This is a genomic window from Streptomyces sp. NPDC001920, assembly GCF_053594495.1.
Genome location: NZ_JBSFEP010000015.1, coordinates 54,864 through 110,589 on the forward strand (window position 1 = coordinate 54,864; position 55,726 = coordinate 110,589).

The 55,726-nt window shown below is 69.4% G+C and carries 52 protein-coding genes, 1 tRNA gene and 2 pseudogenes (1 of these 55 running past the window's edge); 34 read left to right on the top strand and 21 right to left on the bottom strand.

Annotation, left to right across the window (positions count from 1 at the left end; all coding sequences use genetic code 11):
- Positions 1–80: 80 nt before the first annotated feature.
- The 3 genes from secD to ACWCPI_RS25630 all read right to left on the bottom strand — a co-directional run bounded on the left by secD (position 81) and on the right by ACWCPI_RS25630 (position 4,081).
- On the bottom strand, positions 81–2,432 hold the full coding sequence (gene secD / locus ACWCPI_RS25620; protein WP_451040327.1) for a protein translocase subunit SecD: 2,352 nt from the start codon (positions 2,430–2,432) through the stop codon (positions 81–83).
- A 62-nt stretch (positions 2,433–2,494) separates the two neighbouring features.
- On the bottom strand, positions 2,495–2,899 hold the full coding sequence (locus ACWCPI_RS25625; protein WP_451040328.1) for a hypothetical protein: 405 nt from the start codon (positions 2,897–2,899) through the stop codon (positions 2,495–2,497).
- 336 nt (positions 2,900–3,235) lie between these two features.
- On the bottom strand, positions 3,236–4,081 hold the full coding sequence (locus ACWCPI_RS25630; protein ID WP_451040329.1) for a DUF4394 domain-containing protein: 846 nt from the start codon (positions 4,079–4,081) through the stop codon (positions 3,236–3,238).
- A 364-nt stretch (positions 4,082–4,445) separates the two neighbouring features.
- Between ACWCPI_RS25630 and ACWCPI_RS25635 the strand changes: the two genes are divergently transcribed.
- Complete coding sequence (locus ACWCPI_RS25635; RefSeq protein ID WP_451040330.1) at positions 4,446–5,687, top strand: PucR family transcriptional regulator; 1,242 nt, start codon at positions 4,446–4,448, stop codon at positions 5,685–5,687.
- 9 nt (positions 5,688–5,696) lie between these two features.
- Here ACWCPI_RS25635 and ACWCPI_RS25640 read toward each other — a convergent pair whose 3' ends face one another.
- Positions 5,697–6,287: a hypothetical protein gene (locus ACWCPI_RS25640; protein WP_451040331.1), complete on the bottom strand. Its 591-nt coding sequence runs from the start codon at positions 6,285–6,287 to the stop codon at positions 5,697–5,699.
- 236 nt (positions 6,288–6,523) lie between these two features.
- On the opposite strand from ACWCPI_RS25640, the gene ACWCPI_RS25645 reads away from it, so the two are divergent.
- Entirely contained in the window at positions 6,524–8,875 is a 2,352-nt protein-coding gene (locus ACWCPI_RS25645; protein WP_451040332.1) for a hypothetical protein, read from the top strand.
- Positions 8,876–9,023: 148 nt separating this feature from the next.
- On the opposite strand, the gene ACWCPI_RS25650 is transcribed toward ACWCPI_RS25645, so the two are convergent.
- On the bottom strand, positions 9,024–9,932 hold the full coding sequence (locus ACWCPI_RS25650) for a LysR family transcriptional regulator (RefSeq protein WP_451040333.1): 909 nt from the start codon (positions 9,930–9,932) through the stop codon (positions 9,024–9,026).
- Positions 9,933–10,115: 183 nt separating this feature from the next.
- Here ACWCPI_RS25650 and ACWCPI_RS25655 point away from each other — a divergent pair, with 183 nt between their 5' ends.
- Both ACWCPI_RS25655 and ACWCPI_RS25660 read left to right on the top strand, forming a co-directional pair.
- Positions 10,116–10,799, top strand: a complete 684-nt coding sequence (locus ACWCPI_RS25655) for a type 1 glutamine amidotransferase domain-containing protein (protein WP_451040334.1) — start codon at positions 10,116–10,118, stop codon at positions 10,797–10,799.
- Positions 10,800–10,823: 24 nt separating this feature from the next.
- A complete protein-coding gene (locus ACWCPI_RS25660; protein ID WP_451040335.1) occupies positions 10,824–11,519 on the top strand; it encodes a type 1 glutamine amidotransferase domain-containing protein in 696 nt (231 codons plus the stop codon).
- On the opposite strand, the pseudogene ACWCPI_RS25665 reads toward ACWCPI_RS25660, so the two are convergent.
- The 4 genes and pseudogenes from ACWCPI_RS25665 to ACWCPI_RS25680 form a co-directional block, all read right to left on the bottom strand.
- Positions 11,503–11,784: pseudogene (locus tag ACWCPI_RS25665) on the bottom strand (hypothetical protein); the annotation flags it as partial. The gene ACWCPI_RS25660 and the pseudogene ACWCPI_RS25665 sit on opposite strands and share 17 nt — an antisense overlap.
- Positions 11,785–11,791: 7 nt before the next feature.
- On the bottom strand, positions 11,792–12,202 hold the full coding sequence (locus ACWCPI_RS25670; RefSeq protein ID WP_451040336.1) for a DUF6069 family protein: 411 nt from the start codon (positions 12,200–12,202) through the stop codon (positions 11,792–11,794).
- Positions 12,199–12,810 carry a TetR/AcrR family transcriptional regulator gene (locus ACWCPI_RS25675; protein ID WP_451040337.1) on the bottom strand — a complete coding sequence of 204 codons (612 nt, stop codon included), beginning with the start codon at positions 12,808–12,810 and terminating at the stop codon, positions 12,199–12,201. Before ACWCPI_RS25675 ends, ACWCPI_RS25670 begins: the two co-directional genes overlap by 4 nt.
- Positions 12,811–12,891: 81 nt before the next feature.
- A complete protein-coding gene (locus tag ACWCPI_RS25680) occupies positions 12,892–13,374 on the bottom strand; it encodes a hypothetical protein (protein WP_451040338.1) in 483 nt (160 codons plus the stop codon).
- Positions 13,375–13,805: 431 nt separating this feature from the next.
- Between ACWCPI_RS25680 and ACWCPI_RS25685 the strand changes: the two genes are divergently transcribed.
- Positions 13,806–15,965 (top strand): SpoIIE family protein phosphatase, encoded by a 2,160-nt coding sequence (locus ACWCPI_RS25685; RefSeq protein WP_451040339.1) that lies wholly within the window; start codon positions 13,806–13,808, stop codon positions 15,963–15,965.
- 75 nt (positions 15,966–16,040) lie between these two features.
- On the opposite strand, the gene ACWCPI_RS25690 is transcribed toward ACWCPI_RS25685, so the two are convergent.
- On the bottom strand, positions 16,041–17,225 hold the full coding sequence (locus ACWCPI_RS25690) for a type III polyketide synthase (protein ID WP_451040340.1): 1,185 nt from the start codon (positions 17,223–17,225) through the stop codon (positions 16,041–16,043).
- Positions 17,226–17,523: 298 nt separating this feature from the next.
- Between ACWCPI_RS25690 and ACWCPI_RS25695 the strand changes: the two are divergent.
- Both ACWCPI_RS25695 and ACWCPI_RS25700 read left to right on the top strand, forming a co-directional pair.
- Positions 17,524–17,791: pseudogene (locus ACWCPI_RS25695) on the top strand (TetR family transcriptional regulator); the annotation flags it as partial.
- A 404-nt stretch (positions 17,792–18,195) separates the two neighbouring features.
- Complete coding sequence (locus tag ACWCPI_RS25700) at positions 18,196–18,426, top strand: hypothetical protein (protein ID WP_451040341.1); 231 nt, start codon at positions 18,196–18,198, stop codon at positions 18,424–18,426.
- Between the two features lie 139 nt (positions 18,427–18,565).
- Here the strand turns inward: ACWCPI_RS25700 and ACWCPI_RS25705 are convergent, their stop codons facing one another.
- On the bottom strand, positions 18,566–20,878 hold the full coding sequence (locus ACWCPI_RS25705) for a SpoIIE family protein phosphatase (protein WP_451040342.1): 2,313 nt from the start codon (positions 20,876–20,878) through the stop codon (positions 18,566–18,568).
- 369 nt (positions 20,879–21,247) lie between these two features.
- Here ACWCPI_RS25705 and ACWCPI_RS25710 point away from each other — a divergent pair, with 369 nt between their 5' ends.
- From ACWCPI_RS25710 to ACWCPI_RS25750, 9 genes are all read left to right on the top strand, one after another.
- Complete coding sequence (locus tag ACWCPI_RS25710; RefSeq protein ID WP_451040343.1) at positions 21,248–21,589, top strand: ArsR/SmtB family transcription factor; 342 nt, start codon at positions 21,248–21,250, stop codon at positions 21,587–21,589.
- A complete protein-coding gene (locus tag ACWCPI_RS25715) occupies positions 21,586–23,310 on the top strand; it encodes a SulP family inorganic anion transporter (RefSeq protein WP_451040344.1) in 1,725 nt (574 codons plus the stop codon). Before ACWCPI_RS25710 ends, ACWCPI_RS25715 begins: the two co-directional genes overlap by 4 nt.
- A complete protein-coding gene (locus tag ACWCPI_RS25720) occupies positions 23,307–23,714 on the top strand; it encodes a pyridoxamine 5'-phosphate oxidase family protein (protein WP_451040345.1) in 408 nt (135 codons plus the stop codon). The genes ACWCPI_RS25715 and ACWCPI_RS25720 overlap by 4 nt, the downstream gene beginning before the upstream one ends.
- The gene (locus tag ACWCPI_RS25725; protein ID WP_451040346.1) at positions 23,714–24,130 is read left to right on the top strand and encodes an ATP-binding protein; all 417 of its coding nucleotides are present in this window, start codon (positions 23,714–23,716) and stop codon (positions 24,128–24,130) included. The genes ACWCPI_RS25720 and ACWCPI_RS25725 overlap by 1 nt, the downstream gene beginning before the upstream one ends.
- Positions 24,131–24,166: 36 nt before the next feature.
- A complete protein-coding gene (locus ACWCPI_RS25730) occupies positions 24,167–24,562 on the top strand; it encodes an anti-sigma factor antagonist (protein WP_451040347.1) in 396 nt (131 codons plus the stop codon).
- A gap of 39 nt (positions 24,563–24,601) precedes the next feature.
- Positions 24,602–24,955, top strand: a complete 354-nt coding sequence (locus ACWCPI_RS25735; protein ID WP_272114613.1) for a zinc ribbon domain-containing protein YjdM — start codon at positions 24,602–24,604, stop codon at positions 24,953–24,955.
- A gap of 249 nt (positions 24,956–25,204) precedes the next feature.
- On the top strand, positions 25,205–25,591 hold the full coding sequence (locus tag ACWCPI_RS25740) for an ArsR/SmtB family transcription factor (protein WP_451040348.1): 387 nt from the start codon (positions 25,205–25,207) through the stop codon (positions 25,589–25,591).
- 643 nt (positions 25,592–26,234) lie between these two features.
- Positions 26,235–28,262, top strand: coding sequence for an N-6 DNA methylase (locus ACWCPI_RS25745; RefSeq protein ID WP_451040349.1), 2,028 nt, complete (start codon positions 26,235–26,237; stop codon positions 28,260–28,262).
- Entirely contained in the window at positions 28,259–28,555 is a 297-nt protein-coding gene (locus ACWCPI_RS25750) for a hypothetical protein (RefSeq protein ID WP_451040350.1), read from the top strand. The genes ACWCPI_RS25745 and ACWCPI_RS25750 overlap by 4 nt, the downstream gene beginning before the upstream one ends.
- Positions 28,556–28,979: 424 nt before the next feature.
- Here ACWCPI_RS25750 and ACWCPI_RS25755 read toward each other — a convergent pair whose 3' ends face one another.
- Positions 28,980–30,752 (bottom strand): hydroxysqualene dehydroxylase, encoded by a 1,773-nt coding sequence (locus ACWCPI_RS25755; protein WP_451040351.1) that lies wholly within the window; start codon positions 30,750–30,752, stop codon positions 28,980–28,982.
- Between the two features lie 913 nt (positions 30,753–31,665).
- Positions 31,666–32,577: a hypothetical protein gene (locus ACWCPI_RS25760; protein WP_451040352.1), complete on the bottom strand. Its 912-nt coding sequence runs from the start codon at positions 32,575–32,577 to the stop codon at positions 31,666–31,668.
- Between the two features lie 1,272 nt (positions 32,578–33,849).
- Here ACWCPI_RS25760 and ACWCPI_RS25765 point away from each other — a divergent pair.
- From ACWCPI_RS25765 to ACWCPI_RS25775, 3 genes are read left to right on the top strand one after another with little or no spacing between them, the layout of a single operon-like run.
- Positions 33,850–34,818, top strand: coding sequence for a hypothetical protein (locus tag ACWCPI_RS25765; protein ID WP_451040353.1), 969 nt, complete (start codon positions 33,850–33,852; stop codon positions 34,816–34,818).
- A gap of 14 nt (positions 34,819–34,832) precedes the next feature.
- Positions 34,833–35,054: a hypothetical protein gene (locus tag ACWCPI_RS25770; protein ID WP_451040354.1), complete on the top strand. Its 222-nt coding sequence runs from the start codon at positions 34,833–34,835 to the stop codon at positions 35,052–35,054.
- A gap of 59 nt (positions 35,055–35,113) precedes the next feature.
- Positions 35,114–35,551: a hypothetical protein gene (locus tag ACWCPI_RS25775; RefSeq protein ID WP_451040355.1), complete on the top strand. Its 438-nt coding sequence runs from the start codon at positions 35,114–35,116 to the stop codon at positions 35,549–35,551.
- 372 nt (positions 35,552–35,923) lie between these two features.
- Here ACWCPI_RS25775 and ACWCPI_RS25780 read toward each other — a convergent pair whose 3' ends face one another.
- A complete protein-coding gene (locus tag ACWCPI_RS25780) occupies positions 35,924–37,021 on the bottom strand; it encodes a DUF1152 domain-containing protein (protein WP_451040356.1) in 1,098 nt (365 codons plus the stop codon).
- Positions 37,022–37,112: 91 nt separating this feature from the next.
- On the opposite strand from ACWCPI_RS25780, the gene ACWCPI_RS25785 reads away from it, so the two are divergent.
- From ACWCPI_RS25785 to ACWCPI_RS25845, 13 genes are all read left to right on the top strand, one after another.
- Entirely contained in the window at positions 37,113–37,853 is a 741-nt protein-coding gene (locus tag ACWCPI_RS25785; protein ID WP_451040357.1) for a GntR family transcriptional regulator, read from the top strand.
- Between the two features lie 286 nt (positions 37,854–38,139).
- Positions 38,140–38,604, top strand: coding sequence for an ATP-binding protein (locus ACWCPI_RS25790; RefSeq protein ID WP_451040358.1), 465 nt, complete (start codon positions 38,140–38,142; stop codon positions 38,602–38,604).
- 62 nt (positions 38,605–38,666) lie between these two features.
- Entirely contained in the window at positions 38,667–39,395 is a 729-nt protein-coding gene (locus ACWCPI_RS25795) for a GntR family transcriptional regulator (protein ID WP_451040359.1), read from the top strand.
- Between the two features lie 123 nt (positions 39,396–39,518).
- Entirely contained in the window at positions 39,519–39,869 is a 351-nt protein-coding gene (locus ACWCPI_RS25800) for an SCO3933 family regulatory protein (protein ID WP_451040360.1), read from the top strand.
- A 5-nt stretch (positions 39,870–39,874) separates the two neighbouring features.
- Positions 39,875–41,248, top strand: a complete 1,374-nt coding sequence (locus ACWCPI_RS25805) for an FtsK/SpoIIIE domain-containing protein (protein WP_451040361.1) — start codon at positions 39,875–39,877, stop codon at positions 41,246–41,248.
- Positions 41,249–41,328: 80 nt separating this feature from the next.
- Positions 41,329–41,988 carry a DUF2637 domain-containing protein gene (locus ACWCPI_RS25810; RefSeq protein ID WP_451040362.1) on the top strand — a complete coding sequence of 220 codons (660 nt, stop codon included), beginning with the start codon at positions 41,329–41,331 and terminating at the stop codon, positions 41,986–41,988.
- 18 nt (positions 41,989–42,006) lie between these two features.
- The gene (locus tag ACWCPI_RS25815) at positions 42,007–42,198 is read left to right on the top strand and encodes an RING finger protein (RefSeq protein WP_350965246.1); all 192 of its coding nucleotides are present in this window, start codon (positions 42,007–42,009) and stop codon (positions 42,196–42,198) included.
- Entirely contained in the window at positions 42,198–42,374 is a 177-nt protein-coding gene (locus ACWCPI_RS25820; RefSeq protein ID WP_451040363.1) for a mobile element transfer protein, read from the top strand. Before ACWCPI_RS25815 ends, ACWCPI_RS25820 begins: the two co-directional genes overlap by 1 nt.
- Complete coding sequence (locus tag ACWCPI_RS25825) at positions 42,371–42,565, top strand: hypothetical protein (RefSeq protein ID WP_451040364.1); 195 nt, start codon at positions 42,371–42,373, stop codon at positions 42,563–42,565. The genes ACWCPI_RS25820 and ACWCPI_RS25825 overlap by 4 nt, the downstream gene beginning before the upstream one ends.
- Before the next feature lie 26 nt (positions 42,566–42,591).
- A complete protein-coding gene (locus ACWCPI_RS25830; protein WP_451040365.1) occupies positions 42,592–42,849 on the top strand; it encodes a SpdD protein in 258 nt (85 codons plus the stop codon).
- Positions 42,850–42,979: 130 nt separating this feature from the next.
- The gene (locus tag ACWCPI_RS25835) at positions 42,980–44,281 is read left to right on the top strand and encodes a replication initiator (protein ID WP_451040460.1); all 1,302 of its coding nucleotides are present in this window, start codon (positions 42,980–42,982) and stop codon (positions 44,279–44,281) included.
- Entirely contained in the window at positions 44,278–44,493 is a 216-nt protein-coding gene (locus ACWCPI_RS25840; RefSeq protein ID WP_451040366.1) for an excisionase family DNA-binding protein, read from the top strand. Before ACWCPI_RS25835 ends, ACWCPI_RS25840 begins: the two co-directional genes overlap by 4 nt.
- A complete protein-coding gene (locus ACWCPI_RS25845; RefSeq protein ID WP_451040367.1) occupies positions 44,493–45,674 on the top strand; it encodes a tyrosine-type recombinase/integrase in 1,182 nt (393 codons plus the stop codon). The genes ACWCPI_RS25840 and ACWCPI_RS25845 overlap by 1 nt, the downstream gene beginning before the upstream one ends.
- A gap of 49 nt (positions 45,675–45,723) precedes the next feature.
- Here the strand turns inward: ACWCPI_RS25845 and ACWCPI_RS25850 are convergent.
- A tRNA-Gly gene (locus tag ACWCPI_RS25850) sits at positions 45,724–45,797 on the bottom strand.
- 611 nt (positions 45,798–46,408) lie between these two features.
- On the opposite strand from ACWCPI_RS25850, the gene dcd reads away from it, so the two are divergent.
- Both dcd and ACWCPI_RS25860 read left to right on the top strand, forming a co-directional pair.
- Complete coding sequence (gene dcd / locus ACWCPI_RS25855; RefSeq protein ID WP_019754014.1) at positions 46,409–46,984, top strand: dCTP deaminase; 576 nt, start codon at positions 46,409–46,411, stop codon at positions 46,982–46,984.
- A 20-nt stretch (positions 46,985–47,004) separates the two neighbouring features.
- Positions 47,005–47,508, top strand: a complete 504-nt coding sequence (locus ACWCPI_RS25860; RefSeq protein ID WP_451040368.1) for a phosphoribosyltransferase — start codon at positions 47,005–47,007, stop codon at positions 47,506–47,508.
- Positions 47,509–47,603: 95 nt separating this feature from the next.
- On the opposite strand, the gene ACWCPI_RS25865 is transcribed toward ACWCPI_RS25860, so the two are convergent.
- The 6 genes from ACWCPI_RS25865 to ACWCPI_RS25890 form a co-directional block, all read right to left on the bottom strand.
- Entirely contained in the window at positions 47,604–48,548 is a 945-nt protein-coding gene (locus ACWCPI_RS25865; protein ID WP_451040369.1) for a Yip1 family protein, read from the bottom strand.
- A gap of 167 nt (positions 48,549–48,715) precedes the next feature.
- Complete coding sequence (locus ACWCPI_RS25870) at positions 48,716–50,149, bottom strand: FG-GAP and VCBS repeat-containing protein (protein ID WP_451040370.1); 1,434 nt, start codon at positions 50,147–50,149, stop codon at positions 48,716–48,718.
- 78 nt (positions 50,150–50,227) lie between these two features.
- Positions 50,228–51,640: an FG-GAP-like repeat-containing protein gene (locus ACWCPI_RS25875; protein WP_451040371.1), complete on the bottom strand. Its 1,413-nt coding sequence runs from the start codon at positions 51,638–51,640 to the stop codon at positions 50,228–50,230.
- Between the two features lie 267 nt (positions 51,641–51,907).
- Positions 51,908–53,416 (bottom strand): FG-GAP and VCBS repeat-containing protein, encoded by a 1,509-nt coding sequence (locus ACWCPI_RS25880; protein WP_451040372.1) that lies wholly within the window; start codon positions 53,414–53,416, stop codon positions 51,908–51,910.
- A 287-nt stretch (positions 53,417–53,703) separates the two neighbouring features.
- Positions 53,704–55,134 carry a rifampin monooxygenase gene (gene rox, locus ACWCPI_RS25885; RefSeq protein ID WP_451040373.1) on the bottom strand — a complete coding sequence of 477 codons (1,431 nt, stop codon included), beginning with the start codon at positions 55,132–55,134 and terminating at the stop codon, positions 53,704–53,706.
- Positions 55,135–55,424: 290 nt separating this feature from the next.
- Positions 55,425–55,726, bottom strand: the final stretch of a protein-coding gene (locus tag ACWCPI_RS25890) for an NAD(P)H-binding protein (protein WP_451040374.1). 631 nt of this gene lie beyond the right edge of the window; the window shows 302 of its 933 coding nt (coding positions 632–933); the start codon falls outside the window, past its right edge; its stop codon occupies positions 55,425–55,427.

The following is a 55,726-nucleotide window of genomic DNA, read 5'->3' on the forward strand; positions in this document are numbered from 1 at the left end:
GTCGCTGCGGGGACGACCGGGCGGCCGGGCGGCAAGGCGCCCAGGCCCCCCGCGTCACCCCCGCGAGCCTGCGCGCGTCCTCACACCACGGCGCCTGAATCCCGCGCCCGCCCGCCTCGCTCCAGCGGACCGCGCGCCCCGCTGTCCTGGCTGCGCCCGGGGCGCACCGGCGGCGCGGGGTGGCTGCCCTCCAGCTGCACGGCGATCGGCACGGCGGTGAACACCGTCGACGCCATGCCGATCACCACGCCGGCGATCAGCGCCACCGAGAAGTCGGCGAGCGAGTCACCGCCGAGTACGGCCAGGGCCGCCAGGATGAACAGCGCGCCCATACCGGTGTTCACCGTGCGCGGCAGCGTCTGGACGACGGCCTTGTTCGCGGTGGTCTCCAGGTCCGCCGCCGGTTCGCGGCGGCGCGCCTCGCGCACCCGGTCGAAGACCACGACGGTGTCGTTGACGGAGTACCCGATGACCGTGAGGAGGGCCGCCAGGAAGACGCTGTCGACGGGCTTGCCGAGCCAGGCGAACAGGCCCACCACCAGCAGCACGTCATGCACCATGGCCGAGACCGCCGCGGCGGCGAACGTCCACCGGAACCGCACGCTGAGGTAGATCAACTGGGCCGCGACGGCGATGCCGAGCGCGATGAGCGCGTGCCGGCGCAGTTCGTCGCCGAGACTCGGGCCGATCAACTCGTCCCGCTCGACGGTGACCTCGCCGCCCTCCTTCGCCAGCGCCGTTCTGATCGTGTGCTGCTCGTCGTTGCTCAGCTCACCGGTGCGTACCGAGATGTCCCCGTTCCCCGACTCCTGCACCACCGCGCGCGGGAACCCGGCGTCGGTGACGGCCGCCCGCGCCGCGTCCACGTCCACGGGCCTGCTGGTGCTGTACTCCACCAGGCGCCCGCCGGTGAACTCCACCCCGAAGTCCAGTCCGCGCAGGCCGATCCCGGCGACGGCGACCACGATCAGCAGCGCACTGAGGCCGAGCCAGCGGCGCCGGTGGTGCACCAGGCGGGGCCTGCGCTGCGCGAGCCAGGCACGCACGCGGCCGGTGGAGGTGATCCCGGTCAGGCCGGGCCGGTCCCGCACGAAGCGGCGCCGGATCGCGAAGTCGGCGAGGACCCGGGTGATCACCAGGGCCGAGATCATCGAGACGAGGACACCGATGGAGAGCGTGACGCCGAAGCCCTTGACGGGTCCGGTGGCGAAGAAGAAGAGCAGCCCGGCCGCGAGCAGCGTGGTCACATTCGAGTCGACCACCGCGCTCCAGGTCTTGGCGAAGCCGGTGCGCAGCGGCTTGTCCAGGTGCGCCGAGGCGGCCGGTGCCGACTTCAGGGCGCGGACTCCCGGATATTCCTCGCGGGCACGTTCGAAGACCAGCACGTTCGCGTCCACCGCCATGCCGATCGCCAGGACGAAACCGGCGAGTCCGGGCAGTGTCAGGGTCGCGCCCAGGGCGACCAGCGCGGCGTAGGAGATCAGCGCGTACAGCACGAGCGCGAGGGTGGCCAGGGCGCCCAGCAGCCGGTAGACGACGAGGATGAACAGCCCCGTCAGGGCGAGCCCGATGATCGCGGCCTGGGCGCTGGCGGCGATGGCGTCGGCACCGAGCGTGGGGCCGACGGTGCGCTGCTCCACGATCTCCACGGGCACCGGCAGCGCACCGCCCTTGACGAGCGCGGCCAGCTCGCGAGCCTCTTCCCGGTCGAAGTCGCCGGTGATCTGCGTGGAGCCGCCGGAGATGCCGACCTTGCACGCCACGTCCGCGTTGACGCCGGGTGCCGAGAGGACCTTGCCGTCCAGGACGATGGCGACACGCCGCTCCGGGGCGCCCTGCGGGGCACAGGCCGCCGCCCCGGTGATCCGTGCCCAGTCCTTGCCTGCTTGCCCGCGGAAGGTGAGGTTGACCGTCCAGCCCGACATCGTCTGCTGGTCGAGCACCGCCTCGGCGTCCTTGACGCCTTCGCCGGTGAGCGCGGTGGGCCCGAGTTCGAGATACGCCCCCTTCTGGTCGGGGTCGGCCAGGGTGCGCGAGCCGTCCTCGGCCGGCTCGCCCTTCTTCTCCTCCCGCTCGTCCGTCACGCCCCGCACCGGGTGGACGGTCAACTGCGCGGTGCGGCCGATGACGTCGGCGGCCTCGCGCGGATCCTGCAGGCCGGGCAGCTCGACGAAGATCCGCTGCTGCCCGGACCGGTACAGGGTCGGCTCGGACACGCCGAGCGCGTCGACCCGCTGGCGGAGCACCTCCAGGGCCCGCTGGGTCGATTCGGGATCGGCCTCGACGTCGGGTGAGTCCTTGGTCTCCAGGACGATCTGGGTGCCGCCGCGCAGGTCGAGGCCGAGGCGGGCGGACTGGGTGAGAGCGAAGAAGAGCGAGGCGGCGATCACACCTAGGGCGACGATCGCCCGCCACATGGGCGCGCGGGACATGAGTTCTCCACGATGGGCAGGCAGACGGAACCGACGTCTGCGCCGGGCGCGGAGGCGAACGGTCAGGCGTCGGTACGGACTTCGGTGCTCCATCGGGACGGCGGTCCGCGCGGCCGGCACACGTGCCCGCCCCGGCTCGCTCCCGCGGCCGCGACCACCACGGCGACGGCGGGCCCGCCGACAGCGCGGTGCGGGGCTGCGTCCCCGGTGCCGGGGCCCAGGAAGCCGTGGACCGGGTACGGCACGGCGGGGGTGTGGGCGTGGGGGAGCGCGAGGTGCGCCACGGTGACGGGCCGCTGCGCGTCGGCGGTCGCGGACGCCTGCGCGGTCGCCGTCGCGGCCGTGCCCGTCGAGGACAGGCGGGACGCCGACTTGGCCGACACCGGCAGCAGGAAGGTCAGGACCGCGAGCAGCGCGGAGAGCACGACGGCGGCCGGACGCGTGCGGTGTGCGCGGTGCTGCTGCACGCCCCTCGCCCCCCGGTCAAGTCGCCGTACGGAATCAGCAGTCGGGTGCTGCGAGCCGACGCTCGGCTCTTTGGCCGTCAATGACACGAACGCCGTCGGGCGCCGGGGGGTTCCCGACTCACCGCCGGATGCTGCTGTCGGCGGTGCTCGCCGGTGCGGTGGCACCAAAGTCGCGGGGCGGGGGAGGACGCGGCGGGGGTTCGCCCCTTTGTGTGCCGGCCAGGGCAGCCCGAGCTGGAACGGCCGCGACGGGGTGTGCCCGAAGGGGCCGCGCTTCGGGCTCGCCGCGGCCCGGGAGCAGCCGGGCCGCGGCGAGTGAGTGACCCGCGGGAGGGCTCAGCCGCCGGTGAGGGAGATGGCCAGGTCCGTGATGTTCAGGGGGAACTTGGACGTGACGGCGTCGGACACGAGCGTGGCCTCGCCGGTGAAGAGGTTGACGCTGTAGAGGGAGGGCCTGTTGGCGCCGGAGGCGGTGAGAGTGGCGAAGGCGGCGTTGCTGACCGTCTTGCCGCCCGACAGGGTGCTGAAGACGTCCATGCCCGCGTTGATCTGCGCGTCGATGCCGAGGCTGCCGGTCGGCGCCAGCGTGCCGTTGTTGGCCGGGGACTGGATGACGACCTGGTCGCTGGTCGTGTTGATGTCGAACAGCGTGGTCGCGGTGGTCCCGTTGAGGTCGTTGTTCGTGTAGGCGGCGGCGGAGACGCCCTTGGTCGTGCCCTCGGTCGGCGGGGTGGTGAGGTTCAGGTCCTGGATGGTCGTGTGGTCGTTGAGGTTGTGCCGCAGGTTCTGGCCATTGTCGCTGATCACACGCAGCCGGTCGGCGGCCGGGTTGAAGTCGACGCCGAAGTTCGTGCCGTTCAGCGAGTACTGGAGCTGGGACACCTTGGTGATCACGACGTCCGTGGTGGCCGGCGGGGTCTTGATCGTGTAGATGCCGCCCTTGTCGCCGACGCCGTACATCAGGCCGTTCTGCACCCGGAAGTCGATGCCGATCAGAGCCGTGTCGCCACTGAGCCCGATGACGTCCCTGACCCAGTCGAGCACGTTCGGCCGGTCGGTGGTGAACGTGGCCATCTGGGTGCCGTCACCGGTGATCCCGAACGCGCGCAGGCCGGGAGTGGCGGCGGGAGCGGCCGAGCCGCTGCCCGGCGCGCTCAGGATGAGGGCTGTCGACGTGGCCATGACCGCCACCGCTGCCGCGATTCTCTTTCCCGTCCGTACTTTCATCGGTGTTTCCCTCCCGTTTGACAAGCACCATTGAGTGGCGCTCGGATGAGAGATTCCCGTACCGATTCCCGCGCTGATCCGGAGTGGTGGCCGGAATGAATGCTGACGCGTTCCCCCACGGGCCGGTACGCGGTTCCCATTAAGGCCAGTTCACAGTGCCTCCACAAGTGGAACGGGCGACAGGAATGCCCTGATCCAGGGATTTTGCGCACTGTGACAAAGTGCCCCAGACACGGTCGTCTCCGATGTGCGCAGAGTGATAAATACCGTCCGGATTTCCCCTGCCGGATTCTTCGGCCGAAATGGGATGCTCGCGCCCATGGGGAGCTTCTTCGCCGAGTTGGCCCGGCAGGCGTCGGCCAACGCGCGCCGGGAGGTCGAGGCGTACGCGCGCGAGATCCCGGAGTTCGGTTTCCTGGACACGGACTCCCGGGCACGGGCCGAGACGCTGGAGTACGCGCTGTGGCTGCGCCGCCGTACAGTGGAACTGTCGCCGGACAGCAGCGAATTGAGCGACGACGACCTCGGCTGCATCACGGCGATGGGCGAGTCGCGGGCCACAGCGGGGATGTCGCTGGATGCGCGGCAGCGGGTCCTGCGACTGCACACGTCACTCATGCTGCGCGAGATCAACGAAGCGACCGAAGCTCAGCGCGGTGCCGGCGTCGATGAACTCATGCGGATGATGAGCTGGTTCGCCCCGCAGGGAGAACGCGGTATCCGTGCCTACAGTCAGGGATTCGTGACGGCGCTGCGACACCGTCTGCCGTACGTCGAGCAGGCCGCCCTGCTGACCCGGTCGTTGCTGAACGACGACCCGATATCGGCGGAACTCGCTTCGGCCCTGGGCATGGAACTGCCCGAGCACTGCGCGGTGACGGTGATCCGGGTGCCGGACCGTACACCCGGCGATCGAGGCCTGGAAAGCGAGATCGAGGCGCTGGTGCACACCCATCACGCGCCGATCATGTGGTGCCCGGGCAGGGGCAGCAGGAGCGGTGAGCTGATTGCCCTGATTCCCTTGCATCCCGCCGTACCCCCGAAGTCTTCGGGACCCGGTGCCGCCGAGACCGTGCAGCCGCACTCCGTACCCGACGTCGTGTCCGAGCTCGTACAGGACTTCGCCCAGGCTCTCGGTCGCCCCTGCGCCGCCGGCACGGCCACCTCACCGCTGTCCGAGGTTGCCGACGCCCTCGACCTGGCCCGGCGGATCAGCAGGGCGGCGCCGCTGCGACGGGCGTCCGCTCGGCTGCGGGCGCACACCCTGTCGGACGTGTTCGTCGAACTCGCCGTCGCCGACGCGCCGTTCGTCGACGAATGGCTCCACGCCGTGGGCCGGAGCCTGCAGGCCGGTCCGGACCTCCTTGTCACGCTCGACGCGTACTACCGCCACGACATGCACCGCGGCGCCACCGCGGCGGCCCTCAACGTCCACCCCCGCACCCTGGACTACCGCCTCCGCCGGGTGCGGGAACTCACCGGCATCGATCCCGGCTCGACGCGCGGCGTGCGCATTCTCAGCTCGGTCGTCACGCGGCGCCTGTCGGAGGCATGGCGCTGAACCGGGCGGTCATCCAGAGCCGAGACGCGTGCCGAGACCGGCATCGTCGTCTTCCTCGTCTTCCTCGTCTTCCTCGTCTTCCTCGTCTTCGTCGTCTTGGTCGTCTTCCCCGAACGGGTCGGCGTAGATCGAGAGAAGGTTGTCGTCGACCTTGTTGCCGACTTCGTCCTCCGTGAGCAGGATCCTCCGCAGTGCGTTCAGCGGGTACACGTAGCTGTCCGGGTCGCCGGGGGCGCCGACGCAGGGGTGATCGAGGGCGGAGGTCTCCGCGCCCGCGTCGAAGAAGGGCTCGAGCTGTCCGCTGACGAGGTCCGGGATGTACTTCCACACCATGCCCTTGTGGCGGCGGAACACTTCCCCGACGTACCAGATCGCGCCCTGGACGAAGGGTGTCATGCGCCGGTCGGTGATCTCCTCCATGCTGCTCGCGCTCTCCCGGACCAGGTCGTCCAGGACCGCCAGGGAGGCCGGTGAGAAGTCGAGGACGCCGGCGAAGGATGTCTGTGCGGCCCACGTGGTGTGAGCGCCCTCGCGTTCGGCGAGCCACGCGAGCAGGTCGGGGTGCCGGGTCGGGTCGTACGTCTCGTCAGCTTCGGTCATGCAGGCGAAGGTAACAGCCCCGACAGGCCGCCCCAACAGGCCCGCGTCTCCACATGGTTCTCACACAACAAGCCCATGGCCCAATGCATCTGACGGAGTGTCAGTGGCTAGGCTGACCGGCGGACGGGCGGCGCAAAACGGGGGCCCTGCCTCGCCCGCGTCCCTTTCATGTCCCATGGCCCCCACCAAGGGACACAGCTTTGAGTACACCGATACGAATCCGCCTGCGACGGCGTATGGGCTCATGCCTGGCGGTCGTCGCCTCGGCGGGGATGATGCTCGTCGGGCTACCCGCGAGCCCGGCCGTGGCGGCGCCGGGCGACTACGCGAAGGTGACCAGCGGCGGCCGGTGCGACAAGATGCACCTCGGCAGAACCTTCCCGCGGACCCCGGCGAATTCCGGAGCGCCGAGCGGACAGCACCACTGGACGCGGTCCGGCCCGGACGAAGAGTATTACTTCAACCTGGAGTTCAAGGGCTTCGAGAACGTCCCCGCCCCCACCCGCGCCGACCTGAACAGTGTCGGCAACACCGACGCCGACATCCGCAAGTGGGACAACGCGTACCGTGCGTCGAAGAGCGCCGAGGACATGAAGCGGGCCATCTGGGCTCGCTACGCCCGTTACCTCCAGGGCAGGCCGTCCCCGAAGCCCTTCGCCAAGTGGGTGCCGCAGAACCTGATCGGCGCCCAGCACTCCCGGGAGAAGGGAGGCGTCTTCGAGCGCAAGACCGTCCAGGACTACCGTCTCATCGGCCCCGACTGGCTGTGTGAGGTGACCGTCGAGATCTTCGACAAGGACGGCAACAAGATCGCCTCCCGCCGGTATGACGCCTACAACCAGCGCACCGGTGACCTCGGTGAGTTCAAGGCCGACGGCAAGCGCAAGCCGGGCCAGTTCACGAACGACAAGATCATCCTGCGGCACAAGGACGCGAAGTACGACTTCACTAAGTCGCGGTTCACCATGTTCGCCGGGGAGAAGCCCAACGGGGCCACCGTCCGCGCATACAAATCGGAGAACGCAAAGCTCCGGGGCGAGCGCGGCACCGGCAACAACCCGATCCGGATCGCCGAGCGTCGCGCCACGGCCAAGGGGCTGTGGCCGCAGACGAAGTACACGAAGTCCTACCCGGTGTTCAACCCCAGGCCGAACACCGGCACGCAGGGGCCGATCAACTCCATCGCCTACGGGTCGGGGAAGAACCCGGCCGAGGCGAAGCAGATCCAGCAGCAGCACAACCAGGCCAACACCCGCGGCGTCCTCGGCCGCGGCCCGGGTGGCGTCGACTTCTCCACCCTTGAACTCCAGTACGTCGGCAACCCCGTCAAGGGCAAGGGACTCGACTACAGCATGAAGGCCGACTTCATGCCCGACGAGGACACCGAACCCGGCTGGGGCGGTCAGGCGAAGCTGGAACTCGCCTCCGATGCCCTGTTCACATGGCTGGCGCTCACCCCGGACCGCATGTGGGTGAACCTGAACCCGGACCAGCCCGACACGATCATGGACAAGAACTTCGGGGAGACCGACACCGGCCGTGTCCTCCTCGAAGCCGACATGGAGATGAAGCGGGACTTCTCCCGCGCCATGAACCCCGAGGTCTCGCCCGGCAAGGAGTTCATGAACGCCGCTCCGAAGGTCGACGGGGTTCCGTGCTGGGGATCCGGCCGCAACTGGATCGTGCCCGGCCGGGCGAAGGTCCGCGAGCAGGACGGCGGCATCTACATCCTGGACGCGCCGCTGAAGGTCAACCACGCGGCGATGGACTTCGACACCCCCGTCCAGGGTGAGGACTGCTCCAAGAAGCTGACCAAGGAGGAGAAGGAGTACAGCCACCGGCTGATCGACCGCTACCTCGTCCCCCACGTCCAGAAGCAGATCAACACCGAGAAGAAGTACGCCGACCTGCGCCGCGTCTACAAGTCCCGCGTCGCGGCCGAGTGGATCCGCGTCCAGGACGCGAAGAAGGCAACCGACTTCCGGCCCATCATCGACAGCAACAACCTGAAGCGGTGGCCGCTGCGCGGCGAGAACGCCGACTGGGACAAGCGGACCGTGTGGCAGGAGATGCGTAAGTCGTTCACCGAGGGCGACTTCACGTATGAGTGGCCTCTCGCCGACGGCCGCATCTACACCTTCTTCGTCGGCGGTGTCGACTTCGCGAAGGCGCCGAAGCGGAACATCTCCGGTGTGGAGTTCCAGCTCCAGCACCGCGAGCTGCCTCGTACGACCAAGGACTCCGTGCGCGCGGAGACCTCGGCCCGTGACACCGATACCGCGTTCCTCGGCGGGAACGGGGCCGCCGGCACCAGCGACGGCAAGCCGGATCCCACGCCCACGCCGACGCCGACCGGCTCCGGGAAGCCGGACCCGACACCGACGCCGACCGGCCCGGACCCGGATCCGACGCCGACCGGGACCGTTCCGGGTAAGCCCGACGACAACGCCCCGGACCCTGACGGCGACCTCGCCGACACCGGATCGGACACTCCCGTGGGGCTGATCTCCGCCCTCGCCGCGGCCGCGGTGGCGGCCGGTGCCGCACTCGTCTGGTGGCGCCGGCGCAGGGCTCGTGCCGGAGTCTGACGCACACGACGGCGCCCCACACCCGAGCATGCGGGGGTGGGGCGCCGTCGCGTTCGGGTGGCACACCCTCTACGTCGTCCACCGAAACTCGCCGGAGACCGAGGGGTGGACCACCTGTCTTCGTCAGGCCGCGGCGCCGCTGGTCGGCTCACCAGGTTCTCGCGGCCGCCAGCAGGTGCTCGCGGACGAGTGTCACGTGTGGATTGGTGGAGCTGCCCGGGCGCTGGACGAGGTAGGAGGTGTTGATCGGCGGGTCCTCCGGCTCGTGCAGCAGATCGAGGGCGCCGGAGGCGAGTTCGGCACGGCACAGATAGCTGGGCAGGACGCTCCAGCCGGCGCCCACGGTGACGGCGGTGAGGACGCTGCGCAGGTCGGGGACGGTGATCGCGGCCTCGGCGTGCAGACGGCGGTCGAAGACGTGGCGCCAGTAGCGGCGGGCGATGGGCAGATCCTCGGCGTAGGCGATCAGCGGGAGGCTCTCCAGGGCAGTGGGCAGCTCCTGCCCTTTGAGTCGTTCTGCCCATACCGGTGCGGCGACCAGGACGAACTCCTCGTCGCCGAGGAGTTCGGCGTGCAGCGTCCGGCCACGGGGCCGCCGGGTGGCGACGACGAGGTCGTGGCGCCCGGCCCGCAGTTCTTCGAGCAGTGACTCGGTCAGCCCGGTGGCCACCCGCAGCCGGACGCCCTGCGCGACCAGCTGGGCCAGCACCGTGAGGCCGAGAGTGCCCAGGAACTCCGCGGGTCCCGCCAGATGGACAGGCGCCACGGTGCTGCTCGGTTCCTCGCCGGTGATGACGGCCAGCTGGTCGAGGGGCGCCGACAGCCGGGCGGCGAGTTCGTCCGCGTGGGGCAGCGGGGTGACGCCTTGCGCCCGGCGTTCGAACAGCTCGCGGCCCAGGCGTCGCTCCAGTGCCCGGATGTGCGTGGTGACGGTGGACTGCGACAGGCTCAGCCAGCGGGCCGCGGCGGTGAAGGAGCCCAGGCGGTGCACCGCGAGGAAGGTGCGCAGCAGATTCAGGTCCAGCGGACCGGACCCGTGAATGTCGTGATCGCTCACGGCTTCGAGCCTACGAGGTGGGCAGGCCGGCCAGGTGCCGTATGTCCCCGGGCCAGGCATCGGTTCTTCGATACCCGCCATCGGTGTCTTCATTGGCGCCGATACATCAACGGCTTTAGCTTCGAAACCACGGGCCGCCCTGGAGACGAGGGAGAAGTGAGACGGAGAAGGATTCTTGCGGTCGTGACCAATCAGGCCACCTACGGGGCGAGCCACCACCGGACCGGACTGTGGCTGGGCGAGCTCGTCCATTTCTACGACAAGGCGGTGAAGGCCGGTCACGCGGTGGACGTGGTGAGCCCGGCGGGCGGCGAGGTGCCGCTCGACCCTCGTAGCCTCGGTCGCCTGTTCGTCGACCGAACGGTTCGCGGTCATCTCGACGACCAAGCCTTCATGGCCGCACTGAAAGCCACCCCCTCCATTGCCGACACAGATCCGGACGACTACTCCACGATCTTCTTCACGGGTGGTCACGGGACCATGTGGGACTTCCCCGACAGCGCCGACCTGCAGCGAACGGCCCAGGCCATCCACGCCGACGGCGGCATCGTCTCCTCGGTGTGCCACGGCGCCTGCGCCCTCATCAACCTCCGCGACCCCGACGGAAACCCCCTGGTACGGAACCGCACCGTCACCGGCTTCGCGACGGTCGAGGAACGCCTGGCCGGCGTGAAGAGCAGGGTGCCGTTCCTCCTGGAGGACGAACTGCGCGCGAAGGGCGCCAAGTATGTGCGCTCCCCTGTCCCGATGACGCCGCACGCCGTGCGCGACGGCCGCCTGATCACAGGCCAGAACCCGGTGTCCACCAAGGCCGTCAGCGACTTGATCCTCGCTGCCTTGGCCGGCACCGGACAACGCCCCAGCTGAACCCCGCTCTAGGAGACCCGAACCATGTCGAAGATCCTTTTCGTGATGACCGGCGCCGACCACTGGACGCTCGCCGACGGCACCAAGCACCCGACCGGCTTCTGGGCCGAGGAAGCCGTGACCCCGTACCAGGCGTTCACCTCCGCCGGCCACGAGATCGTCGTCGCCACGCCGGGCGGCGTCGTGCCGCCCTTGGACCAGGGAAGCCTGGCGCCGCAGTTCAACGGCGGCGAGGAGGGCGCGAAGGAGATGGCGGACGCCCTCGCCTCGATCAGCGAGATCCAGCGCCCCATCAGGCTGGAGGACGTCGACCTCGACGACTACGCCGCCGTCTTCTACCCCGGTGGCCACGGCCCGATGGAGGACCTGGCCGTCGACACCACCTCCGGCAAGCTCCTCGTCGACACCCTCGCCTCGGGCAAGCCGCTCGGCGTGGTCTGCCACGCCCCGGCCGCGCTGCTGGCAGCGACCGAGGCCGACGGCGGCAACGCCTTCGCCGGTTACCGGCTCACCGGCTTCAGCAACGCCGAGGAGATCCAGGGGGGCTTGGCGGCAGGCGCCAAGTGGCTGCTCCAGGACCGCCTGGCCGAGATCGGCGCGGACTACCAGCAGGGCGAACCGTGGGCCCCGAACGTGGTCGTCGACCGCAATCTGGTCACCGGTCAGAACCCCGCCTCCGCCGGGCCCGCCGCAGCGGAAATGCTCAAGAAGCTGGCCTGACCCACGGCTTCGGGACGACCGTCCCCGGCGCGTCCTGAAGGGGCGGCGCTCGGTACTCCGGTCGCAGACGGTGTTCGCGTCGGTCGTCGGGCGGCGTTGTGGGGGCGGCGAACAGCCGCTGGATCTCGTTGCAGGTGAGTGCGATCAGCCCAGCAGGGACAGGGTGGCCGCGGTGCTCGCCGACGCGGACGACGGCGAGGAAGGCATGCGCGAGCATGGCCGGGGTGACCCAGCGCGGCCAAGGGGTGCAGCGGCGGACTTGGTGCCGTCGGTCACCCCTTGGCGGCACCGGCTCCTGCCCCGGGGGACCTGCCGCCCAGCCCCGGGATCAGCACCGCCGCCACCGCCAGGTGCATCAGAGCGAGGCAGACCCGGGTGCCGCCGTCCATGCCGTCACCGATGAACGGCAGGAAGGACACGGCCAGTACGGCGCCGGCCACCCAGGTCCAGATGGCGCGGGCACGCCGTACCCCGAACCGCTCCAGGGCGGCCAGCAGTAACCAGCCGGAGAGCGACGCGAGCAGTGCGACGACCGCTACGGGCGCGGCGCCGATGTCGAGCGTCTGCTCACCGTCGGCGATCCGCAGCCGGTGTCTCAGCAGTGGGTCCGCGACCAGCCACACCAGGACGGGGGCCAGGACGGCCAGGACCGTAACCCTCAGGCGCCTTCTCCGCGCGCTCACTTGGCGCCCCCGGAGAGCGCCCCGTGCAGGAAGACCTCCGCCAGCTCCTGCGAGGTCAGGTCGGGCTCGTCCTCCGTACGCGGCTGGGTGAAGAGCAACCCGAAGAAGAGGGCCGCGATCTGCTCCGGCGGCCGCCGCAGGGCGGCCTTGTCGGGCTCCAGCAGTTCCGCCAGAGCCGCGCGGATACGGGCCGTCGACTCGTCGCGGCCCGCGCCGCGCACCGTGCCGGGGTGCTTGCCGCCGTGATGCCCCAGCGACCCGATGATCGCGCCCATCCTGGACATGTGCGCCTGCAGCGCTTCGGCCGCCTCCGCGAGCCGGTCGGGCAGCGGCTGGGATACGTCGATCGCGCCCAGCTCGCGGATCGCGTGCTCGGGGGAGAGGGCCTCCGCGATGCAGGCCTGCAACAGCTCGTCCTTGTCGGCGAAGACCCGGAAGATCGTGCCCTCACCGATGCCCGCGGCGCGGGCGATCTTCGCGGTCGTCACCGCGGCGCCGTACTCGGTGATCAGCGGGATCGCGGTGCGGATGATCATTTCGCGGCGCTGCTCCGGCGACATGCCGGGGGCGCGGCGGCGAGTGGTCTGGTTCTCCTTGGGTGCTGCCATGACCACGAGAGTACGGAGTGAGTACTCACTCCGTCAATGAGTGAGTACTCACTCCGATCGCCTTCCCTGAACTCGATACGGTCAGTGTGAGGCCGCTCCCACGCTGCTCACCCAGACGCGGAAGGGCACCGACTCCGGCTCGACCAGCGTGTGCTCCGCGGGGTCCTGCACATCACCCAGGTCCGCCCAAGCGATGACAGCGGGCTCACTGTTGGTCAGGAACTCCTCGACGATCTGCCCAAGATCGTCAGATGGGACGTGGGCGCCGCCGAACGGCAACTCATCCGGGGCCACGGACCCGGTCGAGCACCTGAGCTGCCCGGCTTGCTCGTCGTGCCACACATAGAACGTTGCCACACCGGAAAAGCCCAGCTCATGGATGCGGACCCGGATGGCTGAAGCAGTCCGCTCGAACGCGGCCACCACGTCGGAGACGGACAGCGACCTCCTGTCCTCGTCCTCCGCGCTCAGCCGCCAGGTGTTGGTCTTCCACTCCAACTGCCGATCAGCGGGTTGCAGTACCAAGGACTCATCCGCCACCTCGGCGATCCATGTCAGCAGCACCGCGGAAGTGTCCCCCGAGTTCGGACCTCAAGACCACCGTGAGAAGACCTCGTCTGCGCCCTGGTGGCCATGGGCGACACGAGCCGGGCCCTCCGAGCCGCGCGCCCCCTCATGGAGGCAGCCCGCGCCCACAGTCGCCAGGACCGCCTCGCCGACGTATGCCGCGCCCTTCATCAGGCCGGGGCCCGTCGGCGTCAGTCCCTGCAGGTCGGCTCGGCCTTGGCGGCCACCACGAGGTCGACGGCCCCGGCGCTGCGGTGCTGTCCGCGTTCCGCACCTCACTACCTCACTGTGCGATCCGCGATGTAGGCGAACGAGCCCCCGGTGTTATTGAATGAGGTGTGCGGTCAGGAATTTCGGGGCCCCGTCGCCGGGGTTCCGGTACGGCCCCGGCGCTGGGTCGGGGTGGGCGAGGGAGCTGAGAGAGCCGCATGGACTCCACGCCCTCCCCCTCGCCCTCGTCGCCGTTCGACATGGTCAGCAGCGCTTTGGGGAAGTACATCCCACGCGGCGGAGCGGCAGCGGCCGCCGGTTCCGACCTGCAGGAGGACAGCGCCGCCCGCCGACGCACACCCGCCGATCCGACCCCCGGCCGTCATGAGCAGATCCTCGGCGCGGTCAATCTGGACCGGGATCTGAGAATCACCCGCTGCAATCTGGACGCCCCCGTCTTCGCGGGGGTGGAGGCCGTGACCGGGAGCCCTTTCATCGATCTTCTGCCTCCCTGGGACGTACCGACGGTCACTCGGAGGTTGCGGCAGGTCCTGGAGACCGGTGAGCCGCACGTCGCCCGGGTCCAGCGCCTGCGGCGCAGCGACGGGTCGGAGCTGGTGGTCTCGATGAGCATCCTGCCCGCCGCGGCGCCTCAGGAGGGGCTGACCGTCTCGCTGATCGCCATGGCCAGGAGGCTGCACCTGTACGCCGCCGAAACCGTGATCGGCACCTCCCTGGACATCGGCGAGACCGCGCAGTCGCTGGCGGAGTCTCTGCTGGCCTGGGGAGACGTGACCGCCGTCGACCTCGACTTCGCCGTGTGGACGGGCGAGGCGATCACCGAGCACCCGCAGGGCCGTATCCGGCTGCGGCGGGCGGCCCTGGTGCCGGACCGGGCGTGGCCCGACGGCTACGTGACTCCGGGCGACGATCTTCCCAGCGATGCGAGTCGCTTGCTGTCGCGGGCGATACGGCGCGACGATGACGCGCAGGCCATCGTCATACCCGACCGGGAAGCGATCGAGCGGGTCCTCGGCAGTGCGCGGCTGGTGCGTGCCCTGGTGCCCGGCGACCAGGCGGCGGGTGTGGCGTGCATACCGCTGGTCCTGGACGGCGCGCCACCCGTCGTTCTGGGAGTGGCGGAGGTCTGGCGGCGGGCGGGCCACCCCTTCGAGGACAGCGAGCTGCTCGACCTGCAGGAGCTGGTGGCCAGGACCTCTCACCACGTCGACCTGGCCCGTCAGCACCAGCGCGAGCACACGCAGGTGCTGGCGTTGCAGCGCCGACTGCTGCCTCGGTCCGGCGGCGACACCATCGAAACGGCCAGCGTCTACCAGCCCGCCACCCCCGACAGCGCGGGCGTCGGCGGTGACTGGGTGAACAGTTTTCCGCTGCCGGACGGCCGTACCGCGCTGGTGGTCGGTGACGTCGTCGGGCACGGCCTGGGAGCCGCGGCGACCATGGGACAGCTGAGCATGGAGGCCCGCGCGCTGCTGTCCGCGGGGCTGGCGCCCGACGAGGTGCTGGAGCACCTGGACGAGACCGTGACACTGCTGGACGACACGGAGTCCGGGCTGGCGGCCGGTTACAGCGCCCTCGGGTCGACCTGCTGCATCGCCGTCTACGACCCGGTCAGCCACCGCGTGGCACTGTCCAGCGCCGGTCACCTCCCCCCTGTCCTGGTGCCCCCGGACGGGCATGCCGGGCCGGTCGCGGTACGCCCCCACCCCGGGCTGGGCGCCGAGTTCGCGCTGCGCGAGCCGTTCGACGTGCACGCCTTCGCCGTACCCCCGGGCTCACTGCTCGCCCTCTACACCGACGGTCTGGTGGAGGATCCCGCACTGTCGATCGACGAGGGCATCGAAAGGCTGGCGGACACCGTATCCACGGTGCACCCCTGGGATGCCCTGCCGCAGGCCGCGCGGCGCGTGGTCTCGGCGCTGGCGCCGGTGCACCGGCGCGACGACGTGACCCTGCTGCTCGCGCGCATGATCGGCTACCGCAAGGGGGACACCGCGACCTGGCGCCTTCCCGCCCGCGGCGACGCGGCCGTCCGGGCCCGCACGCTGGTCTCCGAGCTGCTGGGGCAGTGGCGCACCAGGGACGACACCCGGCACAGCGTGCTGCTGGTGGTCGACGAACTGGTCGCCAACGCGGTCCGCTTCGCCGAAGGACCCATCACGGTACGGCTGATCAGGACCGGTCACGGGCTGCTGTGTGAGGTGGGCGACACCGGCAACGGCAGGCCGCGGCTGGGCGGGGGCGGGCTCCTCGACGACAGCGGTCGTGGCTTGCGCGTCGTGCATGGACTCACCACCCGGTGGGGGGTGCGGTGGACCGACACCGGCAAGGTGGTCTGGGCGTCGGTCGACAGATGACGCGGCTGCGGGTGGGCCGGGCGGCGCGCGCCCGTCAGGCGGCGCCACCGGCGATACGGGCGGCGCGACCTCGCACTACAGCCACTTCCCTTCCAGGGCGGTGGCAGTGAGGCCCGGGGCCGCCGCGTAGAGGACGGCACGACTGCCCCGTTCCTGCCCGGCGTCGTACGCCCTCCGCATGATGTCGAACACGGCGGCGCCTCCGCGGTTGCCGCTGGTGTAGCCGTCCCGGCTGTGGTCCAGCAGCCCCGACGGCCACCCGCCGGGCATCGTCTGCTCCATGTACTCCAGCACTCGCGTCCCGCCGGGGTGCGCGAGCAGAACGTCGGGGTGCCAGGAGTCGGGGTCGTCCTGGTAACGCAGGCGCAGCCACTCCCACATCGCGGTGACCGTCTCCTGTACGGCGCGCGGCCCGCGCCGGTCCATCACGAAGTGGGTGCCGTCCTCCCGGGTCTCCAGGCGGTGCAGGTCCTGGGTGCCGGGCAGAGTGTGGTGCCAGGCGGCGTCCAGCCGCAGCATCGACTCGGGCCTCGGGCGGCCCGTGACCACCGCGGCGACCGCGGTGTCCGCGAACAGCAACCGGACGATCAGGGACTCCAGAGTGTCGTCCGCGGGCTGGTAGGTCGTGCTCAGTGCCTCCGCGATCACGACCAGGACCACCCGGTCGGGGTCCGCGGCCACGAGCTCCGCCGCCAGCGCCAGGGAGCGGGTCCCGGCTATGCAGGCCCACTGCGTGGCCGGCAGCAGCAGCACGTCGCCCCGGAGCGGGAGTCTGTTGGCCAGGGAGACGTCCAGCCCCGGCAGCGCAGGGGTGGTGGAGTGACTGGTGATCAGACAGTCGACGTCCGCGGCGTCCAGCCCGGCGATCTGCAGGGCTCCGCGCGCCGCACGCTCCCCGTAGGACTGCACGGCCGCCCAGGCCGGCGCGGTGCGCTCCTGGACGGTCTGCGGCGCGGGCATCGCCTCAAGTGCGGCGATCACCCGATCCACGTCCTGTTCGCTGAACCCGTCGCCGGCCAGCGCCTCTCGGGTCGGCCCCATGCCGGCAGCCGGCAGGCCGTTCCCGCTGCCAGGCGCGACGGCGGTCTCCAGCGGCAGCATCCACCCGCGGTTTTCGATGCCCGTACTGGCAGCGATGCCGTCGATCCGCGGCGCCCACGCCGCGTGCGGGTGCCGACCGCGCACCTCGTCCACGATCTGGCTGGTCTTCACGGTGTGCTCGCCGTGTATCACGGCAGGCGGGCACAGGTAAGCGGCCATGATTGGCACCTTTCTACGGGGGACGAGGCAGAACGTCATGAACGCCGCGGCATGGGCAACTTAGGTATGGCTGATCCAAATTGATGGCGTTGCGCTCTGCTTTGGGCTTCTGGACCCGTTTCGAGCATGGATGCCAAAGGGGCATTCACGCTGTGATCTGGGCAACTTGGGATGTTCTGCGGTACGTGACACCGCGCACACTGCTGCACAGCGGGCCGGCGCGGTCTCGCGCCTACCTGGCATGGCGTCAGCCCGAGGTGCGGAGGAGGCCAACACGGATGCCCGCCACGCAAGCCGCGTCGAGCCCCCTCTCGCTGCGGTGATCGCCGAACGCATCGGTGACGCGGAAGCGCACACAGCCCGCGTTCTCGCCGCAAGCGTGGCCGCGGCCGTGCGCATCGCGCCGGAAGGCCGGCTCCGGCCGGCCGAGAACGCAGAGGCCGCCGGGAGTCCCGGTGCCGGAGGGCGGGTCGCGCCCCCCCGGCCCGCTGCCCGGCCGGCTCCGCGCGGCGCTGTCCCCGCTCCCGCCCGCGTTCGACGCCGCCGAGCGACGCGCCCAGCCGTGAAGTCGACCCGACGGGGGCACCTGCTGGACGAACCGTGGATCCGGAACATGCCGATGCAACCGGCCGTCATCATCCTCGTCAGCCGATGCAGCGAAGATGTTCTACGACCAGGTCATGGCCCGAATCGCGGCCGGTTGCGGACAGTTGAGCCCCGGGCCGCGGCCCGTTCCCACCTGCTCGGGCGAAGGGCCAGTCCTCGGTCCCGAACGCCGCACCGCGGCTGGGATACGGCCGCACTGCCGTCCGCGTGGACACCGTCGCCGCCCGACGCCCGCCACGGAACTCGCCTTGCACCTGTGCTGGTCACCCACCGAAGTGCCCTTGCCGACGGCCTTGTTCGTGAGTGCCGACAGCAGATGTCCGCTGCTCGTGTCTGTGGTGGGCGGCTGTCGTTTGATCAGGTCATGGACGTCACTCGTACCTTGACCGCGGCCGGCCTGGCCGCCGCCTCCGCGCTCCTGGCCGCCGCCCCCGCCCACGCCGGCGTCATCGACGGCAGCCTCAACAACCTCCATGCCGCCGCCGAGTCCAACGTGCTGGGGGCTCTCGTGAACAGCAAACTGAGCGGCAACGACAACAACAATGCGAACTCCCGCCACACCGGCGCGCTGAGCGGCGGCCTCGGCATCCTGTAGGCAGTGGCACTTCCCGCCCTGCTCTTGGTTCTCCGCTCTCGTCCCACCCGACATGAAGGTCATCACTCGATGTGGCGTAGCGGTCGCACATCCCCAGTCCCTGCGGTTGTGCGTGGGCGGGATGCTGGGGTTTCGCTGGTCACAGCCGGAGGGCGAACCAGGTGGTCTTCCCCCGCTCGTCGGGGCGGACGCCCCAGTTGTCGGCGAGGGTGTCGACGAGTATGAGGCCGCGTCCGGATTCCTCGTCCTGATCGGCCAGCCGTGGCTGGGGCAGGTGCGGGCTGAGGTCGCTGACCTCGACGGCGAGTTCGGTGGCGGTGCGGCGCAGATGGAGGACGACAGGGCCTTCCGCGTGCTGGACGGCGTTGGTGAGGACCTCGGAGACCAGCAGTCTCACGTCCTCGGCTTTGTGGGCGCAGCCCCAGGCGGTGAGGGTCTCGACTGCGAAGGAGCGGCCCGCGGAGACCGCGGAAGCAGTGGCCGGCAGTTCGGTGAAGGCGATGTCCAGCGGGGCGGCGGGGAACTGGGCCAGAAGGAGGGTGACATCGTCGTCGTGGCCCTCGGCGTCGGGCAGCAGCGCGGCGAGTACGTGGTCGGCGGCATCCTCCAGGCCGCTGGAGAGCGTGAAGGCGTCGTCGAGGGCGGTGGTGAGCTTGTCGATCTGGTACTCGATGTCGCTGCCGGGGGTTTCGACCAGGCCGTCGGTGTACAGCACGAGGGCGGCGCCGGGTGGGATGGCCGCGCTGGACTGCTGGTAAAGGACGTCGCCGACGCCGAGGGGGGCGTTCACCGGCGCGGGCAGTCGGCTGACGCCGCCGCCGGGGGTGACGACGAGGGTGGGCAGGTGGCCGGCGGAGCACAGGGTGACGGATCCGGCGTCCGGGGCGATGACCAGGTAGCAGCAGGTGACCAACTGGTCGGGGACATCGAGGTCGGTGACGACCGCGTCCAGAGCCTGCATGAGCTGACGGGGCTGCATTCCGGTCTTGGCCAGGGCATGGGCGGCGGAGCGCAACTGGCCCATGACGGAGGCCGCTTCCAGCCCCCGCCCCATCACGTCGCCGATGAGGACACCGACCCGGCCGGCGCCGAGCGGGATCAGATCGAACCAGTCGCCGCCCACGCCGGCGCCCTGGGTCGCGGGCCGGTAGCGGCTGGCGGCGGCCAGGCCGGGGATGGCAGGCGGGGTGCCCATGAGGCTGCGCTGCAAGGTGAGGGCGATGTGCCTCTGCTGCCTGTACAACTCGGTGAGTTCGGCCTCGGCGCGCTTGCGGTCGCTGATGTCACGGACGATGGCGCAGGCGCCGACGACCGTTCCGGTGGCGTCCCTGGTCGGCCACAGGGTGACGTCGACGTCGAGCATGACACCGGTACTGGTGACCCGCAGGGTCTCGAAATGCTCGATCTTCTCGTCCTGCCGCAGCCGCTCCAGGAGCTGGACGATCTCGTCCTTGCGCTCCGGCGTGGCCAGCATGGACACGTGCTGCCCGACGGCTTCCTCGGATGTGTAGCCGTACAGCCGCTGGGCGGCGGTGTTCCAGTACGTGATGCGGCCGTCGAGCGTCTTGGCGAGGATGGCGTCCTGAGAGGACTCGACCAGGGCGGCGAGCTCGGTGATACGCGCCTCGGCGGCCTTGCGTTCGCTGACGTCGCGGACGGCGGCGGAGACGAGGAGCCCGTCGGCCGTCTCCAGGGGGCTGAGGCTGATCTCGACGGGGAACTCGCTGCCGTCCTTGCGCAGTCCGTGCAGTTCGAGCCCGGCCCCCATGGGGCGCACCTGCCGGGTGGTGGCATAGCCGTCCCGGTGCCGGGTGTGGTGGGCCTGGAACCGCTTGGGCACCAGCAACTCGACCGGGCGGCCGAGGAGCTCGTCGCGCCGGTAGCCGAAGAGGGCTTCGGTCTGGGCGTTGACGAGTTTGATGGTTCCCTTGTCGTCCACGATCACCATCGCGTCCGGGGCCGCCTCCAGCAGTGCCCGGAACCTTTCCTCGGCGGCCTTGCGTTCGCTGACGTCGCGGACGGCGGCGGAGACGAGGAGCCCGTCGGCCGTCTCCAGGGGGCTGAGGCTGATCTCGACGGGGAACTCGCTGCCGTCCTTGCGCAGTCCGTGCAGTTCGAGCCCCGCCCCCATGGGGCGCACCTGCCGGGTGGTGGCGTATTCGCCGCGATGGGTGGCGTGGTGGGCGTGGAACCGGCTGGGGATGAGGATCTCGACGGGGCGGCCGAGGAGCTCGTCGCGCCGGTAGCCGAAGAGGGCTTCGGTCTGGGCGTTGACGAGCTTGATGGTTCCCTTGTCGTCCACGATCACCATCGCGTCCGGGGCCGCCTCCAGCAGCCCCCGGAACCGGTCCTCGACTGTTCCGGGCGTGCTTGCACGGCTCGTGGTGCCGCGTCGGCGGCCGGCCTGCGCGGCAGCTCCGCCGGTCGCCCCTGATGTGATCGCATCGCTCATGGCGGCCCCAACTGACTGGCAGGTTGTGGTGAAGTCGGGCCATCCCAGCGCATCCCGGTCGTGCCCGCCCCGGTATGCCCCCTACTGGCCCCGAGACGGCCGTACCTGGCTGCTTGCGACCGGACGTTGCTCCTGTCTGACGAAAACGAGGACGGGAACGCGACGCCGCCGGTCGAAATGTCCGACCGTGTGTTCGGCGCACACCGGCGGTAGCTGTTCACCGAAACCCTGGACCAGCCAGATGTGCGGAATTGCAAAATTTCGCAATTGGTTAGATGCTGAGTTTGCTGTGCACGTTGTCCGGTGGTCGCGGGCTCAGCCTTCGTGCCTGCCCCGGCGGGGTGGGCTTCGCAGGGAAGCCGAGGGGTTGTGTCCGTTCCGCTGTACCAGGCCAAGGCCGAGTTCTTCCGGATGCTGGGGCATCCGGTACGCATACGCGTGCTGGAACTGCTGCAGGACGGGCCGTTGCCGGTGCGGGACCTGCTTGCCGCCATCGAGGTGGAGCCGTCCGGTCTGTCCCAGCAGCTGGCGGTGCTGCGGCGTTCCGGGATCGTCACCTCGACCCGGGAGGGCTCGACGGTGGTCTACGAGCTGGCGGGCGGGGACGTCGCCGATCTGATGAGGGCCGCGCGCCGGATCCTGACCGAGATGCTCGCCGGGCAGGGCGAGCTGCTGGCAGAGCTGCGGGGAGCCGAGGTCGCGGCGCGATGACCTCGAAAATCAGCTGGGCCGGGGCCCGGCTCGCCGCGCTCATGCCCACCCGCGCCCACCTGGCGGACATGCGACGCGATCCGCGCGGAGACCTGCTTGCCGGCCTCACCGTGGCGATCGTGGCTCTGCCGCTCGCCCTCGGCTTCGGTGTCTCCTCCGGTCTGGGTGCCGAGGCCGGACTGGCGACCGCCGTGGTCGCCGGTGCGCTCGCCGCGCTGTTCGGTGGGTCCGACCTCCAGGTGTCCGGGCCGACCGGGGCCATGACCGTGGTGCTGGTGCCGATCGTCGGCGAGTACGGGCCGACCGGCGTGCTGACCGTCGGGCTGATGGCCGGCGTCATGCTCGTGGTGCTGGCAGCTCTGCGAGCCGGCAAGTACATGCAGTACGTGCCCGCGCCCGTGGTGGAGGGCTTCACTCTCGGGATCGCCTGCGTGATCGCACTGCAGCAGGTCCCGAACGCGCTCGGGGTGCCCAAGCCCGAGGGCGACCGTGTGCTGGTGGTGACCTGGCGGGCCGTCGAGGAGTTCGTGCAGCACCCGAACTGGACGGCGGTCGGGTTCGCGGCCGCGGTGGCCGCGGTCATGCTGGTGGGTGCCCGCCGGTGGCCGACCGTCCCGTTCTCCATCCTCGCGGTCATCGCGGCTACGGCCGTCTCCCAGGTCGCGGGCCTGGACGCGGCGCAGCCGATCGGCGACCTTCCGTCCGGGCTGCCCGCGCCCTCGCTCGGCTTCCTGGACCTCGGTTCGCTCAGCACCCTGCTCGCCCCGGCCGTGGCCGTGGCGGCACTCGCGGCCCTGGAGTCCCTACTGTCCGCCTCGGTGGCGGACGGCATGACGGTGGGGCAGCGGCACGACCCCGATCGCGAGCTGTTCGGCCAGGGCCTGGCCAATATCGCGGCACCGCTCTTCGGCGGCGTGCCCGCGACCGGCGCGATTGCCCGGACCGCGGTCAACGTCCGTACAGGCGCCGGCTCCCGGCTGGCCGCCCTGACCCACGCCGCGATCCTCGCTGTGATCGTGTTCGCTGCGGCGCCCCTCGTCTCCAGGATCCCGCTCGCCGCCCTCGCCGGTGTGCTGCTGGCCACCGCGGTCCGCATGGTGGAGGTCGGCTCGCTCAGGGCGATGGCCAAGGCCACCCGCTCGGATGCGCTGACCCTCGTCCTCACCGCGGTCGCGACCCTGGCATTGGACCTCGTGTACGCGGTGATCATCGGTCTGGTCGTGGCGGGTGCTCTCGCCCTGCGCGCCGTGGCCCAGCAGGCCCGCTTCGACCAGGTCCCGCTCGACCGGGGCGACCACGGTGCCGAAGAACACGCCCTCCTCGCCGAGCACATCGTCGCGTACCGCATCGACGGGCCGCTCTTCTTCGCCGCCGCGCACCGCTTCCTGCTGGAGCTGACCGAGGTGGCCGACGTACGGGTCGTCATCCTGCGTCTGTCGCGGGTGTCGACCATGGACGCCACCGGCGCGCTGGTCCTCAAGGACGCCGTGGACAAACTGAAGCGGCGCGGCATCCTCGTCCTGGCCTCCGGGATCCGCACCGGCCAGCGCCAGGTCCTGGACTCCGTCGGCGCGCTGGAGCTGCTGCGGCACGACGGGCGGGAGTACGCCACCACTCCCGAGGCGATCCGGGCCGCCCGCGACCACCTGGAGACGACCGGCGTCCTGACCGCCGTACCCGCCCAGAAGCCCCGAACCTCCAGCGAGGAAGCCGTCCGATGAGCACTGCCCCCGCCCCCCTGCGACTGGTGGAGATCTCCGCAGCGGAGGCCCTGTGGCTGCTGGAAGGCAGCAGCCTGGGACGGCTGGTGCACCAGCAGCGGGAGCTGACCGTCGTACGGCCGGCCCGGCATGTGTGGGAGTACGGCCGGCTGATCGTCCGGGCCCCCGTCCAGGCGGTGGCGATACCGGCCACGGTGACGTACCACGTGGACGAGATCCGGGCGGTGCACGGCACCGGCTGGACGGTTACCGTCCATGGCCCCGCCGACGTGCTCAGCGACGCCGACGAGACAGACCATCACCGCCGCACCCTGCCGGGCTGGACCCATGGCCCGCACGACACTCTGCTGTGCCTGCGCCCCCAGAGCGTCACCGGATTCCGCCTCGCCCGCCTGGAGACCTGATGTCCCCCGTTCTCGACGTCCTTCCGTACCGGCACGTGCTCACCCTGCCCAACGAGCCGTCCGCCGTCCGTCTCGCCCGTGAGACCGCCGAACAGGCGCTGGCCGAGTGGGGGATAGATCTGCACCGGCCCGTCGTGGACGCGGCGCTGCTGATCCTCAGTGAGCTGGTGACCAACAGCGTCCGGCACGCCGCCGAGGTGTCCCCGCAGATCATGGTCATGTATGCGGCGAGCGGAGGCCGCCTGGCCTTCGCCGTCCACGACCGCCACCCCCACCAGCCCTCGCTGCACCATGCCGCAACCGGCACCAGTGGCGGTCTCGGCACGGTCATGGAGCTCACCCGGCAACTCGGCGGCACCGTCGCCGTGCACGGCGACGCCGACGGCAAGAGCATCTGGACGACTCTCCCCCTCTGACCTCAACGGGCCGCACACGCAAGGAAGTTCACCGTCATGACCATCGAGTGGCGCTACACCGTCGAGGACGACTTCGGGGTACTCTCCGTCGCCGGCTACCTGGGCCCGGCGGCGGTCCGCCGCTTCGACGGAGCGGTCGGCTGGGTCGTCGCCCGCGGCACCGGACCGGTCATCCTCGACCTGACCGAACTGCGAGGTTGGTCCGCGGAAGGCCAGCTGGCCATCACCGAGACCGCGCGCCGCCTCGCCGGAACGGGCCGGAGCCTGGAACTGGCCGCCATCCCCGCCGACGGCTCACTCGTCCCGCCCGGCGACTGCCCGGACATCCCCGTCCACTGCGACCTGGCCACCGCCCTCTCCGTCCACGCCCGGCACATGTCGCCTCCCGACGAGGCACAGCGGGAGTGGCGCACCGACGGCTGGCCCACCTGACCCCCGTATCCGCTCACCTACTGAAAGACAACCTGTGCCATGAGTGACAACCTTCCCCCCTGCCCCGAATGCTCCGGCGCCTACACCTACGAGATGGGTGCGCTCCTGGTCTGCCCGGAGTGCGGGCACGAGTGGTCACCGTCCGCGGAGTCCGCGGACGGCGCCTCCGGAAGCAGGGTGATCAAGGACGCGGTCGGCAACGTGCTCGCCGACGGTGACACCGTGACGGTCGTCAAGACGCTGAAGGTCAAGGGCAGCCCGAGCGGGATCAAGGCGGGCACCAAGGTGCGCAACATCCGCCTGGTCGACGGCGTGGACGGCCACGACATCGACTGCAAGGTCGACGGGTTCGGCGCGATGCAGCTCAAGTCCAGCGTGGTGAAGAAGGTCTGATCCGATCCGACACCCGGCTGTGCCGGCACGAGGGTGCGGGCATCCTCCTCGGTAGCCGGATTCGAGCGGCATCCGTTACTCGCATCCGGGTTCGGCGCGGCCGGTGCCGCAGGCGAGGATGGTCCGCATGTTCTGGACGAGCGAAGCGAGACGGGAGTGCCCCCGCCCGAAGGGTGGGGGAGGGTGGACGCGAGGCGCCGTGCTCCGGGCGGAGGAGCCGTGCCGTTGTGTCGGGGAGGGGACGGCACGATGAGTACGCCGCTGTACCAACTGAAGGCCGAGTTCTTCAAGACGCTGGGCCATCCGGCCCGTATCCGGGTCCTTGAGCTGCTGAGCGAACGTGAACACGCGGTCGCGGAGATGCTGCCCGAGGTGGGTATCGAGCCCGCTCATCTGTCCCAGCAGTTGGCGGTGCTGCGGCGGGCGAATCTGGTCAAGACCCGCAAGGAGGGTTCGACCGTGTACTACTCGTTGACCAGCCCGCAGGTCGCGGAGCTTCTGCGGGTCGCACGGACCATCCTGTCCGGGGTGCTCGCCGGGCAGGCCGAGCTGCTGGCCGACCTGCAGGCTGCGCGGGGTGAGCAGAATCCCCCGTCGGGGGAACAGGGGCCACCCACGAGCCCCCTTGACCGATAGACCCCTGCGCACTCTGCACCACCACAGCTGAGGCGCTGCCCCACGCTCTCTCGCTGTTGCCGGGCGTGCTTGCCGGGGAACGCTGTTGCCGGGCGTGCTTGCCGGGCAAACGACGGCGCCTGGGTGGTCGCCATGGCTCTGACTTGCGCAGACGCCGCTGCGGTCGTCCATGCCTGCGGTCGGCAGGCCCTCGACACACCGGTGCCGGCGTCCGTCGTCACCGTGAAACAGACGCTCCGACGCACCGAGGTCTCTCAGCCGCGGCGGGACCGCAGGCCGTTGTGCCTGCGGTCCCGCTCAGGGCACGTCCAGGCACAGTGGCGTGACCCGCGGCGCCTGATCGCACCCCCTGCCCGCCATCGACTCGGGCACGTTCTGGGCACGGGGCCACCATCTGTTGAGCTGTACGGCGCGCGGCGCTTCGCGCCGATCGGCGGGCATGGTCTGCCGGACTGGACGGCGGGTACCGGCGCACCGCCGGGCACTGGGGGAGGGCGAGCACACCACCTACGGAGACCGGGCGCGGCGGCACCGGCCGGGCACCTCCGTCGCACAGGAGGGGGCAGTCCGACGGTACGCCGAGTTCACGCTGGGGCCCAGGGAAAGGCCGGATCCACGGGATGCCGAGATCGTCCGCAAGCTCATGGGACCCCTGGCCGAGCGGGTGGGAGGTGCGGACCAGGCGGTCGCCTATCTGAGCCTGCTGGCCGCGTTGCTCTTCCTGCGGGAGACGAGGTCGGGCTGCTGGCAGAAGGTGCAGGAGTACGTCATGACCGGTGCCGAGCCGCGGTCCAGCATCGCCCTGCTCAAGCTTGTCGGCTCGGAAACGGACGCGGTGCTGCGCGGCATGGGATCGCTGCCGGACATGCAGGACGCACTCGCTCGCTTGGAGCCCCGGCGGTTCCAGGACCTCGCGCAGGTTGTCCGACTGGTTGGTGCGCTCGGCCCTCATGCCTTCCAGTTGCTCATCGAGGACTATGAGGAACGCGCGCAGCTGCGCAGCCGGGAGTTCTTCACACCGCTCCCGGTGGCGCGCCTGATGGCGGCGTTGGGACGGGCGGCCAGGAAGAGCTCCCCGAGCAGCGTGTACGACCCGTACTTCCGTGGTGGGGAACTCCTCGGCGCGGCAGCCGACACCGCCATGTGGGCAAGACGCAGGCCCGGCGCCGCCGACGCTCCGTTGCCCAGGCTGCTGGGACAGACGCCGAAGCGGGTGACGTTGTCGCTGGCCAGTATGGGCCTGGCGTTGCGGGGAGTCCCGTTCGCCCTCCAGCTGAAGACCCGCGGGCGGCCTTGGGAGGAGAAGTGGCCCCAGGACCCGGTCGATCTGGTGCTCACCAACCCGCCCTTCAATATGAAGGACACCTCGCAGGAGACCACGCGCACCGGGCACTGGCCCTACGGGCCCCCTCCGGTGGGCAACGACAACCTTGCCTACCCCCAGTACGCCTTGTCCGTCCTGGCCGAGGGCGGGCGCGCGGCGGTGGTCATGCCGAACAAGGCGGGCAACTCCGGGAACGCGGCGGAGCGGGCGATTCGTCGGGCACTGGTGGAGCAGGGTGTCGTGGAGTGCGTCGTGGCGCTGCCCGACAGACTCTTCTCCGGAACCTCGGTACCCGTGTGCGTGTGGCTGCTGCGGCACCCGGCCGACGCTGGGAACCATGTCCTGTTCCTGGACGCGCGTGACCTGGGCGTCATGCGGCGCGGCGGGCGGAGGGTGCTCGCCTACGACGACGTGCAAGCCGTCCTCGACTCGTACCTGGCTCTCAGTCCGCGGGAAGGACCCGCCCGACCGGACGACCCCCCTTCGGCGACCGTACCCGGCGCACGTGTCGACAGGGAGGCGCTGCGCCGCAGCGACTACTCGCTCAATCCCATCGACCACATCGGCCGGTCGTCGGCACCGGACTCTGGTGCGGCCGGTACCGCGGAGGCGGAAGCCTGGGCCGAGGTGTCGTGGCTGAGGGAGAGATGCGCCGACCTGGACGAGCGCACCGTCGGCCTGCGCGCCGAGCTGGAGACCGACCGAGTGCGTCAGGTGCCTCGGCGCAGGGCCACGCTCGCGGCGTTGTGCGAGATCCAGACCGGTCCGTCGCACGCGCTGCTGGCGCCGAAGGACCGGACTCCTTACGGCGTGGTGCCGGTCGTATTCCCCAAGCACCTGCGGGAGGGGTGGGTGACCGACAGCGTCGACGAGCGCGTCTCGCCGGAGCTCGCAGAACGGCTGACGCGCTACCGACTCGCGCCAGGTGACATCGTCTGTGTCCGCTCGGGCGCCATGGGGCCGCCGGCCATGGTGCGCAGGGACCAGACGGGGTGGCTCATGAGCTCCAATGTGATCAGGCTCCGCTGCCGCCAGGACGCCGGGGTCCTGCCCCACTACCTGCTCGCCGTGCTGAGCCGTCCGGACGCCGTGAACTGGGTCAAGGATCGAGCGGCCGCCACTGCGGCTCCCTTCATCACCAAGGACGCACTGGGACGCCAGGAAGTCCTGCTTCCTCCCCTCGACGTGCAGCAGGAGATCGCCGAACTGCTGATGCTCCTCGGGGAGCGGTCCGACGCCCACCGGGAACTGGCGGCAGCCATCACCCACGCACGAGGGCTGCTTCTCGACCAGCTGACGAGCGCCTCGCCCTCCTCTCGAGACAGCGAAAGGAAACCCCGATCATGACCACCACCGACCCCACGCGCCTGTCCCGGTCCGTCGTCTGGGCGCTCTGGCTTCTGGTCATCGTGCTCTTCTCCATGCTGGTCGCCATGTGTGTTGCCGCTCTGAAGCACGCGACCGGCGCGGGCATCGCTGACTCGATCCTTTACGCGGGGGGCGCATTCGGTACGACGGCAGGGCTGTGCTTCGCCGCGGTGGGAGCGGTTACGACGCTACGGAACTGGACCAGGACGGACGACCACCGGGACGCGCCGCGTGAATCGGACAACACGAACCGGCCTTCTGGCTGCGGCTGATGGCGGGCCGGGGCCGGTGCCTCGGCCTTGGACGGCGAAGAAGGGCACCAGCCCGCTCGTGACAGCAACAAACCCCAGGTCGCTGACCTGGGGTTCCACTCTGGAGCGGGTGACGAGGATCGAACTCGCGCTCTCAGCTTGGAAAGCTGCGATCATTCGAGGCCTGTCCGGGCAATGAACTGGGGGAACGCCCGGGCGGCCGTCTCCTCGGGCTCGACCGCTCTCACTGTGATTCTCCGCTGCTCCCTGCCTTATCCGGTGCGCTTGTGGTGCGGCCGCCCGGCGCGCGAGCAGGCCGCTGTGCGTAGGTGATCAGGGCACCCCGCTTTCCAGAGTGCTCCCCGGCCGGCAGCTGGGAGGGCGACGAGAAGGGTGCCTCGCCGGCGTCATGGCTGATCAGGTCGAGCGACCGCTCCCGACTGGATCACCCCAGGTCGAACGCGTTCGGCAGCCCGGCCTTGAAGCGGAAGTGGTCGTGGCGCTTGAGGCTCTCGAGCTCCGGCGGCCTGAACAGCGGGGTGACCGTGCAGCGCGGCGCACTCGAACCTGCTTGATCCAAAAGGGCATTGACCGCCTGACGGGCCGAGGCGTTCGCGCCCTCCATGGTGGCGAGGTCGATGTCCACGGCGACGTAATCCCCGGACAGGAAGAAGTTCGGGACCGTGGTCCTGGCCGAAGGGCGGTTGTGCAGCGTGCCCACGGGGTGGATCAGCAGCTCGTCCTGGTTGGTCGGGTGCGGGGTGCCGATCCCATCCACTCCGGGGTCCAGGAACCACGAGTGCAGCGTGCCGTCGCGCAGCACTGTCCTGCCGGTGTCGTTGAGTGCGTCCTTGAGCTGTGCCCACACCTCGCGTGCGACCTCCTCGCGGGTGCACTGCTTAGCCGTTTTGCCGTACAGGACGCCGGGCTTGTCCCACTCGGAGATATCCACCGACAGACACTCCTTGGCCACGCCGTCGCCGTAGTCGGCGGCGAAGTCACGCCTTGGCCAGTGCCGGGCCTGGGCGATCGCGGTCAGCGACCATGGCGAGTCGATGCAGTTGAAGTGGCCCTGCACCACGGGCGGCGTCTCGGTCAGATAGAACTGAAGGCCCGTCATCCAGTCCGTCCGCAGCTTGTCGCAGCGTGCCAACTGTGGGTCGGCAGCGCGTAATCCGGCACTCCACGTGCGCCGCGCGTGCTCCACCGGCATGGCGGAGACATAGTGATCGGCGGTTATGGAGCGAAGGGCGCCGTCCGTATCCTCGATGACGGCCTCGGATACCCGCCCGTCTCCGCCCAGCCTCACCTCGTGCACGGTCCAGCCGATGCGGAACTTCACGCCCAGGGAGGTGAGATGAGCCACCCAGGGGTCGATCCAGGCCTCATTGGTGGGTGCGTTGAGGATCCGGTCGGGTGGGCCGTCCGCACCCCGGCCGAGCGCGTTGAACACGAAGGCCTCGCCGAGGGTGCCGACCGTGCGGGTGCTGGCCACCTCAGCCTTGGTGGCGACAATGTTGCGGGTGACGCCGACCGCGAGGATGCGCTGGTATTCCTTCGACATCTGCCCGGCGCGTACGAAAGTCCACCAAGGGGTGGCTTCCCAGGTGGAGTTGCGGCGCGCGTCGCAACTGGTCAGAAACACGACGGCGCGGTTCACGAAGTACACGATCTCATGCAGAGGAAGATTGAATCCCGTCTCCAGGAGGCCGGTGAGGGCGCGTCTGATGTCGTCGAGGGTGAGCTCGGCGGGCACCTTCTCCCCGGGGATGGGTATCCGCAGATCCTCGCGGCCGTTGCTCCGCGCGAACATCATCTCCTTCGGTGCGATCAGGTTGTCCCGGACGCCGCCCGCGTTCCCGGGAAAGGGGATGCGCCGCATCGTGTCGGGGAGGTTGTGGTAGATCCCCGGGATGAAGCGGAACCCGTGCTCCGCGGGAAGTGGCTTGCGGCTTCCCTTCGCGCTGTCCGGTACGTCCATGGAGCGGGCCTTGCCGCCGAGCGCCCGGCGCTCGTAGACGGTCACCGCGAAGCCCCGCTCGGCGAGTTCATGCGCCGCTGTCAGCCCGGCGACGCCACCGCCGAGCACGGCGACGGCCTGCTGCCGTCCCTGCGCCGGTGCCGCTGAAGCCGCCGTGCCGGTGCCCAGCGCCACCGCCCCGCCTGCGGCCGCGGCCCCCACCACAAAGGTGCGTCGCGTGCTGCCCGTTCGCCCCATGACCGGTCTCCCCTACCGTCGGTAACGCCTGCGGTCCGGCGGAGGAGCCTAAGGGAGTACCCATGGACGCGAAAGGCATGGACATGCCTAACGTGGGCATGCGCGCGAATGTGGCGCGTTTGCGTTGTCGGAGAGCCGGTCGCCTCACCGCCAGGGGTGATCGAAGTGGCGTAGACGGCATGCCGTATCACACGCCGCGAGGAACCGAGAAACGTCGTCGACGGTGACGGAGCCGGGTGGCCAAGAGCCGGGTAGCGCAGGGTGTGAATCGCGCTCGGGTTCGTCCGGGCGCGGGGCGATCACGGCGAGGCCGTGTAGGGCGCGGTCCACCTTGGGGTACTGGCCACGCGATTCTTCCGGACGCCGTCGGAGTTCGCGATGCTGTCGCGGGCCTGGTCGACGGATTTGTAGACCGCCGCTGGTCCGCTGTTCGAACCTGGGAGGGTGCCGCCGGTGTCGGCGGTGCTCTGCTGAGCACGTGGACAGACGCCCGGGAGGGTGCGGTTGTGGCAGGCGGCGTTTCGATCACGTTCAAAACCCCAGGTCACTGACCTGGGGTTGCATATTGGAGCGGGTGACGAGAATCGAACTCGCGCTCTCAGCTTGGGAAGCTTGGGTTCTTTGGTGGCCGTTGCCGTCCTGACCTGCGACTGAGCGGCGTCGAAGACGGCAGCACACACATGACCAGTCCCCGTTGTTTCCTGTGAGTCCCCGCACCATCTGGCACGGCTCTGGCACGACCTCTTCGTCCCGAACTACTGGCGGTACAGCCACTGCGGTCCAGGACGCTAGTCACGGGGGTATCGAAGACCATTGGTGGTCGACTGCGGTAGCGGTGGTTGCTGTGCTCCGCTGCTGTACTGCAGCACTGCGACCCGCGCCGCTGAAGTCGACTGAGGAAAGGGCTTCGCGCTCATCCTGACCTTCGCAGCCGGACCGCACCGGTGGTAAACCAGTGCACCAACGTCGCAGCGAGATGGACTGCCATCTGCGCTTCGTCTTGGTGCTGCGGGCGGAAAGTGGGGCTGCCAGCGTGCCGGGCCACGTGGCCCTTCCACAGCAGGCTGATCATCTCGGTCAGCGGGGCAATAGCGCCACCATCGGGTCCTTCGATCGCCAGTTCCCATTTGTCACTGGCCTGTGTGAAATGTGCAAGCACCTTGCCGAGGGTTGCTTTCGTGTCGTTCGGCAGCACGATCGGGATAGCCGCTGCCTCAACGGCCCGGATCGCCTCGTCGTAAGCCTTCGACGCATCCGGGTGTCGACCGTACGTAGCGGCCCACGAGGCCTGAAGATGACTTCCCCCATCCATGCTCATGGCCTGTTCTGCCGCGGTGGTTACTGTGGCGTCGACCCGGCGCTGCAAGCATCGCTGACGCCAATCGACCTCAAAGGCTGAGCCAGCGTCCATGAGCATCTCGTCGAGCCGTTCAACCGCTGCTGCCCTGCTTCCCTTGGGCCAGCCGAAGGCCGGAATCCAATCAGCAAGGCCAGCTTCCATCGTAGGTTCGGGGCCTGTGACATCAAGCTCCCACCACAGTCTCTTGTCGATGTGCAGCACCGCGTCGACGACATCGAGGAGCCTTGAGGAGTCGCTAGCGGACACGGCCTCGACGAGCTGCTCGGGATCAGGAGTGTCAAGGGCAACCCGCATCAGCAGAGCGACCCGTTCGGTCAGTTCCGGATAGCCGTCCAGGTAGCCAGTGATCCAAGCCTCCAGCGGGCGGATCAGATGATCCGGCACGCCTTCGAACAGAGCTTCTTCCCGCGTCGAGATGTGGCGGCGTGACAACGGCTGCCAGACGGGACTCTCCGGACTCGTCATGATTACTCCAGACTGCCGGTGTACCGAAGGGAACTGGCGGCATGACTCGGCCTCATTGGGTTGGACGTCCTCCCCCGCTTGCCACTGTGGCATCGGTGGGACGGGTCCACACAGAATTTTTCGGTACCTCACGTGCGCGTTCTGCTGCCCGGACAGCGAGCTGGAGATCCTGGGAAGCGTCTCGCTGGCCTCGACGCGTCAGCAAGGCAGCCTGATGCACCATCCGTCAGCCGACAGAGCTCTCAGCTTGGAAAGCTGCGCTCATTTGGGCCCGGGTTGGGCGCTGACCTGGTCGAATGGCCGAGCTGGCTCCTCGTCGGGCGGACCCGCTTTCACCGTGATTCCCCGCTGTTCCCCGGTCGATCTGGTGCGCTTGTGGTACGGGCTACCGAAGGCATGGTGTCAGGAAAGGTCGGTGACTTCATCTTTCGCCGACGTCAGCGCCACCGTTCCGACAACTCCCCGGTCGCGATCGAAGCGCTGGTCATCCCGGCGCACATTGGCCAGCTCTTGAGATCGTTGAAGAGCAACCCAACGAGGCGGGGACGGCTATGAGGCCGATGTCGGGCGACACCGGTTGCTGGGGTTGCTGTCTGGGAGGGAACTACGTCCGCGGAGTCGCTCGCGACGGTCTACGGGCGCCGACTCCGTCACATCCTGCGGAGGGACATCGAGACCTCCGGCCTGGCGCGGGCCGTGCAACGCCTCGACCTACACAGCCTTCCGGGTTCGACTGGGGCAGATCAGGGCTGCAGACAGATCGTCGGTGTCCGAGTGCTGGCCCTGCTTCTATCGCGCCCGACGTGGTGCGCGCCGTTCGCCGGCGCCTTGGCCGCGATGACGGTAGTGGTTGCCGTCACCGGTTTGTTGGTGGCCGACACATGCAACTGAGGCGCTGGGACGCGGGGCACGGCCCGCCTCCGGCTCCTGAGCCCTCAACTCAGCACGGCTTCGATCGACGGTAGCGTCCGTGCTCAGTCCCCGCAGTTCCCGGCACGATCTGGCGCGATCTCTGCCCGGCGCTGGGTGGTCCCTGCCTGCCCCATGCCCCGTCTTGGCGTCAGACTCCGGTCAACGCCAGCGAGCCCACCTGAAGCGCTTCCGCTCATAGCCACGGGCCTCAAATCACAGGATTCCTCACCAAGCGGTTCATGCTGCAGATCTATGCCGATAGATGGACAATGACACTAAGCCTGTCAGCGGTTGGGTTCCAGCGCCCGGCTGGGAGATGGCACGAGCGGTGCATAATAGCGTTCTCATCGGGAGGTAGCGATGCGTCTCGAATCCGCCAGAGAGCTAAAGCAAGAAATGGAAGAATTTCTCGCAGGTGAGAAACTCTTCCAGCAGCGAGAGGCTGTGTGGTGGAATCAGGGGGCCATGGATAGCGATGTTCCCGAACCACGCACGCATGGAATTGCGTTGGGTATTTCTGTTGGCAATCACAGCTATCGCCTCGGAGTGCGTCTGCAGAATGAGTCGCCTGAGGCGTGGCAAATGGCGGATGCAATAGGGGAAAAATCTAAAGGTGAGGTCGACATTAGGCCTCTAGGTCCGGTGTATGCTCAATGCACGTGCGGGCCAGTTCGAGCAGGATTCCCTGTGGGTACCATCAATCGCGCGTCCGGAACTGTGGGACCGTTCGTAGTCCTGAGGGAAACTGGAAAAATGCACGCCCTCTCCAACAACCATGTTCTGGCGGCGAGCAATAAAGTCGCGCTAGACGAAGTTATATCGCATCCGGGTGGGAGTGCTGGTGGGCCTCACCCGCAAGATCGTATCGGAGTCTTGGGCTGGGTTGAACCCCTGAAGGCTCTAGGAACTCCCAATGATATGGATGCAGCTGCATGCTTGCTCGATGAGGGCCTGGAGGTGGATGTCACTGTGAGTGGCGCACAGGTCACTGGGCCTGTTGATCCAACCGGTCCGCTTGAGGTCACTAAGATCGGGCGTCGCACAGGCTCAACTACTGGGCGAATCACACTGATTGACTTCGGGCCGCTCGAAGTGGGGGGCTACGGAGATATGGGCAAACTGGTCTTCCGAGACCAGATTGAAATCAGGAGAGACAACGGGGCTCCCTTCAGCCTGCCTGGAGATAGTGGTTCACTGGTGTTCGATAGCAGAACCAAGGAGGGGATCGGTCTCCTCTTCAGCGGTGGTGTCAGGGGTGGGGGGTACGCCTCCCTTGTAACGCCGCTCCGGCGGATACTTGAGCACATGGATGCTGACCTAGCAACGTAAGGAACCACACGGCCATGACTGACCTTGACGGTGTGCGTGCTGCCAAGCGAGCCCTCGCAGCTGATCTTCAGGACGATCCGCGGGTCGGGGGCGTGGGCATCGGTTTTCAGGGTGAGCACTACGTGATCACGGTTGGTCTGATCGACCTCGATCAAGTGCCAGATCTTCCGGTGGAAGTTCAGGGCGTGCCTGTCAGGGTCGTGGAGGCGCCCACATACACCGCTCAAACTGGCTAGTGTGCCCGATTGGGCTATCGTAACGTGCGTGTGTCGTCACCGTACGCCACAGTGGGCATATGGCGACTGACGACGAGACAAATGCATCTCCGCAACGCGAGCAGAGTTCAGTTCAAAGCGGCGAAGAGGGGGACGGGGCTCCTCGGAAGCGTTCTGTAATCCTTTCCGTCACCATTTTGGTGGGGCTAGCCCTGATTATTGCCGGCGCCGTGTTTGCTCTTCTAGGCCTCGGGAATGTGGGCATTGTGACCGGGAAGGGGCCTAATGGCGTTGAGTTGAAGACGACAAGTCTAGGTGTGGTAATGATGGTGATCGGAGCCACGTTTGCCGGATTTGTTGCAACCAATCTGCCGGAAGGGTTCGAAGTTTTCGGTGAGCGTGAAGAGTCGGTATGGGCAAGAATTCTTCGCCTGTTGACCAGTCGTGGTGTACGCCCCTACCTCATTGTCCTGGGGATCGCTGTCATTTTTCTGCTGCTAGGTATCATCCTTTCGTAGCAGCACTGATGCCGGGATCAGCGGTAGGCAATCAGGTCGGCGGAGCGGCTTTGGGGTGGCGCTGCTTTGGCGCGAGTGATCATGGCCCCGTAAGCTTCCGGCGCGTCGGGCAGTCTGTGGACCTGCCCGGTAAAGCACGACGTTGGGGCCATGATCTTCGAGGCTCGCGCCAAAGTGGCTCCGTAAAGCCGCGGAGCCGACCGCCCCAGCCACGACGTACCCCTTCTCTGGCATCAGGCGGCTGCATGCTTTGAGCGCGGCACGGGCGCCGGCCGGGCTGGAGCGGGGCGGAGACAGGAGCGCAGGCCCGGCCGGGGGCCGGGCCGCGCGCGGCGAGCGGAGCGAGCCGCCTTGAACCCGTGAAGAAGGTTGTTACTCAGTCGTGGTCGTGATGCGCCACAAGGGCGCCTCGTACTGCTCCGGGCGGCTGCTGATGAGCAGTTGGCGCAGGTCCTCGCGCAGGGAACCGTTGAGGTTCAGCGCCTCGGTGATGCGGCGGAACGTCGTGTGAGTGACTCCGCGGTTGTGGGCCTCGGCTTCGAGCTGCTCGAGTCGCGACAGCACGGCTTTGGGGTCGAGCTTCACCGATGGCTGGTCCTTGAGCCATGCGGCCTTGTTGCGCTCGTAGTCGATCTCCGAGTAGCCGCAGATTTCGCGGCTGTGTGCTTCAACCTCGTCCAGGGTGGTGGTCGCCGTGATGGCGCGGGCCAACTGGTTGCGGCTCAGCGCTTCATCCAGATCGACCTCATGGACGGTCGGCCCTTCGTCGGTGAGGGGAATCGGGAGTCCTGCGTCCCGCATCTCGCAGGTGCCGCGTACGCCTCTGGCTGTCGCTGCGAGCATCCCGGTTGCCTCGGAGGGGTGCCACTCCAGGACCGAGCTGATCGGCTCGACGTCCTTCGCGGTGAAGGTGTGGATGAGGGGGCCGAGCATGCCGCGCAGGTCTTCGGAAGGCAGCTCACCGTCCAGACCGGGACCCGCCACCAGGAGGCGGATTGGTGCGTTCAGCTGGCAGCACGCGGCGAGCGTGAGGGCGTCGGCAAGCGGGCTTTTCAGGGATGGCTCGTCACCTCGGGCGAGGATGTCGCCGCCTACGTCCAGGAGATCGATCGACTCCGGTGACAAGTGGTCCACCAGCTCTTTAAGTTGGCGTGTGATGCCCTCTGCTCCGTGGCGCGGGTCGATCAGGGCGAAGGTGTGGGTAAGTTCGGACGCGAGTCGGGGGAGGGTGGAGCCTGCCGGAGCGATTGGGCGGGCCTCGGCCGGCACTGTCCAGACCGATGGGGTGAGTCGTTCGAGGCCTGTGAAGTTGTCCGGTGCCCTGGGGCCCGGTACGGGGTCGATCAACAAGCGGTCCCACGCGTACGTGAGGATCACCGCCTGGCCGTCGTTGCCGTAGAGGGCGGCGTGAAGCATTGCGGCGGCGACTGCGTCGCCCCCTCCTCCTGCTGCGACGATCAACCGCTTCATGCGGTTCAGCCTACGGGGTCGGGGATTGACCACTCACCCTATAGTGGCTACTGGCCATAGCCACTTGGCCCCGGGGGAGTGAGGAGGAGACATGCCTCAGATCGAAGAGGCTCAGCCGAAGTATCTCCAGATCGCGCACTACATCCGTGATCAGATTCTTCGGGGTGACCTGCGGCCGGGGGACGAGGTGCCCTCGGAGCGGCAACTCGCGGTGGACTGGAAGGTGTCTCGGCCCACTGCTGCGCGGTCTTTGGAGGCGCTGAGCCATCAAGGGCTCGTCGAGAAGCGCCAGGGATCGGGTACATACGTACGGAGCCTGGAGGTCAACAGGCGGGCGCGTGAGCTGTACGGGCGGGCTCGGCAGACCGGGAAGATCTACACGCCTGGTGAGTACGCGGTGATCACCTCGGCCGGTTGGCTGGAGGCACCGGATTACGTCGCAGAGGCTTTGGGCCTGGTCAAGGATCGTCGGGCCGTGCATCGGCGACGGGTGACCAACAATCAGGATGGGCCGATCACGCTGTCTACCTCATGGTTCGCTCCGGATGTCGGGCAGCGCGCACCGAAGCTTCTGGAGCCTGAGCGGATTCAGGAGGGGACGCTCATGTACGTCGAGAACATGACGGGGCGCCAGGGCAGTTACGCGGAAGATCGCATGTGCGCGCGGGACGCAACGGAGGACGAGGCTGCGGACCTGCAACTTGCGGTGGGCTCGGCTGTTCTGATTGTTCATCACGTCGTCTTCGACCTCCAGGATCGGCCGTTGGAGTTCGCTGAAGCCACCTACCCGCCGCATCGTTGGGCGTTCGAGCAGGGGTACCCGCTCACCTGATGGCGTGGTGACGCCTCGTCAGTTATGGCGAATGGGTTGCGTGGTCAAAGTGGCTAATGCCACTATCCAGAAAGTGGCTAAGGCCACTTGATGGAAGGGGGCACGGGTGACGAGTCAGCGGTCGGACGAGTGCACGCGATCAACTTGCCGGGGTTGTCGAGGGCGCGGCTGGAAGCGCGTCGGCTCCCGTACGGCTCTCGCGCTCTCCACGGCCAATGACCGCCCCCGTCCCACATCGAAACGGCGCTGCCTCGACTGCGACGGCAGCGGCAAGGAGTGAGCGCGGATGGCCTACACGATCGACCGCTTTCCCTCTGAGGACTCACCGCGACTCGGGGCCATGGCCTTGCACCCCGTCGCGGAGTCTGTGCCTCGGGCCCGACGCTGGTTCCGGAAGTTCATCGCCCCGTACAACCCGGCCTGCTCGATCGACGACTGTGCCCTGATGATCTCCGAGCTGGTGACCAACGCCATTCTCTACGGGCGGGCGGATGACACCTGGATGGTGCGCGTTGAGTGGTACCGCGTGGAGACGTCGCTTCGGATCGAGGTGCACAACCCTGGCTTCCCGGCGAACGTACGGATGCGGCAGCCAGAGGCCAACGATGCCCACGGACGCGGGCTGCTGTTGGTCGATTCCATCGCTGAGTCCTGGCACTCCGGTCCAAGCCCCTTCGGTGGAACGCGGGTCTCCTTTGTGGTGGCCGACGCGTGGCCGGCCGAGGAGACCTTCGGGCCCGTTCTGTTCTGACGGTCTGCTTGTCGCTAGTCTGGTTGACCAGTTGACTTGGCCAATCTCGACAGGCGGCGTCCATGGCGTATGAAGTGGCGGCACCGAAGTATGTGCGCCTCGCGCAGACGATCCAGGGCCGCATCGAGGACGGCACGTATCCGCCCGGCACTCGGGTGCCCAGCGAGAATCAGTTGGTGCAAGCCTTCGGGATGTCCCGCCCGACCGTCGTGCGGGCCCTGGAGCTGCTGAAGCGCGATGGATGGCTGGAATCCAGGCAGGGGTACGGCACGATCGTTCGGGGCCGTCCGGAGGTCGTGGAACGGAAGGACCGGCGCGGCCGTGAGGCGCTGGAGCGCGATGAGTCGCGGACTTCGGGGCGCCTCGTCGAAGTCGCTGAAGTTCATGTTCCGACGCGAGTCGCTTCCGCGCTCGGGCTTCCCAAGAAGGCCAAGGTCCTCATGCGCCGCTTCGTGGTGGAGGAGGACGGCGAAGCGGTCGAGCTGGTCTCGTCTTACTTCCCCGCCGGCCTGGTCGAGGGCACCGAGCTGGCGAGTGCCGAAGCCCTGGGCGGCAGTGTGCGCGAGCATGTGGAAGCTCGGAAGAAGGTCCGCTTTGATCATGTGACGGAACGGGTCTCCGCTCGACTGCCTGAGCGGGGGGAAGCCGAACTTCTGGGCTTGCCGGATGGCGTGCCCGTCCTCAGTGTTCTGGTCATCGTCTGCGATACATCCGGGCAGGCGTTGCAAGTCTCTGACGTGCTGCTTCCTGCTGATCGGCAGGAGCTCGAAGACACCTACCGCCTGAACTGACGGCTGAGCCAAGCAAGTTCACCTCTATCTCGACTTGACAAGTCAACTTGTCATCCCTAGCTTCGAACTTGCTAAGTCAACTTGTCAGGTGGCAGGTTGATCGACTCAGAAGGAGAAATCTCTGTGCGTGTGATCCGCATTGACACTTCGACCGCCACGGTCCTTCTCACCGAGGCTCCGGCGCCGAAGGTGCGCGACCGGCAGACCGGTGAGATCGCGAAGGACACCGTGAGTGGCGAGGCACTGATGACGGTCGGCGTGGTCTACATCGAGGAGGGGGAGTCGTCGCTGATCAAGGTCACGGTTCCCGAGAGCGGCATCTCCGAGGGCCTGACGCTGGGCGCTCCGGTCGCTCTGCCGGGGCTGGTGGCTCGGCCATGGGAGAGCGTGTTCAACGGCCAGCAGCGGCACGGCATCGCCTACCGGGCCACCGCAGTGGCGCCCGGCGCCTTCCCGATGGCCGAGGCGGGCTGATCGCCGTGACCGACCTGGTGACGTGGGCCGAGCTGGGCGGGGCGCTCGCTGCGATAGGCGGCGCGGCCTATGCCCGGCAAGCTCACCCCACGGCGTACTGGTCCACGGTCGGGCTGCCGGTCTCGGTGGCCCGCCTGCTGGCCTCGTACTCCTCGACGATGGACGCGTGCGGCCTGACGGTCGAGCCGTCCCGGTGGCGGGCGCTGGCCGTCAAGGCGACCACTCGGCGGGAGGTCCGGCCGGTGCCTCCTCGGAGGGGCATTATTCAACCCACCTCGACAGGACTGCGGCTCCGGCTGCGGCTCGCTCCGGGGCAGGAACCTGCGGACGTGGTGGCCTCGGCCGAACGGCTGCGGCACGCCTGGGGTGTTCACGCCGTGTACGTGCGGGACGTCAAGCCCGGTGTCCTGGAGCTGAAACTCGTCGGCTTCGATGTCCTGCGGAAGGTGCGGATGCCTCGCCGGACGGACGCCGGTCCCCTCCGCGTGCCGGTGGCTCTGCGGGAGGACGCAACCGCGTTCGTACGGGACTACCGGGCTGTACCCCACGAACTCGTGCTCGGCGCCACCCTGTCTGGCAAGTCGATGTTCCTGCGAAACCTGTTCGTCGGACTGGCCGCTCAGCCGGTGGTCCTGGTGGGCATCGACTGCAAGCGCGGGGTGGAGCTGGCGCCGTTCGCTCCAAGGCTCTCCGCGCTGGCGACCGACCCGGAGCAGGCGGCCGAGCTGCTGCCCGTGCTCGTCAAGGAAATGGAGGACCGATACGACCTCATCAAGGCCCAGCAGGGCATCGCACCCGGCACCCCGGAAGAGTTGATCACTTCGGACATCTGGGGCCTGCCGGAGGACGAACGCCCCTTTCCCATCGTGCTGTTCATCGACGAAGTGGCCGAACTCTTCCTCGTCGCCACGAGGAAGGAGGAAGAGCGGAGGGATGAGATGGTCACCCAGCTCATCCGGCTCGCTCAGCTCGGCCGCGCTGCCGGCATCTACTTGGAGGTGTGTGGGCAGCGGTTCGGGGCCGAGCTGGGTAAGGGCGCGACCATGCTCCGGGCTCAGCTCACCGGCCGCGTCTGCCACCGCGTCAACGACGAAGCCTCCGCCAAGATGGCGCTCGGCGACATCGCCCCTGAGGCGGTTCTGGCCGCGTGCGCCATCGCCCCCGAGCTGCCTGGCTTCGCCGTCGTCGGCGACACGTCCGGCGGCTGGTCCCGCATCCGCACCCCCTACCTGTCTCTCGCCGACGCTGCAGCCACCTGCCGCGAGACGGCGCACTGCGCTCCGGATGTACCGGCGCTCGCGCCGTTCCGGCCGTACATCCCGCCCGTGCCGGTGAAGGAGTCCGGCCCGCTGGCCACTCCTCAGCCGGTCACCGAGTAACCCACCAGCTCCCACGGTCGGCGCGGCCGTTCCGCGCCAAGTCCCTACCCGACCCATGCCGGGAACAGGAAGGAGTCACCGTGCGTGTCCTGTCCATCCGGGCGGACGCCGTAGTCGTCCAAGCGGTGATCGCCGCCGCGCTGTCCTTCGCCCACCTGCACGACCTGGCCCTGGCTGCCGGACAGGACGGCTGGAAGGCATGGGCCTACCCGGTCTCCGTCGACCTGCTGCTGGTCGCGGCCTGGCGGCGGCTCCGCTCCGGTGAGGCGAAAGCGGCCGGGTGGTGCTGGTTCCTCGTCGCGCTTATCGCGTCCCTCGGCGCCAACGTCGCCACGGCCGGACTGCTCGACCTGGACGACGTACCGGCCTGGCTCCGCATCCTCGTAGCGGGCTGGCCCGCGGTCGCCTTCCTGGGCGGCACCCTGCTCGCTCACGGGACACCGAAGCCGACCAAAGCTCCGGTGACGGCATCCGAACCGCCCTCGACAGACACAACGCCGGAACCCACCGCTGCAGCAGTAGTCGAGCCGCCCTCGACGGCGGCCGAACTGCCCACACCCGAACCGGAGTCGGCTCCGTCCTCACCTGCCCCGGCACCGCCCGCCCTCGTCGCTCTCGCTCGGAAGGTCGCCGACGAACACCGCGCCCGGACCGGATCACCCATCGACACCTCGACGCTTCGCGCCCGGCTCGGCGTCCCGATGCCGCTCGCCGAAGCTCTCGCTACCCAACTCACCTGATCTGGAGGACTTTCCCCCGTGCGCCCGTCCACGCTCCGCGCGCTCAAGCGCGCTGCCGAGCTGACCCGCCAGAACCGCCTGACCGAAGCCGTGCTGATCGCCGAGCCGGTGATCCTCGCCGCCGACAGCTACGAGGGCGACGAGATCTTGCGCTGGCTGGCCGACCACGTCACCGACTTCACCGGCGAAACCGCAGAGGAGACCCCCTGATGTCTGCCAACCGCCGCTTCCGCCGCGTCGTCCGCATCGGCCCCGTCCAGGTCGGCACGTACTACGACGGCCGGGGCCGTGAGAAGCACACCGCGGCCTGTACGGCTCCGCGCTGCGGCTTCTCCACCGACTACGACAGCCGCGCGCTGCCGCGTCCGCTGAGGAGACCACCGTGACCGTCTCTCTGCCGCTCGTCTTCGTCCTGGGCGTCATCGCCTGGGCCGCGATCAAGTTCCTCGGCATCCGCCTCTGGGTCGCCGTCGTGATCGCCCTGTTCGGCTTCTGGCTCTCGCACACCTTTCTGGCCCCGGCCATCGAATCCGGCACCCGCTCCGGGGTCGACGTCGTCAACGGCACCCACAAGTGACACCCCGACCGACAAGGAGTCCCGCGATGTTCCGTCCCAAGCTGCCCGACACTCCGCACGTTCCGAGCATCACCACGCACATTCCGCAGGATCACGCTCCGGCTCCCTCCGCCGGCCGCTCGGTCACCCCGTTCGTGGGGGTCGGTGTCGGCACCGTCGCCGCCGTGGTCGTCGTCGGCGTCGTACTCACAGCCCTCCTGGCGGCCGTCGCCGTCTCGGCCATCTCGGTGGCCATCGCCGCCGTGATCCTGCGCTCCCTCGTCACCGGCGCGAACAAGCGCTGACCGGCCGCCGGGGCGGCAAACGCCGCCAAGCATCCCGCCGCCCCGGGGCCGTCCCTCCCAACCGCCGAAACAGCCGAAAGGAATGCCCATCATCACCCGGCAGACTCCGCCTCCGCTGGCGGAACTCTCCATGCTCGCCTCACTGGGCACCCTGCCCGAACTGGCCCGTCAACTCTCCGGCCTGGGCGGCTGCATCCACCCGGTACGCCTCGACGGCCACCGCACGGAGTACGCCGTCGACACGACGACCGGTGAGGTCGGACGCGTCCTGCACCACCTCGACTCGACCGCCCTCCCCGCCGGAAACCTCCTCGTCCGCTGCAACAACCGCCGTGCCACCCGCTGCCCGGCCTGCGCCGAGCTCTACCGCCGCGACACCTACCACCTGATCACCGCCGGACTTCGCGGCGGCAAGGGCACCCCTGAGCAGGTCGGCACGCACCCGCGCGTGTTCGCCACGTTCACCGCGCCGAGCTTCGGCCCGGTCCACAACCGCCCCTCCAGCGGTCGGCCCTGCCGCTGCGGGGCCCGCCACGACGACACAGACCCGGCCCTCGGCACGCCCCTCGACCCGGACACGTACAACTACGAAGCGGCCGTGCTCTGGAACGCGCACGCCGGGGCCCTGTGGCGCCGGTTCTCCATCTACTTCCGCCGTGAGGTCGCCAAGCGTGCCGGCCTCACCCAACGTGCCTTCCGCGACCACGCCCGCATCTCCTTCGCCAAGGTCGCTGAGTACCAGAAGCGTGGAGCCGTCCACTTCCACGCGGTCATCCGTCTCGACGGCCCCGAGGGCGGCGACACCTCGCCCCCGCCCTGGGCCACGGCCGAGCTGCTGCGCGACGCAATTCACGCCGCTGCCACCGCCGCTCGTGTCGGCGGTCCGACTGTCGACGGCCGGGCGCACTCGTTCGTCTTCGGCCGTCAGCTCGACGTCCGCCCGATCCGCTCGTCTGACTTCGACTGCGGCCGGGAGCTGACCGAGCGGGCCGTAGCGGCGTACATCGCCAAGTACGCCACCAAGGGCGCCGAGACCGCGACGGGCACCCTTGACCGGCCAATCCGCTTCCTCGCCGAGCTGGCCGGGGCCCGCATCACCGACCACGCCCGCCGCATGATCCGAACCGCCTGGACCCTCGGCGCACGCCCCGAGTTGGCAGATCTCCGCCTACGGGCCTGGGCGCACATGCTCGGCTTCCGCGGCCACTTCTCCACCAAGTCCCGCCGCTACTCCACCACGCTCGGCGCCCTCCGCGACGCCCGCGCCGAATGGCGCCGCGCCCAAGCTGCCCCGCCTGCACCCCAGGACGGCGAAACCACGCTCGTCCTCGCGCACTGGGTCTTCGCCGGAACGGGCCTCAGCTCGGGCGAGACCTGGCTGGCGGCATCGCTCGAACCTGCTCCCGGCACGGAAGGAGAGCCGACCACATGAACGACCGCTACCTGTCCGTGGACCAGGTCGCCGAGCTGCTGGGCACGACTGCCCGCTTCCCTCGGCGGCTGATCGAGGAGCGGCGCATTCGGTACGTCAAGATCGGCCGACACGTCCGCATCCCTGAGAGCGCCCTTTGCGAATACCTCGCCTCGCGCACTGTGGAGCCGTTGCGGCGGCCTCGCTCCCGTTTCGGGAGGGCTGCTGCCTGATGGCCAACAGCAAGGGCAGGCGCCGCCGTTTCGGCGCGATCAGACGGCTTCCGTCCGGCCGGTACCAGGCTCGCTATCCCGGCCCTGACGGCGTGATGCGTCCCGCTCCCGTCACTTTCGAGACGACGGCGGATGCCGATGACTGGCTTGCCGAGAAACAAACCGAGATCCGGCGGGGGGAGTGGCGTGACCCCGAGGCAGGTGCGGTGAGCTTCCGGGCCTACGCCGACAAGTGGGTCGACGAGCGGGAGCTTGCGCCGCTCACCCGCGACCTCTACCGGTACCTCCTCGACAAGCACCTGTTTGCCTTCGCCGAGTCGGACTTGGACGAGATCACCGCTCCGCGTGTCCGGGAGTGGCGGGCCGACCGGCTGCGGACCACGAACGCCAAGACGATGACGGCCAAGGCGTACCGGCTCCTCAAGGCCATCATGGAAACGGCCGTGGACGACGAGCTGATCACCCGCAACCCGTGCCGGATCAAGGGAGCGGGGAAGGAGAAGGCGGCTGAGCGGCGTATCGCGACCGTCGCCCAGGTCGATGCCCTCGCCGAAGCGGTGGGGATGCGGTGGCGGCTCATGGTCTACCTCGGCGCGTACGGCCCGATGCGCCCGGAGGAACTGGCCGGCCTCCGTCGCCGAGACATCGACCTCGACAACCTTCGCGTCCGCGTCCGTCTCGCCGAGCCCGAGCGGATGAACGGGCGGCGCGTCCAGGGCGACACCAAGTCGGAGGCAGGGACCCGGACTGTGATTCTTCCCGCGTTCCTCCGCCGGGAGCTCCGCTGGCATCTGGAGAGCTACGCCGAGCCGGGTCCCGATGGGCTGATCTTCGTGGGAGAGAAGGGCGCTCCGTTCAGGCGCAGCACCTTCGGGCGGAAGTGGCGGCGGGCGCGAGAGGTCGTCGGGATGCCCGAGGGCTTCCGGTTCTACGACCTTCGGCACACGGGGCACACGCTCTCCACGCGCTCCGGTGCCACGCTCAAAGACACCATGGTCCGGGCCGGGCAGTCCTCGGAGAAGGCAGCGTTGATCTACCAGCACTCCGACGACGAGCGGCAGGAGGAGGTGGCCGCCGGGCTGGATGCGACGGTGCGGAAGGCTCGGGCTGCGGCCAGGGAGGCCCAGCGCGACAAGGGGCCCGACGAGCCTTCTGGCACAAATCTGGCACGCGGCGACTGATCACAGCGAACAGCAAAAAGGCCCGGGTCTCTGACCTGGGCCTTAATCATGGAGCGGGTGACGAGAATCGAACTCGCGCTCTCAGCTTGGGAAGCTGATGTTCTACCATTAAACTACACCCGCGTAAGACGCCCGCCCTGAGATCATCCGGAGCCGGTGTCCGATTGCCCCGTCACTCTACCTCATCCTCGGTCCCCGGCGCTGACGCCGTGGGGCCTGAGTGGGTTTCAGGGAGTGGATGTGGGTACGCGGGGCCGGAGTTGGGGCGTACGGTGGTGGGGTGGGAGAGGGGCCCGGCGGGGTCGGAGTGCCGCCTGGAGGGCCGTCCCTTTGATCCCGTAATGTGGCCTTCCGTCGTCAGGCAGGTGAGCAGCCGACGCGGCTCTTGGGGAAGGGACTCTAGGACTTGATGGAGCGCACCGTCGTCCGTTGTGCCGATGGGCACGTGTTCAGCACCGCTTCGTTTCCGATGCAGCAGGCCGAGCGACTCGGCCCCGGGCGGCTTCTCCGGTGTCCCCGGTGTGCCCGGCTCCGCAGTGTGGTGCCAGTGGTGCTGCAGAAGCGGTAGCGGGCGTAATCGCGGCAAGCGGTGGCTGGGACAGCAGGGACAGCAGTAACCGCAAGGACAGCAGGGGCAGCAGTAAGTGTTGTAAGTGCTGTGACAGCAGGTGTGGTGCCGGGCGCGCGGGTGGCTTGATTGTGGCCGTTCCGCGCGCCTTGCGTATCCTCGGGGCGTGCTTCTCTCAGACAAGGACATCCGGGCCGAGATCGACGCCGGGCGGGTACGGATCGATCCCTACGACGAATCCATGGTGCAGCCGTCGAGCATCGACGTGCGGCTGGACCGTTACTTCCGGGTGTTCGAGAACCACCGGTACCCGCACATCGACCCCTCCGTGGAGCAGACGGATCTGACCCGGCTCGTGGAGCCCGAGGGCGACGAGCCGTTCATCCTGCACCCCGGTGAGTTCGTTCTCGCCTCCACCTACGAGGTCATCACCCTTCCCGATGATCTTGCCTCCCGGCTCGAAGGGAAGAGTTCCCTAGGCAGGCTCGGGCTGGTCACCCACTCCACCGCCGGGTTCATCGACCCGGGATTCAGTGGGCATGTCACGCTTGAGCTGTCCAATCTCGCGACGCTCCCCATCAAGCTCTGGCCCGGCATGAAGATCGGCCAGCTGTGCATGTTCCGGCTCAGTTCGCCGGCCGAGTTCCCGTACGGCAGCGAGCGCTACGGGTCCCGGTACCAGGGGCAGCGCGGGCCCACCGCCTCCCGGTCCTACCTCAACTTCCACCGGACCCAGGTGTGAGCGCGGGAGTGAGCGGCGGCATGAGTGAGCCTGGCGTGCGGGAGGACCTGACGTACGAGGGGTTCGGCGCGGCCGTCCGCGAGCTCGCGCAGAGCATCGCCGACGACCGGTACGAGCCGGACATCGTGCTCAGCATCGCCCGCGGCGGGGTCTTCGTCGCCGGTGGCCTCGCCTATGCCCTGGACTGCAAGAACCTCCACCTGGTGAACGTCGAGTTCTACACGGGCGTCGGCACCACGCTGGAGATGCCCGTCATGCTCGCGCCCGTTCCGAACGCGATCGACTTCACCGACAAGAAGGTCCTGATCGCCGACGACGTCGCCGACACCGGCAAGACGCTGAAGCTCGTGCACGACTTCTGCGTCGAGCATGTCGCCGAGGTGCGGTCCGCCGTGATCTACGAGAAGTCGCACTCCCTCGTGAAGTGCGAGTACGTGTGGAAGCGCACCGATGAGTGGATCAACTTCCCGTGGAGCGTCGAACCGCCCGTCGTCCGGCGTGCCGGGCAGGTGCTCGACGCCTGAGTGGGGGCGGTCCTGTGCGGCCGTGCCGTGAGAAGCGTGACGAAAGGGCCCCCGGCGAGCAGCGCCGGGGGCCCTTTCGGGTGTCCGCGGGGGTTCTAGAACGTACCCAGCTTCAAGATCGACAGCAGGGCGACCAACTGGATCGCACTCGCGCCCAGGGCCTTCGGCCACGGCAGGTCGTGGGACTTGGAGACCATCAGGGTGAGGAGGGCGCCCGCGGCCACCCAGGTCGCCCAGCCGAGGACCTGGACGAAGGTCGCGTCGCCACCGGCGAACATGGCGAAGACGAGGCGGGGTGCGTCCGTGAGGGACATGATCAGCATGGAGAGGCCGACCGTGGGCTGCCAGGCGCCGTCGCCGCCCAGCTGGCGGGCCAGGGTGTGCGTGACCACGCCCAGGACGAAGGACGACAGGACCATGGCGACGGCGGTCGTGAGGACGATCGGGACCGCGTTGGACAGGGTCGCGTTGATCGCGTCCTCTCGGGCGCCGTCGAAGCCGAAGACCGCCAGCAGGCCGTAGAGGAAGGTGACGACGAGGGCGGGGCCCCACATCGAGTAGTCCCGCATCTGGAGGAACGTCCGGCCGGGGGAGACGATGATGCCCCGCAGCAGGTCCTTCCAGTGCAGCCGGGGGCCCACCGGGGCGGCCGGGGCCGCTCCCGCGTGGTAGGTCTCGCCCTGGGTGTAGGGGTCCTCGCCGACCGAGAACGCCTGGGTGTGACCGGGGTTGTTCGCCGCGTACGGGTCCGGGGTGCCGCCGCCGGGTCCGTGCGGGTAGCCGCCGTCGCCGAAGTACTCCGGCTCGCCGTGGCCGCCGGGGCCACCGTGGCCCCCGGGGCCGTAACCCCCGTGTCCGGCACCCCTGTTCGCCTGCGGCCAGCCGCCACCGCCCGCCGAGCCGCCGTACGGCTGCTGCGACGGCGGGGGATAGCCGTACGACGGCCCCTGGGGCGCCTGCTGCCCGTACGGAGGTTGTTGCGGTCGCGTTTGCGGGGTGCCGTTGTTCCGGCTGCCGCGTCCGATCCTGAATCCAGCCACGTCTTCGAACGTACCTGGTCCGGGCGGCTCGCGTGCCGGGCCCTGCGGTCAGGGCCCGGCTTTGCTGCCGAGCTGTGACATCCCCTAAGGGTGCGGCGGTGCGGTTCCCGGTGGCCGGTCAGGGTTGTGCCGTACGGAACCGGGGGGCGCACCGCCGCTCAGGCGGGTCAGCCCGACAGGACGTCGCCGAAGTACGCCAGGCCCGAGGGGCCGCCCACCGCCGTGCTGCCGAAGGACTTGGCGCCGGTGGCCGTGATGCCGGTGGAGGTGCCGCGCAGCACCCAGACGGATCCCGCGCCGTCGTTCTCGCCGCGGGCGCCGCTGATCAGCTCGGCGCGGCCGTCCTTGTCGGCGTCGGTGAGGAAGACGGAGTGGCCGAAGTAGTCGTACGACTCGGCGGTGCCCGGGACTCCGCTGGTGTCCTGCGAGAACGACTTGGCGCCGCTGCCCGTCAGGCCGGAGGCCGAGCCGCGCAGGACCACGACCGAGCCGGCGTCCGTCCTGCCGCTGAGGTCCTCGTTCGCCACGCCGGCCGCGATGTCGGCGTAGCCGTCGCCGTTGGTGTCACCGGCGGCGAGGCTCCACCCGAAGGCGTCGTTCTTCTCGGACGCGCCCGGCACTCCGGTGGTGTCCTGGGTGATACGGACCGGGGTGCGGCTGGACAGGCCCGTGGCGGCGCCGTACGTGACCGTGATCGCGCCGCCGAAGCCGCCGTTGGGCTCGTCGGTCGACTTCTCCATGAAGTTGCCGGTGACGATGTCGCCGTAGCCGTCCTTGTCGACGTCGGCGATGACCGCCGCGTAGCCGCCGGCGACCTTGGCGCCCGCCGTCAGGCCGGCGGCCGAGCCCTTGTAGAGGACGCCGCGGGTGCGGAAGCCGCCGGTGATCTCCTCCTGGCCCAGCACGAGCAGGTCCGACCTGCCGTCGCCGGTGACGTCGCCCGCCGTGATCTGCTCGGTGCCGACGCCGGTCTGGTCCTGGGTGTCGATGCCGCTGAGGCCCGCGGCCACGCCGGTACGGGAGATCGGGCCCTTGAAGACGTTGAGGCCCGGAGCGGCGATGTTCACCGCGGCCAGGTCGGTGGCGCCGTCGCCGTCGAAGTCACCGGTGGCGACGGACCAGCCGAGCGCGTAGCGGTTCTCGGGGAGCGGCGAGCTGATGTCGGTGCCGCTCTTGATGCCGGTGGCGCCGCCCCACAGCACGGTCAGGACGCCGGTTTCGTCGGTCGAGCCGATCTGCTCGGCCTGCACGCCGACGACGATGTCGGTGTAGCCGTCGCCGTCCAGGTCGCCGGTGGTGACGCGTTCGCCGAAGTAGTCGCCGCTCTCGGGGACGCCGGGGATGCCGGCGGTGTCCTGGCTGATGACCTGCCGCTTGGTGGTGTCCAGGCCGCTCGCGGTGCCGTAGACGACGGCGACGTTGCCGGCGTTGCTGCGGCCGGCGACCTTGGCGAGCGGGGCGGTGATGACGGCGTCGCGGTAGCCGTCGCCGTTGAAGTCGCCGGACGGGCCGGAGGGGGCGGCGGCCGCCGTGGTGGCGGGCAGGGCGGTGAGGAGGCCGGTGGTGAGGGTCGCGGCCAGGAGAAGTGTTCGCTTGCGCATGGAGATTCCCGTGAGTCCGTTTCCTGGATCAGCAGTTGAGTGGTGTCGCGCCGCCGGGCGGCGCGGTGGCCGGACGGGTCACTGGGCGATCGCCGAGCCGAAGTAGTAGCCGCCCCTGAGGGAGACGTCGGCCGCGGTCAGTCCCTTGGCGCCGGTCGTGGTCAGGCCGGTGGAGGTGCCGCGCAGGGTCCAGACGCCGCCGGTGGAGTTCTCGCCGGCGACGCCGATGACGAGGTCGGCCTTGCCGTCCTTGGTCAGGTCGGTGAGGTCGACCGCGGCACCGAAGCGGTCCGAGGTCTCGGCGGTGCCGGGCACGCCGGTGGTGTTCTGGGTGTAGGACCTGGCGCCCTTGGCGGTCAGCCCGGAGGCCGAGCCGAACAGCACGGTCACCGACCCCGCCTCCGCCGCCGAGCCGATGCCCTCGCCGGGGGCGCCGACCACGACGTCGGCGTAGCCGTCGCCGTTGATGTCGCCGGTGCTCAGGGCCGAGCCGAACCGGTCGTCGGTCTCTCCCGAGCCGGGCACGTCGGTGCTGTCCTGGTGGACGACGGTCGGCGTCTGCGCGGGGTCGGGGCCGTCGGGGCCGCCGTACCAGACGGTGATCTGGCCGCCCTTGTGGCCGCCGGGCTTGTGCTCGGAGGGGTCGGTGGGGTCGCCGAGGACGAGGTCGCCGTATCCGTCGCCGTCGATGTCGGCGATCGAGCCGCTGGAGCCGTCGGCGTTCGGCAGCTCGGTCAGGACGTTGCCGGTGCTGGTCTTGCGGTAGTAGAGGATCTGGCCGCCGGGGTCGCCGTCCACGAAGTGCGGGTGGACGCGCTCGGCCACGCCGTCGCCGGTCATGTCTCCCGCGATCGCCTCGTAGGTGGTGCCGAGTTCACCGACGCGGTGGTGGCTCAGCGGGCCGCCGGTGCGGGTGAAGGGGCCCAGGTACATGCGGGTGTGGGTGCGGCCGACGAGGGTGACGTCGGTGTCGCCGTCACCGTCGAAGTCGCCGGTCGCGGCGCCCTGGGAGAAGTTGCTGTACTCGACGAGCGTCGACGGCTGCGGCAGCCCCTTGCCGCCGGACAGCCCGGAGCCGGAGCCCCACAGCACGGTGCCGGAGCCGACGCCCTCACGGTCGCCGACGGCCTCGTTCGAGGCGCCGACGACGAGGTCGGAGTAACCGTCGCGGTCCAGGTCGGCGGCGGCGAGGCTCGCGCCGAACAGGTCGCCCGACTCGGCGGTACCCGGAACCCCGGTGGAGTTCTGGGTGATCACGGCCTTCCGGGTGGCGGAGATCCCGGACGACGAGCCGTACAGCACGACCACGGCGCCGGCGCAGGACGCCGAGCCGACGGTGGCGCACGGGGCGCCGACCGCGCTGTCACGGTAGCCGTCGCCGTTGAAGTCGCCGGACAGGCCGGAGGGCGCGGCCGCGGCGGGGCCGGCCGGGAGTGCGGTGAGCAGGCCGGTGGTGAGGCCGGCGACGAGGAGGAGGGTGCGCTTGCGCAAGGTCGGGTGCTCCTGGGAGGAAGGGGGGCCGGGCCCGTGGGGACGGGCGGGCCCGGCCGGGATGCGGGCCGTACGGCTGCGCCGCGGGATGCGGGGACGGGGCGCGGCCGTACGGCCCGCTGGTCGGTCCGTCGGTCCGTCGGTGCGGTTGGTCCGGGGGGGCCGCGTCGGCCCTTCGATCCGTTCGGTTCCGTCGGTTCCGTCGGTTCCGTCGGTCCGGTCAGTCGGTCCGGTCGGTCCGGTCGGTCAAGTCGATCCGGTCGGCCGTCAGTCCGCGAAGACCGCGCCGAACTGCGGTGAACCGGTCGTCGAGAGGCCGGAGTCGCTCGGGGCGACGCTGCGCGAGCCGGACGTCGTGATCTTCGTGCCGTTGGAGGGCAGGTAGGTCAGGCCGCCGTTGCCGGAGTTCTCGTACGAGCCGATGACCAGGTCGGCCTTGCCGTCGCCGGTGACGTCGTCGAGCTTGAGGTCGGCGCCGAACAGGTCGGTCTTCTCGTCGTTGCCGGGGACGCCCGCGGTGCTCTGGGCGAAGCCCTGGACGCCGGTGGTGGTGTCGATGCCGCCCGCCGAGCCGTACAGGACGGTGACCTGGCCGGTGTCGGCGACGCCGCCGATGTCCTCGGTCGGGGAGGCGATCACCAGGTCCTGGTAGCCGTCGCCGTTGATGTCACCGAGGTCCAGGTCCCAGCCGAAGCCGTCGCCCTTCTCGGAGCTGCCGGGGACGTTGCCGCTGTTCTGGGTGACACCGGTGGTGGTCGCGGGTCCGGAGGCGGAACCGTACGTGATGTTCACCTTGCCGCCGTTGGCGGCGTCCGGGACGGGCGTGCCGTCGTCGAGGGTGGCGTCCCAGCCGGCGCCGCTGACGATGTCGCCGTAGCCGTCGCCGTTGATGTCGCCGACGGCGGTGATGATGCCGGGCTTGAGGGCCTTGGCGGAGGCGGCGCTCAGGCCGCTCGCGGTGCCGGGCACGTAGTAGTTGGTGTTCCAGCCGTAGTCGGTCTGTGTCTCGTAGCCGTCGACGATCAGGTCGGTCCGCTTGTCGCCGTTGACGTCGCCGGCGGTGAGGCTCAGCGGGCCGTGCGGGAAGTCGTTGGAGCCGTTCTGGATGGGCGGCTTGACGGTGTAGCGGCCGCCGGGGGTGCCGGAGGTGCTGAAGCCGCCCTTGAAGACGTGGATGGTGTTGGAGGAGTTGCCGACGGCCAGGTCGGCCTTGCCGTCGCCGTCGAAGTCACCTGCGGCGAGGTCCTTGCCCCAGTAGTCGTGCGAGGAGGGGGCGGGGTCGGCGACGGTGACGCCCTTGCCGGTGAGGCCGCTCGTGGAGCCCCACAGGATGGCGACGCCGCCGCCGTTGGTGTCGGTGCCGACCTTCTCCCACGGGGAGGAGACGGCGAGGTCGTCGTAGCCGTCGCCGTTGAAGTCGGCGTACGCGGTCTCGGCGCCGAAGCCGTCGCCGGTCTCGGCGGTGCCGGGGGAGCCGGTGGTGTTCTGGCTGATCGTCGTGCGCTTGGCGGACGATACGCCGGTGGCGGTGCCGTACAGCGCGATGACCTGGCCGGCGCCCTCGCGGCCGCTCACGTAGGCGCCGTGCGCAGAGGCGACGACGTCACCCCGGCCGTCGCCGTTGAAGTCGGCCTGCGGGACGTGGGCGGAGTCGGCGGCGGTCGCCGTGGTGGCGGTGAGCGTGAGCAGTCCGCCCGTCAGCGCGGCCGCGGTGGCCGTCGCGAGGGCGATGCGCAGGCGGGGGTGCCTGTGCGGGTGCGCGTGCGCGTGGTGCATGCGGGGTTCTCCTGCGGCATGCGGGATGCCCGGCGGGGCATCGGCAGTCGTTGGGTGCCGGGGTCCGCCCGTGTTGGCCGGAATTTGTCCTCGGATTCACGGGCGGTTGGCGATCAGGAGACTCGCGGTGGGGCGTAAGGGTTGTACGTGCGTTCGGTAATTCTTCGAGGCGGGGGGAGCGGCGTGGTTCGTGGGGTGTTTTCAGCCAGGCGCAGGCGCAGACGCAGGTGCGGCGGGTCGGCACTCGCGGCCGGTGCCCGGACATGGCACCGGCCCCGTCCTCGTGCTCAACCGGCCGCGGCGGCGCCGAACCACTCGGGCAGCCGGCCGAGCAGGTCGTGCTGGTCGTCGCCGACCCACGCCACATGGCCGTCCGGCCGCAGCAGCACGGCGGGCGCGTCCAGTTCCTCGCTGACGTCGACGACGTGGTCGACCCGGTCCGCCCAGCCCGCCACCGAGAGCCGGCCGGTCTGGTCGAGGAGCAGTCCGCGGCCGCGGTGCATCAGGGAGTAGAGACGCCCGCGCTTCAACTCCACGTCCCGCAGCCGCCGGCCGAGCAACTCGTGCCCCTCGCCGAAGTCGTAGCGGATCCCGATCGCGGTGATCTTCTCGGTCAGGTACCGGCTCACGTCGTCGAAGTCCATCAGCTCGGACAGCAGCCGGCGCACCGCCGAGGGGCCGGGCTCGGTGGACAGCAGCAGCATCTGCGCACGGGTGTTGCCGAGCACGTCGGCGGCCACCGGGTGCCGTTCGCGCTCGTAGCTGTCCAGCAGCCCTTCCGGAGCCCAGCCGTTGACGGTGGCGGCCAGTTTCCAGCCGAGGTTGAAAGCGTCCTGGATGCCGAGGTTGAGCCCCTGCCCGCCGGTCGGCGGATGGATGTGCGCGGAGTCGCCGGCCAGCAGTACCCGGCCGACCCGGTAGCGCTCGGCCTGCCGGGTCGCGTCGCCGAAGCGGGACAGCCAGCGCGGTGAGTGCACGCCGAAGTCGGTGCCGGCGATCGCCCGCAGCTGTTGCCTGAACTCCTCGAAGGCCGGCGGTGTCCTGCGGTCCTCGGCCACCTCCCCGGCGGGTACGACGACGCGGTACACCCCGTCTCCGAGCGGCATGAAGCCGAACCGCTTCTGGGTCTTGCGGACTTCGGTCATCACCGCGACGAGTTCCTCCTGCGGCACGCCCGCCTTCATCTCGCCCAGCAGGGTGTCGACCGAGCTGGGCTCGCCGGGGAAGGCGACTTGGAGGAGCTTGCGCACCGTGCTGCGGCCGCCGTCACAGCCGACGAGGTGGTGAGAGCGCAGCCGCGTGCCGTCGGCGAGGTCGACGGTCACCCCGTCCTCGTCCTGGCTCAGCCCGACCAGTTCGCGGCCGCGCCGGATCTCGGCGCCGAGTTCGGTGGCGTGTTCGGCCAGCAGGCGGTCGGTCGTGGTCTGCGGGATGCCGAGGGTGTAGGCGTGGGCGGTGTCCAGCCGTTCGGGCCACGGCTTCTCGATCCCCGCGAAGAAGCCGCCGACCCGGTACTGCTTCCCGTGCTCCAGGAACCGCCCGAGCAGGCCGCGTTGGTCCATCACTTCGATGCTGCGCGCGTGCAGTCCGAGCGCGCGGACCACCTTGGTCGGCTCCGGGTCCTTCTCCAGCACCACCACATGCACCCCGTGCAGCCGGAGTTCGGCGGCCAGCATCAGGCCGGTCGGGCCACCGCCGGCGATGATCACGTCGATCATGAATCCCCCAAAGCGTGCATAACTCGCGCATCACTGATTTTCCGCAGGTTCTGGCTCAGGCGGGAGATTCTGCTGCACCAGGGGGGCCTTGCCGCAAGGCCCCCCGTGCGCTATAGGTTGAGAGTGGCAAGGAGCAGCGGACTCCTTGCCTTCTCTGTTTCCGGTCGGCTTCCGGATCGGTTTCCCGATCGGCTTCCGGATCGGTTTCCCGATCGGCTTCCGGGATCGACTGCAGGGATCGACTTCCGGACTCGATTTCCGGGCTCGACTTCCGGGGCCGTATGTCCTGATCAGCGGCGGAAGGCGTCCGCGTGCTCGGCGGCCCACTGGGCGAAGGTGCGGGCCGGGCGGCCCGTGACCTTCTCGACGGTGTCGACGACCGTGCGGCCCACCTCGGGGGTGTTCCCGTACGCCTCCAGCAGGAAGGCGATCACATCCTCCGGCTGCCCCGCCGCCCGCCACTGCTCGACGGCCTGTTCCTCGGTCAGCTCGACCAGGGCGATCTCCCGGCCGCGCGCGGCGGCGATCGCCGCGACCTTGTCCCCCACGGTGAGCAGTTCGGGCCCGGTGATCACGTACTCCTGACCGCCGT

What these genes read in the sequence shown, in the direction of transcription:
- ACWCPI_RS25685 (WP_451040339.1), top strand. Translation starts at nt 13,806, where the DNA reads ATGGACTCCACGCCCTCCCCCTCGCCCTCGTCGCCGTTCGACATGGTC.
- ACWCPI_RS25785 (WP_451040357.1), top strand. Translation starts at nt 37,113, where the DNA reads ATGCCTCAGATCGAAGAGGCTCAGCCGAAGTATCTCCAGATCGCGCAC.
- ACWCPI_RS25725 (WP_451040346.1), top strand. Translation starts at nt 23,714, where the DNA reads ATGTCCCCCGTTCTCGACGTCCTTCCGTACCGGCACGTGCTCACCCTG.
- ACWCPI_RS25700 (WP_451040341.1), top strand. Translation starts at nt 18,196, where the DNA reads ATGGACGTCACTCGTACCTTGACCGCGGCCGGCCTGGCCGCCGCCTCC.
- ACWCPI_RS25835 (WP_451040460.1), top strand. Translation starts at nt 42,980, where the DNA reads ATGCTCGCCTCACTGGGCACCCTGCCCGAACTGGCCCGTCAACTCTCC.
- ACWCPI_RS25830 (WP_451040365.1), top strand. Translation starts at nt 42,592, where the DNA reads ATGTTCCGTCCCAAGCTGCCCGACACTCCGCACGTTCCGAGCATCACC.
- secD (WP_451040327.1), bottom strand. Translation starts at nt 2,432, where the DNA reads ATGTCCCGCGCGCCCATGTGGCGGGCGATCGTCGCCCTAGGTGTGATC.
- ACWCPI_RS25735 (WP_272114613.1), top strand. Translation starts at nt 24,602, where the DNA reads ATGAGTGACAACCTTCCCCCCTGCCCCGAATGCTCCGGCGCCTACACC.
- ACWCPI_RS25775 (WP_451040355.1), top strand. Translation starts at nt 35,114, where the DNA reads ATGGCGACTGACGACGAGACAAATGCATCTCCGCAACGCGAGCAGAGT.
- ACWCPI_RS25840 (WP_451040366.1), top strand. Translation starts at nt 44,278, where the DNA reads ATGAACGACCGCTACCTGTCCGTGGACCAGGTCGCCGAGCTGCTGGGC.
- ACWCPI_RS25715 (WP_451040344.1), top strand. Translation starts at nt 21,586, where the DNA reads ATGACCTCGAAAATCAGCTGGGCCGGGGCCCGGCTCGCCGCGCTCATG.
- ACWCPI_RS25730 (WP_451040347.1), top strand. Translation starts at nt 24,167, where the DNA reads ATGACCATCGAGTGGCGCTACACCGTCGAGGACGACTTCGGGGTACTC.
- ACWCPI_RS25660 (WP_451040335.1), top strand. Translation starts at nt 10,824, where the DNA reads ATGTCGAAGATCCTTTTCGTGATGACCGGCGCCGACCACTGGACGCTC.
- ACWCPI_RS25760 (WP_451040352.1), bottom strand. Translation starts at nt 32,577, where the DNA reads ATGACGAGTCCGGAGAGTCCCGTCTGGCAGCCGTTGTCACGCCGCCAC.
- ACWCPI_RS25790 (WP_451040358.1), top strand. Translation starts at nt 38,140, where the DNA reads ATGGCCTACACGATCGACCGCTTTCCCTCTGAGGACTCACCGCGACTC.
- ACWCPI_RS25770 (WP_451040354.1), top strand. Translation starts at nt 34,833, where the DNA reads ATGACTGACCTTGACGGTGTGCGTGCTGCCAAGCGAGCCCTCGCAGCT.
- rox (WP_451040373.1), bottom strand. Translation starts at nt 55,134, where the DNA reads ATGATCGACGTGATCATCGCCGGCGGTGGCCCGACCGGCCTGATGCTG.
- ACWCPI_RS25755 (WP_451040351.1), bottom strand. Translation starts at nt 30,752, where the DNA reads ATGGGGCGAACGGGCAGCACGCGACGCACCTTTGTGGTGGGGGCCGCG.
- ACWCPI_RS25745 (WP_451040349.1), top strand. Translation starts at nt 26,235, where the DNA reads ATGGGACCCCTGGCCGAGCGGGTGGGAGGTGCGGACCAGGCGGTCGCC.
- ACWCPI_RS25675 (WP_451040337.1), bottom strand. Translation starts at nt 12,810, where the DNA reads ATGGCAGCACCCAAGGAGAACCAGACCACTCGCCGCCGCGCCCCCGGC.
- ACWCPI_RS25820 (WP_451040363.1), top strand. Translation starts at nt 42,198, where the DNA reads ATGTCTGCCAACCGCCGCTTCCGCCGCGTCGTCCGCATCGGCCCCGTC.
- ACWCPI_RS25740 (WP_451040348.1), top strand. Translation starts at nt 25,205, where the DNA reads ATGAGTACGCCGCTGTACCAACTGAAGGCCGAGTTCTTCAAGACGCTG.
- ACWCPI_RS25645 (WP_451040332.1), top strand. Translation starts at nt 6,524, where the DNA reads ATGGGCTCATGCCTGGCGGTCGTCGCCTCGGCGGGGATGATGCTCGTC.
- ACWCPI_RS25640 (WP_451040331.1), bottom strand. Translation starts at nt 6,287, where the DNA reads ATGACCGAAGCTGACGAGACGTACGACCCGACCCGGCACCCCGACCTG.
- ACWCPI_RS25880 (WP_451040372.1), bottom strand. Translation starts at nt 53,416, where the DNA reads ATGCACCACGCGCACGCGCACCCGCACAGGCACCCCCGCCTGCGCATC.
- ACWCPI_RS25780 (WP_451040356.1), bottom strand. Translation starts at nt 37,021, where the DNA reads ATGAAGCGGTTGATCGTCGCAGCAGGAGGAGGGGGCGACGCAGTCGCC.
- ACWCPI_RS25750 (WP_451040350.1), top strand. Translation starts at nt 28,259, where the DNA reads ATGACCACCACCGACCCCACGCGCCTGTCCCGGTCCGTCGTCTGGGCG.
- ACWCPI_RS25845 (WP_451040367.1), top strand. Translation starts at nt 44,493, where the DNA reads ATGGCCAACAGCAAGGGCAGGCGCCGCCGTTTCGGCGCGATCAGACGG.
- ACWCPI_RS25635 (WP_451040330.1), top strand. Translation starts at nt 4,446, where the DNA reads ATGGGGAGCTTCTTCGCCGAGTTGGCCCGGCAGGCGTCGGCCAACGCG.
- ACWCPI_RS25795 (WP_451040359.1), top strand. Translation starts at nt 38,667, where the DNA reads ATGGCGTATGAAGTGGCGGCACCGAAGTATGTGCGCCTCGCGCAGACG.
- ACWCPI_RS25630 (WP_451040329.1), bottom strand. Translation starts at nt 4,081, where the DNA reads ATGGCCACGTCGACAGCCCTCATCCTGAGCGCGCCGGGCAGCGGCTCG.
- ACWCPI_RS25690 (WP_451040340.1), bottom strand. Translation starts at nt 17,225, where the DNA reads ATGGCCGCTTACCTGTGCCCGCCTGCCGTGATACACGGCGAGCACACC.
- ACWCPI_RS25860 (WP_451040368.1), top strand. Translation starts at nt 47,005, where the DNA reads ATGAGTGAGCCTGGCGTGCGGGAGGACCTGACGTACGAGGGGTTCGGC.
- ACWCPI_RS25870 (WP_451040370.1), bottom strand. Translation starts at nt 50,149, where the DNA reads ATGCGCAAGCGAACACTTCTCCTGGCCGCGACCCTCACCACCGGCCTC.
- ACWCPI_RS25705 (WP_451040342.1), bottom strand. Translation starts at nt 20,878, where the DNA reads ATGAGCGATGCGATCACATCAGGGGCGACCGGCGGAGCTGCCGCGCAG.
- ACWCPI_RS25720 (WP_451040345.1), top strand. Translation starts at nt 23,307, where the DNA reads ATGAGCACTGCCCCCGCCCCCCTGCGACTGGTGGAGATCTCCGCAGCG.
- ACWCPI_RS25765 (WP_451040353.1), top strand. Translation starts at nt 33,850, where the DNA reads ATGCGTCTCGAATCCGCCAGAGAGCTAAAGCAAGAAATGGAAGAATTT.